The organism is Streptomyces sp. AC555_RSS877, from assembly GCF_019049245.1.
Taxonomy (GTDB): Bacteria; Actinomycetota; Actinomycetes; order Streptomycetales; family Streptomycetaceae; genus Streptomyces.
In genome coordinates this window covers 57,672-113,242 of the sequence record NZ_JAGMUK010000216.1, presented here as the reverse complement: position 1 = coordinate 113,242, position 55,571 = coordinate 57,672, and the positions used below count along the sequence as shown (strand labels likewise).

Here is a 55,571-nt window from a genome sequence, read left to right as displayed (position 1 = left end):
GACCGTTTCTCCACCGCGACCAGGATCAAACTGCTCGGTGAGCAGACCGCGGCCCGTGTCTACCGCTCCCAGACCAAACGGCAGGCCCGCCGCTCCCGGCTCACCGGCCGGGCCGCGCTGCTCGCCATGGTGCTGTGCACGCTGATCGTGGCGCTCGCCTATCCCATAAGGCAGTACGTCTCCCAGCGCGCCGAGATCGCCGACATTCGGCGCCAGCAGGAGCAGGCGCGGCAGCGGGTCGAGCAGCTGCGCGACCTCAAGGCGCGCTGGCAGGACGACGCGTACGCGGAGCAGCAGATCCGGCAGCGGCTGCACTACGTCATGCCGGGCGAGACTGGTTACATCGTCATCGACCCGGACGCGGCCCGGCAGTCGCGCGCCGACCTCGGCGCGGCCGACCGCCCCTGGTACGCGAACGTCTGGGACGGCGTCGACAAGTCCGACGCCTCCGACCAGTGAACCGACCGATGGAAAGACAGGCATGCAAACGCCCCCGCCGACCACCCCGCGCACCGAGCCCACCGACGCGGACGTCGAGGCCTTCAAGCAGCAGCTCGGGCGTCCGCCGCGCGGTCTGCGCGCGATCGCGCACCGCTGTCCGTGCGGCCAGCCGGACGTGGTCGAGACGGCCCCCCGTCTCCCCGACGGCACCCCCTTCCCGACGCTGTACTACCTGACGTGCCCGAAGGCGAACTCCGCCATCGGCACCCTGGAGGCGAACGGCGTGATGAAGGAGATGACCGAGCGGCTGGAGACGGACAAGGAACTCGCCGCCGCCTACCGCGCCGCGCACGAGGACTACGTCCGGCGCCGTGACGAGATCGAGGAGCTGAAGGGCTTCCCCAGCGCCGGCGGCATGCCGGACCGGGTGAAGTGCCTGCACGTCCTGGTCGCCCACTCCCTGGCGGCCGGCCCCGGGGTCAACCCGCTGGGCGACGAGGCGCTGGAGATGCTGCCGGAGTGGTGGCGCAAGGGGACGTGCGTGACGTCCGTCCAGGGCGGCCAGGACGCTCGTGACGGTCAGGACGCTCAGGTTCAGGAGGAGGCCAAGTGACCCGGGTCGCCGCCGTCGACTGCGGTACGAACTCCATCCGGCTCCTCGTCGCCGACGCCACGGCATCCGATGGCGCCTCCGGCGCGGGGGCGACCGGCACCCTGGTCGACCTGGACCGCCGTATGACGATCGTCCGCCTCGGCCAGGGCGTCGACCGGACCGGCCGGCTCGCCCCCGAGGCCCTGGAGCGGACCTTCGCCGCCTGCCACGAGTACGCGGCGATCATCAAGGAGCACGGTGCGGAGCGGCTGCGTTTCGTCGCGACCTCCGCCTCCCGGGACGCGGAGAACCGGGAGGAGTTCGTGCGCGGGGTGCTGGACATTCTCGGTGTCGAGCCGGAGGTCATCACCGGCGACCAGGAAGCGGAGTTCTCCTTCACCGGCGCCACCATGGAACTGACCGGCCGCGACGACCACGCCAAGCCCTACCTCGTCGTGGACATCGGCGGCGGCTCGACCGAGTTCGTCGTCGGCGACGACCACGTGCGCGCGGCGCGCTCGGTCGACGTGGGCTGCGTCCGGATGACCGAGCGGCACCTGGTGCGGGACGGGGTGGTGAGCGACCCGCCCTCGAAGGAGCAGATCGCGGCGATGCGGGCCGACATCGAGGCGGCCCTCGACCTGGCCGAGCAGACGGTCCCGCTGCGGGAGGCGCACACACTGGTGGGCCTGGCCGGCTCGGTGACGACGGTCTCGGCGATCGCCCAGAACCTCCCCGCGTACGACTCCACCGCCATCCACCACTCCCGCGTCACCCACGACCGGGTCCGCGAGATCACCGAGTGGCTGCTCGCCTCCACCCACGCCGAGCGCGCGGCGGTCCCCTCCATGCATCCGGGGCGCGTCGACGTCATCGGGGCGGGCGCCCTCGTCCTGCTCTCGATCATGGAGCGGATCGGCGCGCAGGAGGTCGTCGTGAGCGAGCACGACATCCTCGACGGCATCGCCTGGTCCCTCGCCTGACCCTCACTTGCTCGCAAGGAGCAGCGGCCGTCGTGACCACCTGCACCGGTGCCGTCTTCGACAACGGGATCGTGGCGGGCCTCCTGGAGGTCCTCGCCTCGGCCCGCGAGCGAGGCGGGACGGCACCGTTCGCCGACGAGATCGCCCGCGTCAACCGCACGCTCGACAGCTGCGCCGCCGCGCGGTGGGCCATGCCGAGCGCCACCTCGGCAGCCCTCCTCGATCTCCTCGCCGAGGATCTGCGCGCCGCTCCGGGCCGGGACCTGCCGCCGGGCTTCCTCCAGAGGCTCGACGAGGCCGCAGGGGGCCGGAACCGGTCGGAGTTCCTCACGGACACGGCCCTTCGGCTGCGTACCTCGCAGCGCGAGGGGATCGCCCGGTTCGAGGACCTTCCGATGTCCGCCTGGGAGGCGGAGCTGAGGTACGCCCACCTGCGGGACTTCTCCTGGTGGGTCGAGTCGGACGAGTACGGGACCTTCGAGGAGGGCGCGCTCGCGGGCGTGACCAGCGAGCACCCGGGCGGCTGCGCCCACCTGCTCCCCGCGCTGATCGCGGAGCTGCACGCGGCTCTGCTCCTCGACGCGGACGCGCGGTCCGTCGCGGGGCTGCGCTCCGTGGTCCCCTGGGCCACTCCGCCGATCCTGCGGGAAGTGCTGCGACTGGCCTCCGCGCATCTGCTCGACGCGCACTGAGCATCGCCTCGACGCACGCGAACGAGAGGGCTCCGCGCGTCGGTCGCCCCCGCTCGGTGGCACTCTGCTGAGCAGGTCGGATGCCCGTATGAGCATGCCTGAGGGGCCGTCGTGGGGCACTCCGTGCCACTCCGCCGAGAAAGTTCGTGAAGTTCTTCACAAGGAATTCGGCCCTACTGAGGGACGAAGATGTCGCCGTTGACCCTTCCGGGGCCTCGACGCCCGTGTGAACGTGTTCAAAAGGGGTGGGCGTGGGTGTGTGACGGAGATGCTTGAGGGGTGCGTTTCGGGGGTCTCACGAAGTGGGTTCGGGGCCAGAGAAGCAGCTCACGCGGCATTGACAACGCCATGCCCTACACGCTGGTTCCCACTCCGCGCCATGATGTGGATCACGCGAGCGGCGGAGGATAGCACACACGGCCAGGAAGCTTGTGAAGGGGCGCACGAGCGACCCCCCTGAGACGGGTGGATACTCGATGGCATGAGCACCACGGAGCGTCCCAGGATCCTCGTAGTAGGCGGTGGGTACGTAGGCCTGTACGCAGCTCGGCGCATCATGAAGAAGATGCGCTACGGCGAGGCGACCGTCACGGTCGTCGACCCCCGGTCGTACATGACCTACCAGCCCTTCCTCCCCGAAACCGCCGCCGGCAGCATCTCCCCGCGCCACGTCGTCGTCCCGCTGCGACGCGTGCTGCCCAAGGCGGAGGTCCTCACCGGTCGGGTCACCACCATCGATCAGGACCGCAAGGTCGCCACGATCTCCCCGCTGGTCGGCGAGGCGTACGAGCTGCCCTTCGACTACCTGGTCATCGCGCTCGGCGCGGTCTCCCGCACCTTCCCGATCCCCGGCCTCGCCGAGCAGGGCATCGGTATGAAGGGCATCGAGGAGGCCATCGGCCTGCGCAACCACGTCCTCGAGCAGCTCGACAAGGCCGACTCCACGAACGACGAGGAGATCCGCCGCAAGGCGCTCACCTTCGTCTTCATCGGCGGTGGCTTCGCGGGTGCGGAGACCATCGGCGAGGTCGAGGACATGGCCCGCGACGCGGCCAAGTACTACAACAACGTCTCCCGCGAGGACATGCGGTTCGTCCTCGTCGACGCCGCCGACAAGATCCTGCCGGAGGTCGGCCCCAAGCTCGGCCAGTACGGCAAGGAGCACCTGGAGGGCCGTGGGGTCGAGGTCTACCTCTCCACCTCCATGGACTCCTGCGTCGACGGCCACGTGGTGCTGAAGAACGGCCTGGAGGTCGACTCCAACACCATCGTGTGGACGGCCGGCGTCAAGCCGAACCCCGCCCTCACGCGCTACGGCCTTCCGCTCGGCCCCCGCGGTCACGTCGACTGCGAGCCCACGCTCCAGGTCAAGGGCACGGACTACATCTGGGCCGCGGGCGACAACGCCCAGGTTCCCGACATCGCCGCCCGCAAGGCCGGTAACGAGAACGCCTGGTGCCCCCCGAACGCGCAGCACGCCCTCCGTCAGGCGCGCGTCCTCGGTGACAACGTGATCTCCGGTATGCGTGGCTTCCCGCAGAAGGACTACGCGCACGCCAACAAGGGCGCGGTCGCGGGTCTGGGCCTCCACAAGGGCGTCGCGATGATCGTCATGGGCAAGATGAAGATCAAGCTCAAGGGCCGTCTCGCCTGGTACATGCACCGTGGCTACCACGGTCTGGCCATGCCGACCTGGAACCGCAAGATCCGCGTCTTCGCGGACTGGACGCTCGCCATGTTCCTCAAGCGCGAGGTCGTCGCCCTCGGTGCCCTGGAGACTCCCCGCGAGGAGTTCTACGAGGCCGCCAAGCCGGCGCCGGTCGCCGCCGCGAGCAAGGCGGAGGACAGGCCCAAGGCCGAGGAGAAGCGCAAGGCCGAGCAGGCCAAGGCCTCCTGACCTCGGGTCACCGAACACCGAACGCCCCGAAGGGGCCGCCCGCCATCCGTGGTGCGGGCGGCCCCTTCGGCGTGTTTCGGCTCTGTCCTCTGCGTACCGGTGCTCATGTCCCTTGTCTCGTGCGGGTGTTGGATGTGTGCATGTCCAAGACAGGGCGGATGCTCATCCGCAGGATCGCCGATGAGCTGAAGGTCCGCCCGCAATGGGTGGAATGGAAGGGCGAGGGTGCCGACGCCTTCCGCACCTGGAGCGCGGATCTGGCCAACTCCACCCTGAGACCGGGCGACTTCAGCGAGGGGGGCGGGGAAGTGGCTGGCCCAGGCGTCGAACGCGATCGCCCAGGCCTAGGTGTCCATCCCGCGGGACGCCGGGAGCGCCCAGGCGAACCTCGATGCGGCTCAGGCGGCGCACAACGACGCGGACGCGGCGTCCGTCGCAGCCAAGTCCACGAGCGAGCTCGCCGCACTGACGGCGCACAAGGAAGAGGTACGGCAGCAGGCTGCGGCGCAGATACCGCCAGCCTTGCCGCCCCCGGCTCCTTCGCCGACCCAGTCCCGGCAGCCCAGCCGTCCTCCAGCGGCGCCCCCGCCACCTCCCGCCGCGGCTCCTGCCCGACCGCGGTCTTTACCGCCGCCACCATGCACGCCGCCCCCGACGACCCCGCCGCCCATCACCCCAACCTCGTAACGGCGTTCGCCGTGCCCGGAGCGCTGCCGCCGGGTGGCCTGCCTCACGAACTGAGCGCGTTCATCCGTACGTGATTGGCACGTTCACCAGGCTCATCGGGGGATGCCGGAGTCCTCGTCAGCCCGCCGACGAGCAAGCGAAACGCGGCGGCGCTTACGGTGAACCCCTTTTGGCCGGAGGCTTTGGAATCGCGTATGCCCACTCGCGGCAAGCAGTGAGCCACCTCCACGCACTCGTTGTCCGCTGCGCTGTAGCTGCTCTTGAACCAGTTTCCTGCCATGAGCTGGGCTGTGGCTGGCGTTTCGCTCATCGGGTGAACTCCTGTCGTGCTGTGGCCAGCAGCTCAAGGCTGACCGACGGCGTGGACCTCGATGTCCGTGACATCCACGCCGTACTGGGGGCAGCGTCATGAACGAGGAAGCGGACCGCGTACGACTCCTGCCCTGGACCGGTGCCCACGGCCGGCCCTGTCTCCTCCTCACGGACGAAGAGGGTGGCGTCGCCTCCCGGTTGGCCGACCGGATCGAGAGCGTGCAACTCGGGCTCGCGCAGAGGCTTCTGGGGCGGGCGCGGGACGGGCTCTCGGCATCCGGGCCGAGTGGTGCCAGCGAATTCACCTGCCTGGCAGGTCAGTTGGCGGACGCACTCCAGGATGTGCTGCTCATCGCCGTCTCGCGGGGTACCCGGCTCGGTGGGGAGCGGCGGTCCCGAGGAGGCGGATCGGCCTCCGCGCCGTCCTCGGTAACCGTCCTTCATGACGCCCTGTACAGCGCGAACGCCCCCCGAGGCTTCGGCCTGCTCACCCTCCCCGGCCGTGACCTGACCGCCGCCGGCGCCGCCCGGCGGTACGTGCGCGACACGGCCGGGGCGTGGGGGCTGCCACCCGAAACGACGGACGATCTGGAAACGATCACCGGAGAGCTCGTCGCCAACGCCCTGGAGCACGCCGACAGCCACACCATCACGATCACCTGCGCCCTCACCGCTCATACGGTCACGATCGGCGTCACCGACGAGGGCAGGGGGAACCCGCAGACGGTTTCTCCCGCCCGGGCGGGACTGCCGACTCCGGAGCAGGAGCACGGCCGCGGTCTGCTGATCACCGAAGTGCTGGCCGACCGGTGGGGTACGCGGCGAACCGGCAGTGGGCTGACCGTCTGGGCCGACCTCGCCCTCGCGTCGGCGGACGCTGCCGGATGACCTTCGCCGTCACCTCCGAACCGGCGTTCGTACCGGCGTCCGTACCGGCATCCGAACCGGGCGGCATCGTCGGTTCGCCGTGGTCTGCGCAGGGAAGGACCGTCGCCCCCATACTGGGGGCGGGGAGGAGCCATGACTCATCAGACCCTTTACCGGCGGCTGCGCCACCGCCGTGATCGCATCACCCCGCCTCCGGGTTTCGCCTGGCCAGAGATCAGTGATGGACAGCTCGTGATGATGATGAGCCCGCGACCTCGCCACCGGTTCACGGCGAAGTTGGACCGTCGTCCTCGACCGCCGCAACGGCCCCGAGCCCGACATCTCGGTCGTCCGCGCCGAAGCCGTCACCAGCAGGGAGCAGACCCGCTTTCAGGCCGCCGACGTCCTGCTCGCCGTCGAAGTGGTCTCCCCCGACTCCGAAGCCCGCGACCGCGACACCAAGCCCCACAAGTACGCCGCCGCCGGCATCCCGCACTTCTGGCTGGTCGAGATGACCGGATCGAACCAGCGTCCCGTGGTCCGTGTGTACGAACTCGATCCGGTGTCCAAGGCCTAGCCCTCACCGACACCCGCCGTGACCTGCTCAAGGTCGACGTCCCGTACGGCATCGACATCACCCCGGACGCCCTCGACGCGCTCTGACGGTCCGGCGCAAGACTCATGGCCCGTACACACATTTTGCCCAGCCGTAACGCGAACGGGGGACTGCGGCCCGGCCCCGCAGGTGTTTACGTGGGTGTTGGACATTTCGGGTCCCTCGTCACGGAGGTGTACGCCATGGCAGACGCCGCGCTGCGGCTGAAGAGTCTCGTCGAACAGTTGCTGGGTGTACCGCTGGCCTTGCGCATCCGCGCCTGGGACGGTTCGCAGGCGGGGCCGCCGGGCGCGCCGACACTCGTCGTGCGCAATCGCCGGGCCGTGCGCCGGCTGCTGTGGAAGCCGGGTGAACTGGGCCTCGCCCGCGCCTGGGTCGCCGGGGACCTGGACGTCGAAGGGGACCTCTACACCGCCCTCGGCCTGATCTCGGGCCTCGTCTGGGAGCGCGACGAGGACACCCGCGGGGCCGGCCAGGCCCTGCGCGACCCCGAGGTGCGGGCCGCCGTACGCGGACTCGTCGCCCTCGCGGGCCCTCCGCTGCCGCCCGCCCCGCCCCGCGAGGAGGTCCGCAGACCCCGCCGCCGCCTGCACACCAAGCGCACCGACAAGCGCGCCATCAGCCACCACTACGACGTCGGCAACGACTTCTACGAGATCGTCCTGGGCCCCAGCATGGTGTACTCCTGCGCCTACTGGCCGGCCCCCGAGGCCGACGGCGGCACCCTCGAAACCGCCCAGCGCGACAAGCTCGAACTCATCTCCCGCAAGCTCGACCTGGCACCCGGCCTGCGCCTCCTGGACGTCGGCTGCGGCTGGGGTTCGATGGCCATCCACGCCGCCCGCGAGCACGGCGTGAGCGTCGTCGGCATCACGCTCTCCCAGGAGCAGGCCGCGTACGCCCGTAAGCGCGTCGCCGACGAGGGACTCACCGACCGGGTCGAGATCCGCGTACAGGACTACCGGGACGTGACCGACGGACCGTACGACGCGATCTCCTCCGTCGGGATGGCCGAGCACGTGGGTGCCGAGCGGTACCTGGAGTACGCCGCTGTCCTGCACCGGCTGCTCAGGCCCGGGGGGCGGCTGCTCAACCACCAGATCGCCCGCAGGCCCGAGCGGGAGGGGTCGACGTACAGCGTCGACGCGTTCATCGACTCCTACGTCTTCCCCGACGGCGAACTCGCGCCCGTCGGCACCACCGTCACCCAGCTCGAACGCGCCGGGTTCGAGGTGCGGGACGTCGAGTCGATCCGCGAGCACTACGCCCTCACCCTGCGCCGCTGGGTCACCAACCTGGAGGGGGAGTGGGCGCGTGCGGTGGGGCTCGCCGGTGCCGGGCGGGCCAGGGTCTGGCGGCTGTACATGGCCGCCTCCGCGCTCGCCTTCGAGCGCAACCGCATCGGCGTCAACCAGGTCCTCGCGATCCGGACTCCCCAGTCCGGCCTCTCGGGGCTGCCGTTGCGGTCCCGGACCTGGAACTGAGGACACGACAGGGGCCCCGTCCTCACCGAAGGACGGGGCCCCGAGCGCCGTACCGCTACTCCGCCTTGATCGCCGCCAGCATGTTCAGCCGGGCCGCCCGCCGGGCCGGCCACAGCGCCGCCAGGACGCCCACGGTCGCCGCCAGGAGCAGGAAGACCGCCATCCTCGCCCACGGCAGGACGAGTTCGTACGTCGCCAGGCTCGCGCCGAGGAGTTCCCCGGCCGCCCAGCCGAAGAACACACCGAGGCCGATGCCCAGGATCCCGCCGAACAGGCAGATGACCAGGGACTCCAGACGGACCATCCGCTTGATGCCCTTGCGGTCCAGGCCGATCGCGCGGAGCATGCCGATCTCCTGGGAGCGTTCGAAGACCGACATGGCCAGGGTGTTGATGACCCCGAGGACCGCGATGAGCACGGCCATGGCCAGCAGGCCGTAGAGCATGTTCAGCATCAGCGTGAACATCTGGGCGATCTCGTTGGAGAGATCCTTCTTGTCCTGGACCTTGATGGCCGGGTTGGCGCCGAGGGCCTTCTCCAGCTTGTCCTTCGTCGCGCTCGACGCCCCGTCGGACGTCTTGACCATCACCTGCATGTCGGCCGGGTCCGTCTGGTGCGGGGAGAGCGTGGCGTTGTCCAGGATGATGCCCTGGATCATCTCGTTGCCCTCGTAGACCCCGGCGACCCTCAGTTCCTGCTTCTTGCCGTCCTCGTAGGCGACGGTGAAGCGCGAACCCGCCTTCCAGCCGTGTGAAGTGGCCGTCCTGTCGTCCACGACGACCTGCGTGCCGCCCACCTCGAAGGCGCCGCTGTCGACCTTCAGGTCGGTCAGTTCGCGGATCGTGCCGCCCGTGACGCCGGTGAGGTACTCCGTCTCGCCGTCGATGCGGGACGGCGCGTTGCGCAGCGGGCTGGTGGCGGTGACGTCGTCGACCCGGCCCAGCTTCTTCTCGACGTCCAGGGACAGTTCGTTGCCGTTGGCCATGGAGACCACGTAGTCCGCCCGGATCGCGGACGCCGCCATCTTGTCGATCGACTTCTGCAGGCTGCCGGCCATCACCGTCATGCCGGTGATGAGGGTGAGGCCGATCATCAGCGCGGAGGCCGTGGCGGCCGTACGGCGCGGGTTGCGCACCGAGTTCTGGCGGGCCAGCTTGCCCGAGACGCCGAACACGCGCAGGAGAGGTGCCGCGGCCGCGATCAGCGGGCGGGACAGCAGCGGGGTGAGGATGAAGACGCCGATGATCAGGAGGACGGCGCCCAGACCCATGGGGGCCTGACCGTCCGAGCCCGACATCGTCGTGGCCGCGAGGACGACCGCGACACCCGCTCCCGAGAACAGCGCCCCCAGCGTGTTGCGCAGCACCAGCGACTTGGCGGTCGCCTGTGCGTGCACGCTGCTCATCGCCGCCACCGGCGGGATCTTCGCCGCCCGGCGGCCCGGCAGCCAGGCCGCCAGCATGGTGACGAGGACACCGACCGCGAGGGCCGCGAGGACGGTGCCGGGCGTGACGATCAGCGGCCCGTCCGGGACGGTCGCGCCGAGCGAGCCCATAAGCGACCGCAGTCCCGCGCCGATGCCGACGCCGGCGGCGAGGCCGGTCACCGCGGCGACCACGCCGACCACGAACGCCTCGACGAGGACGGAACGGGTGACCTGCCGGCGCGAGGCACCGACGGCCCGCAGCAGCGCCAGTTCCTTGGTGCGCTGGGCGACCAGCATGGTGAAGGTGTTGGCGATGATGAACGTGCCGACGAACAGCGCGATGCCCGCGAAGACCAGCAGCCCCTGCTTCAGCCCGGACATCGAGGCGGAGATCGCCTCCGCCTGACTGTCGGACAGTTCCTGCCCGGTCGTCGTCTCGACGGTGTCCTTCGGCAGCGCCTTGTCCAGCTCCGCCTTCAGCGCCGCCTGGCTGACGCCCGCCTTCGCCCTGACGTCGATCTGGTCGTACGTGCCCGCCTTGCCGAACAGCCGCTGGGCCGTCGCCGTGTCGAAGAGGGCGAGGCTGCCGCCGGCGGCGACGTTGCCGTCGTCGGTGGTGAAGATGCCGGTGATCTCCGGGTCGAGCACCGGGCCGTCCACCGAGATCCGTACGGTGTCGCCGACCTGGTATCCGGCGCGCTTCGCGGTCTCGGAGTCGATGAGGACCTGGCCCGCGCCGCTCGGCGTGCGCCCGCTGACCAGCGGATACCGGGGGTCCTTGGTGCCCCAGTAGTTGCCGCCCTGGGACTGGAAGCCGCCGCCGATCAGCTTGCCGTCCTTGTCGGCGATGGCGGTGAAGCCGTTGACCACGCCGATGGCGGAGGCGGCCCCCGGCACCTTCGTGCTCTCGTCGAGCAGCGCCTGGGTCAGCTCGGCCCGCTTGCCGACGGTGTCGCCCTTGTCCTCCTGGAGTTCGGCCTCCACGGCCACGTCGACCTGGTCGAAGCCCTTGGCCGAACTCTTCTGGTAGGCCTCGGAAATGGTGTTGGTGAAGACCAGGGTCCCCGACACGAAGGCCACGCCGAGCATCACGGCGAGCACGGTCATGAGCAGTCTGGCCTTGTGCGCGAGTACGTTGCGCAGGGCGGTGCGGAACATCAGCTGGTACGGCCCTTCGCGTCGAACTGCTTCATGAAGTCGAGGACCGACTCCGCAGTGGGGCCGTACATCTCGTCGACGATCCGCCCGTCCGCCAGGAACACCACCCGGTCCGCGTACGCCGCCGCCACCGGGTCGTGGGTCACCATCACCACCGTCTGCCCGAGCTCCCGTACGGAGTTGCGCAGGAAGCCCAGCACCTCGGCGCCGGAGCGCGAGTCGAGGTTTCCGGTCGGCTCGTCACCGAAGACGATGTCGGGCCGGGACGCCAGGGCGCGGGCCACGGCGACGCGCTGCTGCTGGCCGCCGGACAGCTGGGAGGGGCGGTGGCTGAGACGGTCGGCCAGGCCGACCATCCCGATCACCTTCTCCAGCCACTGCTTGTCCGGCTTGCGGCCCGCGATGTCCATCGGGAGGGTGATGTTCTCCAGGGCTGTCAGGGTGGGCAGCAGGTTGAACGCCTGGAAGATGAAGCCGATCTTGTCCCGGCGCAACTTGGTCAGCTGCTTGTCCTTCAGCGAGCCCAGCTCGGTCTCGCCGATGCGCACCGAACCGGAGGAGAAGGTGTCCAGGCCGGCCACGCAATGCATCAGCGTGGACTTGCCGGACCCGGAGGGGCCCATGATCGCGGTGAACTCGGCCTGCCGGAAGTCGACGGAGACCCGGTCCAGGGCGACCACCTGGGTCTCGCCCTGTCCGTAGATCTTCGACAGATCCGTGGCGCGCGCGGCCACGGTGGTGGCCCGGCCGGCGATGGATGCGGTGGTCACGAGTGGGCACTCCTGAAGGACGAGGGGTGGTCGGAGGGACGACATCCATCGTCCGTGCCGCCCGCCGCCGTGTAGTCACCCGCTGTTCCGGTTCTGAAGGCAGACTCGGGTCGGACCAGGGGCCGCCGCGTCATACCTGGGGATGACGGCCACCCCTGACAGATGCAGAGAACAGGTGGAGCCCCCTCGTTCGGGCGGTGAAATTCCGTCATTCCGCATGCGAGGCCCGAGGGCACGCGCAAGGCTATTGGCAAGTGCGGATGGCCTGTACCGGGTGCTGATGCACCCTCAGGCATCAATAAAATAAGACAACATGGGGCCGCCCTCCCGATGACGGGGGGAAGGAGCCCGATAGGCTCGGAACCTCGATGCGGAGCCCATGGCCTGCCCGGATGGTGGAATGCAGACACGGCGAGCTTAAACCTCGCTGCCCCTTCGCGGGCGTGCCGGTTCAAGTCCGGCTCCGGGCACTTCCGAGACCTGTGCACCCTCCATTGAAGAGTTCACCGCTCGACCGTTGACAGCGGGCGCATGCGGTCGGAAACTCATGTCGCGAAGCAAGTGAAGAAAACTTCACTATGCGAACATGAATCGAAAGGGAGGCGGGTCGATGCGCACCACCGTCGGCATCATCGGAGCGGGCCCCGCCGGCCTCCTGCTCGCCCGGCTGCTCCACAACGCAGGCATCGGCTCGGTCGTCCTGGAGAGCCGCGACCGCGCCTACGTCGAGCAGCGGCAGCGGGCCGGAATCCTGGAGCAGGGCACGGTGGACGTGCTGCGCGCGGCCGGCGCCGGCGAACGCATGGACCGCGAGGGCCTGCGCCACGACGGCATAGAGCTGCGGTACGCCACGAAGCGCCACCGCGTCGACTTCCCCGCCCTCACTGGCGGCCGGTCGGTGATGGTCTACGCCCAGACCGAGGTCTGCAAGGACCTCATCGCCCTCCAGCTCAAGGAGGGCGGCCCGCTGCTGTTCGAGGCGGAGGCGCTGGCCGTCGAGGGTGCCGACACCGGCAGCCCGCGCGTCCGGTTCCGGCACGAGGGCGTCGAGGACGTCCTGGAGTGCGACTACGTCGTCGGCTGCGACGGCTTCTGGGGAGTCGCGCGCCAGGCGGTCCCCGCCACGCTGTCCCGGACCTTCGAGCGGTCGTACCCCTTCGGCTGGCTCGGCATCCTCGCCGACGTCCCGCCCTCCCACGACGAGCTGGTCTACGCCCACCACGACCGCGGCTTCGCCCTGCTGTCCATGCGCTCCCCGTCGGTCTCCCGGCTCTACCTCCAGGTGCCGGAGGGCACCGACGCCGAGGCGTGGCGTGACGACGACATCTGGGCGGAACTGGAGCGCCGCTTCGAGACCGCCGACGGCTGGCGTCTGAAGCGCGGCCCGATCACCCAGAAGTCGGTCACCCCGATGCGCTCCTACGTCCACGAGCCGATGCGGCACGGCCGCCTCTTCCTGGCCGGGGACGCGGCCCACATCGTGCCGCCCACGGGAGCCAAGGGCCTCAACCTCGCTGTCGGCGACGTCGTCACCTTCGCGAGGGCCCTGGCGCATGAGCAGGAGACCGGCTCGGCCGAGCTGCTCGACGCCTACTCCGAGACCTGCCTGCGCCGCGTCTGGCAGGCCGAACGGTTCTCCTACGACATGACCACCCTCCTGCACCGGGCCCCCGACGCCACTGCCTTCGAGGACCGCCTCCAGCTGGCCCGGCTGGAGCGGCTCGCGTCCTCCCGGGCCGCCGAGACCGACCTGGCCGAGGGGTACACGGGGTTCCCGTTCGGGTGAGGCAAGAGTGAGGACCGCCGTGGCCGGGAATCATGGGGCCGCGTAGCGTGTTGCGCAGCACAACAAGGGAAAGATCCTCCCCAAGCACTAGGGTCATTCCTTTGCCTACCTATTACTCTTGAGCCCAAGGCCCACACACGGTGGCCATGGAGGAGTGAAATGAGGAGCAGCAACCCGGTCTTCTCGCGACGGGGGTTCAGCCGCGACAACGGCTACGCGGGCTTCAACACCGCGCCGCAGGCCGGGGGCGCAGCTGTAGGCACCCAGGGCAACCCGTACGCGCAGCCGCAGGCCGGCAACCCGTACGCGCAGAACCCTTACGCGCAGCAGGACCTTCAGCACGGCGCGCCGCCGCAGGCCCCGGTCACCACCGGCCGCATGACGATCGACGACGTCGTCCTGCGTACCGGCACCACACTCGGCGTCCTGATCGTCACGGCCGCGCTCGCCTGGGCGCTGCTGCCGATCGACGACGCCAACATCGGCCGTTCGTACGGCATCGGCATCGGTGCCGCGCTGGTCGGCATGGTCCTGGCCTTCGTCCAGTCCTTCAAGCGCAAGGCCTCGCCCGCGCTGATCCTGATGTACGCCGCGTTCGAGGGCGTCTTCCTCGGCGTCCTGTCCAACATCGTCGACAACCGCATCGCGGACGGCGCGGCCATGCAGGCCGTGATCGGCACCATGGCGGTCTTCACCGGTGTGCTGGTGGCGTACAAGGCGGGCTGGATCCGCGTCAACCGCCGGTTCGTCGGCTTCGTGATGGCGGCCGCGCTCGGCTTCGTCCTGCTGATGATGGTGAACCTGCTGTTCGCCGTCTTCGGCGGCGGTGACGGCCTCGGCTTCCGCAGCGGCCCGCTCGGCGTGATCTTCGGCGTCGTCGGCATCCTGCTCGGCGCCTGCTTCCTCGCCCTGGACTTCAAGCAGGTCGAGGACGGCATCGCGTACGGCGCGCCGCGCGAGGAGGCGTGGCTGGCGGCCTTCGGGCTGACGCTGACGCTGGTGTGGATCTACATGGAGTTCCTGAGGATCATCGCGATCCTCAACAGCAGCGACTAGTGGCAGCGACTGGTAGCGACCAGCACGCACCGCGTGCGTGAAAGGGCCCCGGGTTCCGTCCCGGGGCCCTTTTCGTGTGCGCGCCTAAAGGAGTTTGCGCGCCGCCCTCCTCAGGTCGTACTCGTGGACGATCGCCTTCGCGTGGCCGTACGCGAGGTCGTGTTCGTGGCGAAGCCAGCTGACCTTCTCCTCGAAGCGGAAGAGAGAAGGGCCTTCTTCGACAGTGCGCAGCCAGTCGGAGACTTCACGACCGGTGCAGTGGGGGATGCGGGCGAGCATGTTGCGGTGGGTCTCCTCGGAGAGGACGTGGGACATCGGCGCCTCCGGACGCAAAGGGGATGTAAGCCGGTCCTTCAGGTCACCGTGCCTGAGCGTTCGCCCGTTGGCAACAGTCCCGGTGGGGCGCGTACTCTCGCGGCGTGGTGGATACGACGCGTCTGTGCCGTGCGGTGGATCACTTTGCCGATCGTCTCCGGGCCGCCCCGCAGAGCCGGCTGCAGCGGGGCGCTGCCGCTGAGGCTCTGGGGCTGGCCAGGGAGTTCGCCCGGTGGGCGCAGGAAGTGGAGGAGCCCGGGGCCGAGCCCCGGGAGATGCCCGACGCGGGGATGTTCGCCGCCGCCGATCAAATCACCGTCGCTGTGCATGACTTGGCCCTCGTACTTACGGACGAGGGCCAGGTCGATGATGCGGTGCGGCTGGTGGAGGAAGCGCAGAAGAGGGCGGGCGTGTGAGCCCGGGTGAGCCCTAGAGGGACGCTATGACCCGGTCGGCCAGGATGTAGACGTTCTCCTCGCCGCACGCGAAGGTCAGGGTGTAGGCCCCGGAGACGCCCGAGCCGCCCAGCAGGGTCGGCGTCTCACCGGCGTGCAGGGCCGACGCCAGGCGCTCCGCCGTCTCGCGGTGCCCCGGCGTCATGCAGAGAGTGGTGCCGTCGGCGAAGACGTAGACGTCGAGGGTGCCCAGGGGGCCCGGGCGGACGTCGGCGAGCTCGACCTGGGACGAGGCCAGTTCCTCCAGCGTCGCCACCGTGCGCTCGTGGTCGTTGACCACCGGTGACGAGACCGGCACGAAGTCCGGGTGGGAGGGGTGGCGGCGGCGGGCCGCGGCCAGTTCCGCGGACTCTCCCCCGAAGGAGGGGGCCCCGGCGGACTCGTCGGCATCGGCGCCGTGCTCGGCGACCGGCTCCAGGCCCACGAAATCGGCCTGCCGGGGCAGGAACAGCTCGCTGTCGGGCAGACCCAGCAGTGAGGGCGCGTCGGAGGCGTCACGGGCCTCCTGCGCGGCCCAGAAGGCGCGGGCCTCGGCGAGCTCGCGCTCACGCTCCTCGGCGAGGGCCTCGGCCACGGCGGCACGTATCTCGTCGACGTCGGCGGAGTGGCGGGCGGCCGGCACGCGGCCCCGCGCCGCGGCGGCGTTCCCCGCGGCGAGTTCGGCGTGCAGGGCGGCGACCTGCCGGCGCAGCACCATGAGGGTGCGCAGGACGGCGACGCCCACGGCGCCCGTGGCGACCGTGGTGACCAGCAAGGCGATCGGCATGGCGCTCACTGACGTACTCCCGGTTCAAAGTCGACCCCCGACTTCCTACATCAGCTTGAAGGGCGGACTAACCCGCTGTCAGTGCGTAACGTCACGAAACGGACATGATTTTGGGGCTGTTGTTCGGGGGTGAAGTAGCTCTGACCTGCGCACCTCCCTCTCGGAAGGGAGATAGGTCACATCCTGAGGGAGATTGGATCACAAATCGGCCCAGAACCCTGGCGGTTCAAGGGTTCTGGGCCTGACGGTGACGGTGGGTCCCCGTGCGACTACGGCAGGTTGGTCAGCTCAGGCGCTCGATGACCATCGCCATGCCCTGGCCGCCGCCGACGCACATCGTCTCCAGGCCGAACTGCTTGTCGTGGAACTGGAGGGAGTTGATGAGCGTGCCGGTGATGCGGGCGCCGGTCATGCCGAAGGGGTGGCCGACCGCGATGGCGCCGCCGTTGACGTTCAGCTTCTCCGGGTCGATACCGAGGTCGCGGTAGGAGGGGATCACCTGCGCGGCGAACGCCTCGTTGATCTCGACCAGGTCGATGTCGCCGATGCCGAGACCGGCGCGGCGCAGCGCCTGCTGGGACGCATCCACCGGGCCGAGGCCCATGATCTCGGGGGAGAGGCCGGAGACGCCGGTCGACACGATGCGGGCGAGCGGGGTCAGGCCGAGCTCGCGGGCCTTGGTGTCGCTCATGATGACGAGGGCGGCGGCGCCGTCGTTCAGCGGGCAGCAGTTGGCGGCGGTGACCATGCCGTCGGGGCGGAAGACCGGCTTGAGGCCCTGGACGCCCTCCAGGGTGACGCCGGCACGCGGGCCGTCGTCCTTGGAGACGACCGAGCCGTCGGGGAGGGTCACCGGGGTGATCTCGCGCTCCCAGAAGCCGTTCTTGATGGCTTCCTCGGCGAGGTTCTGCGAGCGGACGCCGAACTCGTCCATGTCCTGGCGGGTGACGCCCTTCATGCGGGCCAGGTTCTCGGCGGTCTGCCCCATCGCGATGTACGCGTCCGGGACGAGACCGTCCTCGCGCGGGTCGTGCCAGGTGGTGCCCTCCTGCTGCGCGATGGCCTCGGTGCGGGCCTCGGCCTCGGCGAAGAAGGGGTTGTGCGTGTCGGGAAGGCTGTCGGAGTTGCCCTTCACGAAGCGGGAGACCATCTCGACACCGGCCGAGATGAACACGTCGCCCTCGCCGGCCTTGATGGCGTGCAGGGCCATGCGGCTCGTCTGCAGCGAGGAGGAGCAGTAGCGGGTGACCGTGCAGCCGGGGAGGTGGTCCATCCCCATCTGTACGGCGACGATGCGGCCCAGGTTGTTGCCCTGCTCGCCGCCGGGCAGGCCGCAGCCGAGCATCAGATCGTCGATGTCCCTCGGGTCCAGCTCGGGGACCTTGGCCAGGGCGGCCTGGATGATCGTGGCGGTCAGGTCGTCGGGGCGCAGGTCCTTCAGGGAGCCCTTGAAAGCGCGGCCGATGGGGGAGCGGGCGGTCGAGACGATCACGGCTTCGGGCATGACGGCTCCAGTCAAGAAGGGGCGGCGCGCAGCGCCTCGTTGAGGGGCGGTGGTCGGGCGAGGGGTGGGCGTACGAGGGTTGTGCAGGGCTGTGTGGGAAGTTACCCGTACGTATGGTCAGGGTCACGCTTAGAGCAGTGTGACCCTGACCGCAATTTACTAAGCGCTTGCTTGGGTCTCCGGTTCGACTGCCGCGACCCGCCGCCTACGGCGCCGCTTGAGCAGTGCCCACGGCCCCTTCGGCCCGGTCGGCATCGCGGCCGCGACCTCCGTGCCCGGCTCCGACGCCGCCTCGGCGGCCGCGCGCGCGACCGGCAGGAAACCCTCGCGGCGGGAGGCGTCCGGACGCTCCTCCTCGGCCGGCCACAGGCCCAGCGCGGCGCACACCGTCGGCAGGACGGCCATCGCCGCGGTGGCGTAGCCCTCCGCCGAGGGGTGGTAGTTGTCCGGGCCGAACAGCTCACGCGGATTCGCCGCGAACTCGGGACCCAGCAGGTCGCCGAGCGAGACGGTACGGCCGCCCTGCTCGACCGCGCCGATCGTCTGGGCGGCCGCCAGTTGCCGGGACGCCCGGCGGGCCAGCCAGCGTAGCGGCTGCTGCACGGGAGCGATCGTGCCCAGGTCGGGACAGGTGCCGACCACCACCTCCGCGCCGGCCGTGCGCAGCCGTCGTACCGCCGACGCCAGATGGCGTACCGAACGGGTCGGCGGCATCCGGGTAGTCACGTCGTTCGCGCCGATCATGATCACGCAGATGTCCGGGATCCGGGCCGGGTCCGCCAGGACCAGCGCCACCTGGCGGTCCAGGTCGTCGGAGGTCGCCCCGGGAAGGGCGACGTTACGCAGTACCACCGGTCGTTCGGCCACCGCCGCGAGCCCCGACGCCAGCAGCGCGCCCGGCGTCTGGCCGCTGCGGCGGACTCCCTGGCCGGCGGCCGTGGAGTCGCCCAGCATCACCAGGCGCAGGGGCGGTTCTCCGGGGGCGGTGTAGGAACTGCCGTACCGGCCCTCCGCCTGTGGGACGTGCGGCGCCGTCCCGTTGCCCACCTGGCGCTTGGCCAGCTGCACCTCCGCCAGCACCAGGCCCATGGCCGCCGCGCCGACCAGACCGATCCCACCGCCGCCATACGCGGCGCCGGCCGCGATCCGCCGGGCCACCCTCGCCCTCGACATGCTCGTCATGCGTCGCCGCCACCTCCTTGTGTCCGTACATCCACTCCTTGCCCCGTACGGACGGTCGCCCAATCTCAACGGGGAGTGAACGACCGTCACGGATCCCTGGGAGGCCATAGGCTGGCGGAACCAAACAGGACCACTTTTTTGCAAGCATCCGGAGACAACGGTGCAATTCCACGACTCGATGATCAGCCTCGTCGGCAACACCCCGCTGCTGAGGCTCAACAGCGTGACCAAGGGCATTCGGGCGACCGTCCTGGCCAAGGTGGAGTACTTCAACCCCGGCGGTTCCGTGAAGGACCGCATCGCCCTGCGCATGATCGAGGCGGCCGAGGAGAGCGGAGCGCTCAAGCCCGGCGGCACGATCGTCGAGCCGACCAGCGGCAACACGGGTGTCGGGCTGGCCATCGTGGCCCAGCAGAAGGGGTACAAGTGCATCTTCGTGTGCCCCGACAAGGTGAGCACCGACAAGATCAACGTGCTGCGGGCGTACGGCGCCGAGGTCGTCGTCTGCCCGACCGCCGTGGACCCGGAGCACCCCGACTCCTACTACAACGTCTCCGACCGGCTGGTCCGTGAGACGCCCGGTGCGTGGAAGCCCGACCAGTACTCCAACCCGAACAACCCGCTCTCCCACTACCACTCGACCGGCCCCGAGCTGTGGGAGCAGACGGAGGGGAAGATCACCCACTTCGTGACGGGCGTGGGCACGGGCGGCACCATCTCCGGCACCGGCCGCTACCTGAAGGACGCCAGCGACGGCAGGGTCAAGGTCGTCGGCGCCGACCCCGAGGGCTCCGTCTACTCCGGCGGTTCCGGACGGCCGTACCTCGTCGAGGGTGTCGGTGAGGACTTCTGGCCCACCGCCTACGACCGGACCGTCGCCGACGAGATCGTGGCGGTGTCGGACAAGGACTCCTTCCAGATGACCCGCCGGCTGGCCAAGGAGGAGGGCCTGCTGGTGGGCGGCTCCTGCGGGATGGCCGTCGTCGCCGCGCTGAAGGTCGCCGAGCGGCTCGGGCCCGACGACGTCGTGGTCGTCCTTCTTCCCGACAGCGGGCGCGGCTACCTCAGCAAGATCTTCAACGACGAGTGGATGGCCGACTACGGCTTCCTGGAGGACGAGGGCCCCAGCGCCCGCGTTGCCGACGTCCTCAACGACAAGGAGCACGGCGCCATGCCGTCCCTCGTCCACATGCACCCGGACGAGACCGTCGGCCAGGCCATCGAGGTGCTGCGCGAGTACGGCGTCTCGCAGATGCCGATCGTCAAGCCCGGCGCCGGTCACCCGGACGTGATGGCCGCCGAGGTCGTCGGCTCCGTCGTCGAACGTGAACTGCTCGACGCGCTGTTCACCCAGCGGGCCTCGCTCGACGACCCGCTGGAGAAGCACATGTCCGCCCCGCTGCCCCAGGTCGGCTCCGGCGAACCGGTCGCCGACCTGATGTCCGTACTGGGCGTGGCCGACGCGGCGATCGTCCTCGTCGAGGGCAGGCCGACCGGCGTCATCAGCCGGCAGGACCTGCTGGCCTTCCTCGCCAAGGGCGGTAAGTAGGACCCCGCGTTCACGGCGGGATCCGCCGGGCGGGGCCCGGGCGGAAACGCCCGGTGAACTGCGGGTGTCCAGGGCGGACTTGCGGTTCGCCGGCCGAAGTTCGGACTTCGCAGAAGTGGTACGAGGGCGTCACGTCCACGCAGCACACGCTTAACACGGGTCCGGCACATTAGTGGTTGTCGGCAGGGCGGGAGCGGCTCCCCGCCCCGGCCGACACCGAAAACGGCGTCACGGACCTCCGGAGCGGCTCCCGGACCTCCACAGACGCCCAGGACGCGGAGTCTGGCCCTGACCCGGCCCGCGTCCCTCGCGGGGACCGCCGTCGTCCCGCCCCCCGGCAACGGGGGTGCGGCGGTCCCCGCGCATAGCTTTTTCGCGGGTCTTCTTCAGCGGGTTCCTCAGTGAGTTTTCCTCAGCGGGCCTGACTGGTCGACCAACTTCCCAGCAGTGCCAGCCGCTCCGCCGTCTCCGAACCGGGTTCCGGCGTGTAGACGACGATCGTCTGCTCCGGGTCCGCCGGAACCGTGAGCGTCTCGTACGGAAGGGTGAGCAGGCCCGCCACCGGGTGGCGGACGCGTTTCACCCCGAACCGGCACTCCCTGATCTCGTGGTCCGCCCACAGCCGGCGGAAGTCCTCGCTCTTGAGGGAGAGCTCACCGATCAGGGCGGCCATCCCGGGCTCGTCGGGGTGGTGGCCGGCGTTCAGATGCAGCTGGGCGACGGTCTGCGCGGCCACCGCGGACCAGTCCGGGAACAGGTCGCGGGCGGCGGGATCGAGGAAGACCTGACGGGCGACGTTGCGCTCGCCGGCCGTCATCAGACCGAAGCCGCTCAGGGCGTCGGCGAGGGCGTTCCAGGCGAGGACGTCCAGGCGGCGGCCGACGACGAACGCCGGGACCCGTTCCATGCCGTCCAGGATCAGCTGGACGCCGGGGCGGACGCGGGGCGCCGCGGGGCGGCGGCTTCTGGTCCGGGACGGCCGGGCCACCGTACGCAGGTAGGCGTGCTCCGTCTCGTCCATGTGCAGGACGCGCGCGATCGCGTCCAGGACGGCGTCCGACACGGACGGCCCCCGCCCCTGTTCCAGCCGGATGTAGTAGTCGACGCTCACTCCGGCCAGTTGCGCCACCTCCTCGCGACGCAGTCCCGGGACCCGGCGGCGCCCGTACGAGGGCAGCCCCACCTCCTCGGGCTGGATGCGGGCCCGACGTGAGCGCAGGAAGTCTCCGAGTTCGCCGTCCATGGGGGCGAGCCTAGGCGAGGGCGGGACCGGGAGCCTGGTACTGGCAGACCCAGGACAAGCTCATCCCTGGGTGGCCCGGGCGGGGCGGACGAGTGTGGGTGTCGTCGCCGGACGGACCGGAGGCGAGTGAACACCCGAGGAGTCCTTCATGTCGTACGAGAACCTGGCCGGACGTACCGCCGTCGTCACCGGTGCCGCCAGCGGGATCGGCGAGGCGGTCGCCGTGCTGCTGGCCGGGCAGGGGGCGCGGGTCGCGCTGCTCGCCCGGCGCTCGGAGCGGCTGGAGGCGGTCGCGGAGAAGATCCGGGCCGACGGGGGACAGGCGCTGGCCGTGGTCGCGGACGTCACCGACGACGCGTCGGTGGAGGCGGCCGCGGCCCGGATCCACGAGGCGTACGGGCCTGTCGACCTGGTCGTCAACTCCGCCGGCGTCATGCTGCCCAACCCGATCGAGGCGGGCCGCATCGACGAGTGGCAGCGGATGCTCGACACGAACGTCACCGGCGTCCTCAGGGTCGTCCGCGCCTTCACCGGCGACCTGGTGGCGACGGCCGCGGAGGGCCGTACCGCGGACCTGGTGAACATCTCGTCCGTCGGCGCGCACCTCTCGTTCCCCCACTACGCGGTGTACTGCGCCACCAAGGCCGCGCTGACCCACCTCTCCCAGTCGCTGCGCACCGAGTTCGGGCCGCGTGACGTCCGGGTCACCAACGTCGAGCCGGGGCTGACGGACACCGAGCTGAAGACCCACATCGACAACGCGGAGCTGTCCGGGCAGCTGGACGGGATGTTCGACACGCTGGGCGGGCTGGCGTCCGAGGAGGTCGCGGATGTGGTGGCCTACGCGGCGAGCCGGCCGCGGCGGGTCAACCTGCGGCAGATCATGGTGCTGCCCACCCGGCAGGCCTGAACCCTGGCCGCTCGGTCACTCCTCCCAGTCGCTGTCCTGGGACGATCCGCGCCTGCGGGGGCGGAACAGGCCCGGGTTGGCGCGGGCGGCCTGGACGGCGTTCACCCCGACGATGCCGATCCAGGCGACGATCAGACCCGGCAGGTGGGCGACGCCGCCGCCGATCGCGGACAGCGGGATCGCCAGCACCAGCGAGACGAGGCCGAAGCCGAAGCGCTCGCCCCAGGAGTCGGTCGGCTTCGGCGACCGCGAACCCCGGGCCACCACCATCTGCTGCTCGGCCATCTGCCGGCGCACCCGCCGCTCCACGGCGCCGTCGATCCGCTGGTCGACCTTCTCCAGGAACGAGTCGACCAGCGCGGACTCGTACTCCACGCCCAGTTCCCTGCGCGCCTGCAGGGTGGCGTCGAGTTCCTTCTTGAGTTCCGTGTCCTGCGCGTCCATTCCGGTCATGCGATCCACGGTAAGGAGCCGGAACGGCTGCCGCACTGGGGTTATCCCCCCGGTTCGGTGGGGGGTGCTCAGGCCTTCCGCGTCAGGCCGTGTTGCTCGGCGTACGCGTTCGCCACGTCCTCGGGGTCCTTCTTGTCCTTGTCGACCTGGCGGTTGAGCTCGGTGAGGTCTTTTGTGGTCAGGATGTTGCCGAGCTCGGCGAGGGCCTTGCGGACCGTGGAGTCGGCCTTGCGGTCGGCGATGAGGGGGACGATGTGCTGGCCGGGGATGAGGTTCCTCGGGTCGGTCAGCACGACCCAGTCGTTGGCCACGATGTCGGTGTCCGTGGTGAAGAGGTTCGCCACGTCCACGTCGCCCTTCTTCAGGGCTCCCTTGACCAGCGGGCCGGAGGAGTCGAGGGACTTGAACTCCTTGAACTCCACCCCGTACACGTCCTTCAGGCCGATCACGCCGACCTCGCGCTTCTTGACCTCGGGCGCGGCGCCGATGACCAGCTTGCCGTTCTGCTTCCTGAGGTCGGCGAGGGAGGTCAGGCCGTACTTCTTGGCGGTCTCCTGGGTGACGGCGAAGGCGTCCGAGTCCTCGGCCATGCCGTACGGCAGCACCTGGAGGCCGGCGGGCAGGGCGATGGCGAGGGCGTTCTGCATCTCGCCCTCCTCGGTCGCGGTCGCCTTCGGGGCGAGGTAGTGCAGGAGGGCGCCCTGGTACTCGGGGAGGAGGTCGATGTCGCCGCCCTTGAGGGCGGGGATGAGGATCTCGCGGGTGCCGAGGTTGGGGCGGACGGTGGTCTTCACGCCGGCCGCCTGCAGTACGGCGGCGTACAGGTATCCGAGCACCTGGTTCTCGGTGAAGTTGGCGGTGCCGATGGTGATTCCGCCCTTGCTGGAGCCGCTGCCACCGGAGGTGGAGCCCTGGCTGTCGAGGGACGTGATGCCGCTCGCGCAGGAGGAGAGGGCGGGGACGGAGGCGGCCGCGAACAGGCCGCCGAGGAGCGTACGACGATTCATTCGGGGTTCCCTAGGCGGTGCGGTGGGTGCGGTGGCGGAAGAGGAAGCGCTGGAGGCCGGCGAGGCAGAGGTCCAGGGCGACGGCCACCGCGGCTACCAGCACCGCGCCGCCGAGCACCTGCACGAGGTCGCGCTGGGCGAGGCCGTCGAAGACGTAGCGGCCCAGGCCGCCGAAGGAGACGTACGCGGCGATCGTGGCCGTGGCCACCACCTGGATGAGGGCCAGGCGCAGGCCCGTCATGATCAGGGGCAGGGCGAGCGGGAACTCCACCTGGAGCAGGACCTGGTGGCCGCGCATGCCCTGGCCCCGCGCCGCGTCCTTCACGTCCGGGTCGACGGCGGTCATCCCGGCGTAGGTGTTGGTGACGATCGCCGGGACCGCCAGGGCGACCAGGGCGACGTACACGGGCAGCATCGACAGACCGCCGGCCAGGAAGACCAGGACGACCAGGCCCACGGTCGGCAGGGCGCGGCCGAAGGACGCGAGGTTGATGGCGAGGAACGCGCCGCGGCCGGTGTGGCCGATCAGCAGGCCCAGCGGGAGGCCGATGACGGTCGCGATGAGGGTGGCCAGGAGCGAGTACTGGAGGTGTTCGGCGAGGCGGTGGCCGATGCCGTCCGAGCCGGACCACTGGGCGCCGCTGGTCAGCCAGCCGCCGAGGTCGGAGAAGAGTTCGTACATCTCAGGCTCGCCGCCTCTTCCACGGGGTGAGGACGTACTGGAGGGCGACCAGCAGGGCGTCCGCTACGACGGCGAGGAGGAGGGTGAGGACCACTCCCACGATCACCGGGGTCGGGTAGTTGCGCTGGAAGCCGTCGGTGAACAGCTGGCCGAGGCCGCCGTCGCCGATGTAGGTCGCGACGGAGACCAGGGAGATCGACATGACCGTCGCGATCCGGACGCCCGCCATGATCACGGGGAGCGCGAGCGGGAGCTCGACGGTGAGGAGCGTGCGCAGGGGGCGCGTGCCCATCGCCTTCGCGGCCTCCTTCGTCCTCGCGGGCACCGAGTCGAGGCCCTCGACGGTGTTCCGGAGCAGGACGACCAGGGTGTAGACCGTCAGGCCGATCACGGTCGTGGTGCGGGTGAGGCCGCTGACCGGCAGCAGCAGCACGAAGACCGCGATCGACGGGATGGTGAACAGGACGTTCGACGCGCCGAGCAGGAACCCGCGCAGGAAGCGGACCCGGTGGGCGACCACCGCGAGCGGGAGCGAGATCAGCAGGCCGAAGAAGACCGCGCTCAGGGCCGCCCGGAGGTGGGAGACCGTGAGGGTGGTGAGGTCGTCGGTGTGGCCGGATATCCACGACCAGTCGATGGTCACGCGGCCGCACCCGTCTCCGCGCGGGCCTCGGTGTGGGCCTGGCCGGCGTGGGTGTGGATGTCGTCGCGGGACGAGACGCCGGTGAGGACGCCGTGCGCGTCGACCCGGGCGATCAGGCCGCCGGGGGAGGCGACGGACTCGTTGAGCGCCGCGAGCAGGGAGTCGTCGTCCTTGAGCGGCCGTACGGGGATCTCGGCGTCCTTCGACGCCCAGTGCAGTGGCCTGCTCGTCTCGTCGACGACGAGGGTCCAGGGGCCGCCCTCCGGTGCCGGGCCCTGCGGGACGTTCGTGAGGGTCTTGAGCGACAGCAGCTTGAGGCCGCGCTCGGCGCCGAGGAAGTCGGCGACGAAGTCGTCGGCCGGGCGGGCCAGGAGCTCGGAGGGGGTGGCGCACTGCACCAGGTGGCCGCCGGTGCGGAAGATCGCGATCTGGTCGCCGAGCCGTACCGCCTCGTCGATGTCGTGCGTGACGAAGACGATGGTCTTGTTCAGCTCCTTCTGGAGCCTGAGCAGTTCGTCCTGGAGCTGGGTGCGCACCACCGGGTCGACCGCGCCGAACGGCTCGTCCATGAGCAGCACCGGCGGGTCGGCGGCGAGCGCCCGGGCGACACCGACGCGCTGCTGCTGGCCGCCGGAGAGCTGGTGCGGGTAGCGACGGCCGGCCTCGGCGGTGAGGCCGACGGTCTCGAGGAGTCCGGCCGCCCGGGCCCGTGCCCTGCGGCGGCCGTGGCCGAGCAGCAGCGGCACGGTCGCGATGTTGTCGAGCACCGTGCGGTGCGGGAAGAGGCCCGACTGCTGGATGACGTACCCGATGGAGCGGCGCAGTTCGGCCGCGTCCTGCCGGGTGACGTCCTTGCCGCCGACGCGGATGGTGCCGGAGGTCGGTTCGACCATCCGGTTGATCATCCGCAGGGTGGTCGTCTTGCCGCAACCGGAGGATCCGACGAGGACGGTCACGCCGCCTTCCGGCATGTCGAGGGTGAGGTCGTGGACTGCTGTCGTGCCGTTGGGGAAGCGCTTGTGGACCGCGTCGAACTGGATCATGAGTTGTCCCTTGCCCGGCTGTATAACGTCATGCAGAGTTCTCCGTAGATGAATAGGTTGTCAACGGCCCGGTGTTAATCCGAGGTAACGGATGACCGAGAAGCAAGATCAGGTGTCCGTATCGAGGAGGTTTTGGGCTTGATGTCGTCTCGGATCGTGGACACACCGTGGATTGCGGGCCCGGGGCTCGTCGTCCTCGACGGGGTCGGTCTCGGCGTCACGGACGTCGTGCGGCTCGCCGACGGTGCCGCCCGGCCGGTCCCGGGGAGCGAAGCGGTGCGGCGCGTCGAGGATTCCTGGGACGCCGCCCGCCGGATCGCCGCCACCGGACGCGTCTACGGCCGCTCCACCGGCGTCGGCGCCAACCGGAACGAGGACGTGCCCACCGACGCGGCCGCTGAGCACGGTCTACGACTGCTGCGCAGCCACGCCGGCGCCATCGGCGAGGAACTCCCGGCCCGGCAGGTGCGCGCCATGCTCGCCGTCCGCGCCAACCAGCTGCTGGCCGGCGGCGCGGGCCTGAGGCCCACCGTCGTCACGGCCCTGTGCGAGGCGCTGGAGAGCGGGGCGTACCCGGTCGTGAACGAGTTCGGCTCGGTCGGCACCGGCGACATCGCCGCCCTCGCCCAGGCCGGCCTCGCCCTGGCCGGCGAACATCCCTGGCGGGGCACGGGCGCGCCCGACGCCCAGCCGCTCGACAACAACGACGCCCTGGCCTTCATCAGCAGCAACGCCCTCACCCTCGGCCAGTCCGCCCTCGCCCTGCACGAACTGCGCGGGCTGCTGGAGGCCACCCAGATCGTCGGCGCCCTCTCCCTGCTGGCCGTGGACGGCTCGCACGAGGCGTACGCCGCCCCCGTGCACGCCGCCCGCCCGCACCGCGGCTCCAGCGAGGTGGCCCGCCGGATGCGCGAGCTGATCGGCGCCGCCGACCGGCCCACCCCGCCGCTCGGCCGCATCCAGGACCCGTACGGCTTCCGCTGCCTGCCCCAGATCCACGGCCCGGCCCACGACGCGGCCGACGCCCTGGAGCAGGTCCTCGCGATCGAGATCAACGCGGCCGCCGAGAACCCCCTGATCTGCCCCGAGGATCTGGCCGCCTATCACCACGGCGGCTTCTACCAGGCCCAACTGGCCCTCTCCCTGGACCACTTCAGGCTGGCAATGACACAGGTGGCGCGGCTTTCCACGTCCCGCCTGTCGTCTCTGAACGAGCCCGCCTTCACGCGGCTGCGGCCCTTCCTCGCCGGCCAGGAGGCCGCCTCCTCCGGCGTGATGATCCTCGAGTACGCCGCCGGAGCCGCCCTCGGCGACCTGCGGGCCTTCTCCGCGCCCGCCTCCCTGGGCCACGCTGTACTCTCCCGGGGCGTCGAGGAACAGGCCAGCTTCGCCTCGCTCGCCGCACGTCAGACACTGCGCGCGTGCGGCGCGTACCGTCTCGTCGTCGGCTGCGAACTCGTCGCCGCCGTACGGGCGCTGCGCCAGCGCGACCTCAGGCCCGACCCGGACCTTCCGGTGGGCCGCGCGCAGGAGCTCGCCGAGTCGGTGCTCGACGAGGACCCGGCCGACCGGCCGCTCACACACGACGTGACGACCGCGGCCGCACTGCTCGACCGGTTCACGGACATCTGGAGGGGGAGCGAGGCATGAGCGCGGACACGGAGACGGGTGCGGTGGGCGCGGAGTCGGGTGCGGTGGCCCGGGAGTCGGGTGCGGGTGTGCCGGACGCGGGTGTGTCCGTGCCGGACAGCCCCGCCGCGCGGCTGCAGGCGCTGTTCGAGGGGCACCGGCTGACGCCGACCCAGCGGCGCATCGCGCACAGCATGGTGCGGCGGGCCGCCGACGTGCCGTTCCTGTCCAGCGTGGAGCTGGCCGAGCTGGCCGGGGTCAGTCAGCCCTCCGTCACCCGCTTCGCGGTCGCCCTCGGCTTCGACGGCTACCCCGCTCTGCGCAAACACCTGCGCGAGGTCGCGCCCACCGAACAGACGGCCGCCTCGGCGTCGTACAACGAGTACCAGCAGGCCGTCGAGGCCGAGATCGAGAACCTGCGGCACCTCGCGGAGGTGCTGGCCGACCCACGGCCCGTGCAGAAGGCGGGGCGGCTGCTCGCGGCCTCGCGCCCGCTTCCCGTGCTCGGGCTGCGGGCGGCGGCCTCCCAGGCGTACGGCTTCGCGTACTTCGCCGCCAAGGTCCATCCGGACGTACGGCTGCTCAACGAGGGCGGCACGATGATCCACGACCGGATCGACGCCGCCGTACGCGCGGGCGCCTCGACCCTGTTGTGCTTCGCGCTGCCCCGGCACCCGCGCGAGGTCGTGGACGCCTTGGCGTACGCCAAGGAGGCGGGCCTGACGGTCGTCAGCGTCGCCGACTCGGCCTTCGCGCCGGTCGCCAAGGTGTCCGACCTGCTGCTGCCGGCCGCCGTCGGCACCGGGCTGGCCTTCGACACGGCCTGCGCGCCGATGCTGCTGGGCCGCGTCCTGCTGGAGGCGATGTGCGACGACCTGCCGGACGCGCAGGCGCGACTGGAGGAGTTCGACGCGCGGGCGGCGGCGCGCGGGTTGTTCGTGGAGTGACGGTGACCGCGTGACCGCGTGACCCGTCTCCGCCCGACGACTCGCCGTCCGTCCGGGCCCAGCCTCTCAGGGGGGCGATTCGCGGATCGAGCGCCTGTTTCGCCGTGCGACTCGGGCGAGATCTTGTGGGTGGTGTGGGCTTCGTGGCGTGCTACACGCTGGAAGGCCGCTCACGCCGTCCCGGCACCCTTGGCCGCCGGTGCCGGAACGGGTCGCTCAGTGGCCTTCACGCCCAGAGCGGTCAGCCGCTCCCGCTGCTGGGCGGAGAACTGCGCCCGTCGTCCGGCCGTCATCGCCACCGCCCGCGGCGATACCGACGTCGGTCCCGTCAGACGGGCTCGCCGGGGCCGTTCCGGGCCACCGAGAGGATGACCTCCCGCATCTGCTCGGCATACAGCCGCATGTTCTTGTAGGCGATGTCGGTGTCCGGGTAGCGGGTGGCGAAGTACAGCCCCTCGTGGAGCCTGTTGAACCAGGCGCACACCCTGTCCCCGTAGGACACTCTGACCAGGCCGTACGCCTTCAGCTCGGTCCAGCGTGCCGATCCGGGGATGTGCCGGGTGTCGATGTACGAGACGATCGAGTACAGGTCGGGCGACGTCGGGCGGAAGTCCGAGCCGAGCAGGCGCAGCACCCGGCCGATGGGCATGCGGGCCATCGACCTGTTGGCGTGCACCGCGGTGTGCACCATGTCCAGGAGGCACTGGAAATCGCCTGCCTGTGCCGTGTGGATCTCGATCGGCGCGCCGCCGACGTACCAGCCCACGGAGTCCCGCCATTCGGACTTCGCGCGTGTGTGGAACGGCACGACTGTCCGGAAGGCGGGTTCGCCGCCGATCTTGTGGACGACGAGGCTCGTGGCAGCCAGGAGGCCGACCGGAACTCCGCCGAAGGGCCGGCAGGCCTCGTCGAACGCGGCGATGTCGTCGGCGTCGACGAGCATGTCGTGCATGAGTTTCTGCGTGGGCAGAGGGCCGCCGGGATCCAGGCCGAGATCGACGGGGAAGTTCGGCAGGTCACCGCCACACAGGTCGATGAACTGCCGCCAGCGGGCGACGATTTCGTGCGTGCCGTCGATCCGGTCCGCGTCTGCCCGTTCGATCTCGCAGAAGTCCACGTAACTGCCGACCGGTGCCCATTGAACGGGACGGCCCTCGACAGCCGCCGCGCAGAGCTCGTGGATCTCGGCGGGGATCTGTTGGACGGAGTACCCGTCGACGTTGCTGTGGTCGAAGGCCATGTACACACTCGTGCCGTCGTCCCGGACGATCGCCGCGTAGATGAAGTTCGGCCAGCTGAGCGCGTTCGCCGCGACGTCGAAGCGGTCCTGGAGGCGCTGCACGAGTCTCTCCACGTCGGAGAACTCGCCGACCACCTCGCGATGAAGTACGACGGCCTCGGCATCGAGCGTGAACCGACGCAGTTCGTCGTCGGCCCAGCGGAAGCCGCTGCGCAGCGTCTCGTGCCGGAGGGTCCAGGTCCGCAGGGCGTCCTGCAGTACGTCGAGATCGATCATGCCCGGGATGTCGAACGTCGTGCCGAGCCAGGTCGGAACGAACAGGCCGTCCTCGCGCACCGACTTGGCCGTCCGGATGTGCGACTCCTGGACATACGCCGGCGGTCGGGAATCTTCTGGCAGACCGGTCGCTGTCTCGATGGCCTCCTGATCGAGCGTCCACTCGATGAGGAGGCCCGGCCGGGCCTCGCAATGCTGGATGTCGGTCATTCGCACGGCAGGCATCTCCGTTCACAGGGGTGCAGGGGAGCGGTGACTCGGACCGGACCGTCTCTTCGCCGGCGTCAATGCGGTGCGGCCCTGCCGCGACACCAGCGAGCCCAGGCGTTCACCTGCGCGGCCCGGTGAGAAAGAGAAGAGCGGGCGGACCCCACCGCCGATGCGCCCCGCGCAGGCCCATGGAAGGCGATGACGGCACCCGCCAGGACGAGGCGCCCACGTACGAAGGGGTGACTGCCGGGGTCTTGGCCGGTCCCGGAGGCTCGTCGGCGGTGTGAGGGAAGCGGCGCCCGGCTGAATACAGCTCTGGAACCGCTTCCGCTTCCGACGATCTCCTGGTGGTGGGAGCAGTTGGACATCGCGTCACCGACTGTTCCCGTGCGGCGAGGGGTCCTTGGCCGCACCACCGGCCCGTCAGCTTCCGCCACAGCGAGGGCCGCCGCCTGTTCTCCCCCGGTTGTGGGATGAAGCGCACCGCGAGCACCAGCAGGTGACGGAACACCAGAGAGCCGGTGGGGTATGGCTGTCGTGCGAGCGCCACTCGGTGTCCGGGCCAGCGGCCCGGTGTTGCCGCTCGGTGCGGGCGGCGCTGTCGTTCCGTCCGGACCAGCCTTTGTCGGCTCGGCTGTCAGAGGGTGCAGACCGTCGTCGTCTCTCCGTCGGCCTGCAGTGTGGCGCACACGCGCGGCACGCGGGGGATGGTGAGGGTGAGGCGCTCTTCCACATTGGCGCGCACGGTCTGCTGCAGGTCCAGCAGCACGGTCTCCCCGACGGTGATCCTCGCTCCCACTGTCTTGTCCACGTTGCAAACGACCGTGAGGGTGACCGTGCTGGTCAGGTCACCGTCTGTCTTCTGGATGTCGGCTTGGCAGGGCAACTGTTGCTGGGGAGCGGCCTGCGCGGGCACGGCCGCGAAGAGGGGCGTGGCAGCCAGCACGAGGGTGGCGGCTGAACGGAGTATGAGGTGAGACATCTGGTCCTCCCAGGGGCCTGGCAGGCCGGGTCGGGGCGCGGCCTGCCCTCTAGTTGCCACGGCGGAATATCCTCTTTGTGGCATTCGGGAAGATATGATCACGCCCCTGGGGAGCCTGCAACACGGATGCGCCATAAGGCTCCTGACCGAAGGACCGCCACTTCGAAGCGCTCCACTGCGCTTGGTGGCACCCGGCTCACGCTGTTCCTCGGCCCGGCCACCGACGGCATCCACGACCTCCCGGGCAGCGACAGCACGACAGGCCACTACTCCCACGGGGCCACCGGCCCCATGCCCGCCCAGCGGAAACGCCATCCTCAACTCCGGAAGGACAACACTTCTCAGACTCGTCTCACGATTCCTCGCTAATCTGTGCGCCCAGAAATCGTGCTGAGACGACGAGGAGGCGGATCGTGTCACGCGGAGTTCGCGAGGGGCGCGGAGGGCAGGGACTGGCTCGGGTGGCCGTCGTGGTACGGGCGGGAGCAGCGCCGATGTGGTGGCTCGGCGTGTTCGCGGCGGGCATCGGCCTAGCGGTGCCGGGCATCACGGGCCGGCGGATCGGGGTGATGGCCGGGGCCGTCCTGTTCGTCGTCGCCGCGGCTGTCGTGTCGTACCGCGGCCGCAAGCGGTACGCCGCGCTGGCGAGCTCCGCCGTCCGCGCCGGGAAGCACGACGTGCTCCAGGACCGTGCGGTGAGCGCGCGCAACTGGCGCCGGGGCCACCTCTGGTGGCTGCTGCTCGCCTTCCTCGCCGCGCTCGGCAGCGCGTTCGCCGTGCCCGCCGCGGGCGGCATGCTGCTCGCCGGATGCGGTACGGGGCTGTGGCTGAAGGCCGCCTGGCTGGGGCGGCGCGAGCAGGCCGGGGACGCGCTGCTGTGGGTGCGTGTCGACTGGCTCGCGGCGAACGGCGGCCGTCCGGCCGGCAAGACGGTCAAGGCCTATCGCAGTACGGGCATCGCGGCCGGCGACGCGGCCCCGGGTGGAGCGCGCCGCCGCACCGCGGCCCTGGTCTAGTCAGGCCCGGTCAGACCTCCAGGTCCTCTTCGATCCTCTTCAGCTGGTGGCGGGCCATCGCCAGGTTGGCCCGCTTGGCGTCCAGCACCAGATAGAGGAAGAGACCGTTGCCGCCGCGGCCGCTGATCAGCCGGATCAGGTGGTACTGGTCGGAGAGGGTGATCAGGATGTCCTCGATCTGGGCCTTGAGCCCGAGGTGTTCCATGGTGCGCATCTTCGAGCGGACGACGTCGGTGTTGCCGGCGGCGGCGACGTTGAGGTCGAAGCCCTTGCTGCCCCCCAGCGTCCCCAGCGCCATGCCGCTGGTGTAGTCGACGAGCGCGACGCCGGTGGCGCCCTCGATGGAGGCGAGTGCTTCTTTGAGTGTGGTTTCGGTGTTGGCCATGACTGTTCCTCGGTTCCTTTCAACTGTCGCTTGTGGTACGTGCGTTGGTGGTCGTGGTCGTGGTCGTGGTCGTGGCGGTCGTGGTGGCCCGTGGTGTGCGCGGGGCTCTGCTCCGGGCGGCGGTCGCGGCCTTGGCGGGTGCCTTGGCGGGAGACTTGGCGGGAGTGGCCGGGTCGGCCCGAGGCGCCGGGGGTGCCGTCGCGGTGTCGACGAGCTCGCCGATACGGGCGCCCGACCGCCGGCCCTCCAGGTGCAGGCGGCCGACGTTGACGCGGTCCTGGGCGAGCAGCGTCAGCACGGCGCCGTGGCCCGCCGCGTAGGTGGCCACATAGCCGTAGACCCCGCGCACGAGCAGCTCGCGGAAGTCCCCCTGACCGGTCACGTCGGCCAGCTGTGCGGCGAGGCCCCGGGCGGTCGTGACGAGCGTGGCCACGTCCGCCGGGTCGACGCCGGGCGTGTCCTGGGCCAGGACGAGACCGTCGGCGCCGGTCGCGAGGGCGCCGGTGAGCTGGGGCACGCGGGCTCTGAGCCGGCGCAACTCCTCCAGGATGTCGGGCTCGGCTGCCATCAGGTCGCTCCTCTCGGCGCGGGTCCGCTGCTGCTGCCGTTGCCGTTCAAAGGGCCTCCAGCGCATCCCTGAGCCTCTTCAGCAGCGTGATGTGGGGGTCGGTGACGTCGACGGGGATTCCCGCGAGCGGGTCCGGTGCCGCGGGTGCTTCCGGTGTGCCGGGCGCCTCGGATGTCCCGGGCACCTGGTACGTGCCCGGTGTCTCGTGCGTGCCGGGTGACTCGGCGGGGACAGGCGGGCGGGGTCGGGGTCTGACCACGCCGGCCGCCGCCAGGCGCCGAAGGTCCACGAGCGTGTGGAACGCCGGGCGGCCCAGCTCCCGCGCGATGTCCGTCGCCGTGCGCACGTCGTCCAGCTCGGCCAGGACCGCCCGCTGGCGGGAGGTGGGCGCCGGGGGCGCGGCGCGGTGCGTCCGGGCCAGCGGGGCCTCGTCGGTCGTCGGGTCGGGCCAGATGCGGTGCAGCATGTCCCGGCGGCGCAGGGTCTCGCGCTCCAGGGCGGCCACGGGCACCGGGCACCCGCAGGCGGGCGCGGGCCCCGCGTCCTCGCCGTCCTCGCCGTCCTCGGTGCCGTAGCGGAAGCGGCCCGGCGTGCTGCTGGGTGCGAGGGCGAAGTACGCGGCGTCGTACAGCGCGGTCAGCCGGCACAGCTCCAGCGCGCCCGGGGTGAGGTGTCCGTCGTCGACCAGGAGGTGGCCGGCGCGGTGCCGGTCACCGGTCTCGGCCAGCGCCTGCCGCCAGGCGCCGGCTTCCAGGGTGCCGCGGGCGGTGAGCAGGACGTCGAGGCCGGGGGCGGACGGGCTGTCGGCGTGCACCACCCGGCCCTCGGCGAGGTGGAGCGTGCCGCGCTCGCGGACCAGGACGCCGGTGGCCCGTTCGGCCGCCAGCCGGGTCAGCATGGGCGAGACGCCGCCCCACCCCCGGTCCTGGACCGCCGCTCTCTCCCGCACCGGCAGCCGGGGTGGCGGGGTGGTCTGTACGGCGGTCATCCCAGCACCAGCCGTCCGGCCATCTCGCCGAGCCGGATGCGGGCCAGCGCGAGGTTGCCCTCCGAGCGGGCCAGCCACAGGTGCAGACACACGCTGCTGTCGAAGGGCGTCCGCACGAACCGCAGCACGTGATAGCTGTCCCGGTTGCTGATGATCAGGTCCTCGACGGGCGGATCGATGCCGTCGTCGTGTCGTGACCCGCCGGTCCTGCCGTCCTCTGCGTCCGCACCGGTGTCGGGTGCGAAGGCGTGCTGCTCGGCGGCGAGCCGGGCGAGCTCCGCGGCCTCCACCGCGGCCGTCTCCTGGTCGCCGCCCGGGGATTCCCCGACGACGCCCAGGGCCAGCCCGCTCGTCCAGTCGACCAGTGCGGCGCCCCGGGCACCGGGCAGCCGCATGGCTTCGAGCAGGCACTCGTCGATTCCGGGCACCGTTGTTCCCCTCCCGCCTGGGGTTCGGCTGAGTGACGCCGAAGCTACGCAACGTGTGCGTGCGGGGTGAGGGTTCTGGCATTTTCCGGTGGAACATGCGGCGAGTGACTAAGGTGGGTCAACTGACCTTTTTTCCCTGGCCAGTTGATCACCAGATCCCCCGGAGCGCGTCAATGGCGTCCCGGTGTGCGGAGTGTGGTGAGTGCGCCCGCGTGCGCCCCTCCCGACTCGGCCACGATCTCCTCGACGGTCTGCGCCTCCCGCACGATCGCGAAGGCGGTGCCCCCGGCCCCGTCCGGCGCGAAGCCGTAAACCCCCGGCCGGGCCAGGGAGTTGTACGCGTAGTGGTGCGCGAAGTAGTACGCCCCCGTGTCCAGGGCCGCCGCGTAGTCGCCCTGTTCGAGGAGCGGCAGCGCATACCCCTGGGCGAGCAGGTCGCCCGCGAAGCACGCCGGCCCGGCGACGTCCTGCGCGACCTCGGGCCCCTCCTTCGGCCGCCCCTTGCCGTCGTACGCGGCGATCCTCAGCGGCCACGCCCCCGGCGCGTACACCGTCCGCGTCGCCACCTGCACGCCCGCGTGCGTCACCGCGACCGGCCGCCCGCCGGCGCTCTTGGCGTACTCGACGCGCGCCACCACCGTCCCGTGCTTGGCCAGCAGTGACCGCCCGAACTCGGTCACCAGCCCGTACCGCCCGTCGAACAGCCCCGGCACCGCCTTCTTCAACACCCGCGCGTAGTCCGCGTACGTCGGTGTCGTCACGTCCGACGTGAAGTTCACCGGCAGCCCGCCGCCGATGTCGATCGTGTCGATCTGCGGGTGCCCGATCCGCCGGTTGATCTCCTCCGCGAGCGCGTACGTCGCCGCCACGCCCTCGGCCATCAGCGACAGCGGGACGCCCTGCGACCCGGAGTGCGTGTGCAGCCGGGACAGCCAGGGGCGCTCGGCGTACGCCCGCACCACCCACTCGCGCGCCCCCTCGTCCCGCAGCGCCACCCCGAACTTCGAGGTCGCCGTGGCAGTGGAGAGCGCTTCGATGGCCCCGGCCCCGACCTGCGGGTTCACCCGGATGCCGAGGGGGGAGCGACTGGCCGCCGACCTCATCAGAGCGTCGATGCGGTCCAGCTCCTGCGGGTTGTCGGCGTTGACGGCGATCCCCAGCGCCAGCGCCTCCCTCAGCTCGGCCGGCGTCTTGGCGGGCGAGTCGAGAACCGTCCGGTCCGGCGGCAGCCCCGCCGCCCGCGCCAGGGCCAGCTCGCCCGGGCTCGCCACCTCGACGCCGATGCCCTCCTCGCGCAGCAGCCGCAGCACCGGCACCAGCGGGGTCGCCTTCACCGCGAAGGCGTGCAGTACGGGCGTACCCGGCGCCGTGACCTCGTCGAACGCCGCCCGCAGGGCCGCGGCCGACTCGCGGATCCCGGTGACGTCGAGCAGGCCGACGATGGGCGCGTCCGGCCGGAGCAGCCCCTGCTCCACGGCCGCGCGAACCGCCTCGTCCCGGCGGACGACCCGTTCCCCGTCGGTGTCGCCGCTCGGATCACCGGTACTGCTGTTGTCCTGGTCCACGACGTCCCCGTCCTGTCGCCGCCTGCGCCCGCGTGCCGGGCCGGCTGCCGATGTGTGTGTCCCTGTGTCCCTGCGTCTCCCTGTCCCTCTGTCCAGCGAAACATCCGTGCCCTCACCCATGCCGACGCAAGAACGTATTGACTAGTTCTATTCAGAGAGTCAGGATGTGAATATCGACAGTAAGAATCCGTCGGGAGCAATCCACCAGGAGCCAGGAGGCAGACCATGTCAGGACCCCGCCCCGTACGAGCACCGCGCGGTACGGAACTGAGCGCCCTGGGATGGCAGCAGGAAGCCGCCCTGCGGATGCTGCAGAACAACCTCGACCCGGAGGTAGCCGAGCACCCCGACAAGCTCGTCGTCTACGGCGGCACCGGCAAGGCGGCCCGCGACTGGCGCTCCTTCGACGCCATGGTCCGCACGCTGCGGACCCTCAAGCAGGACGAGACGATGCTCGTCCAGTCCGGCCGCCCGGTCGGCGTCATGCAGACCCACGAGTGGGCCCCGCGCGTCCTCATCGCCAACTCGAACCTGGTGGGGGACTGGGCGAACTGGGAGGAGTTCCGGCGCCTGGAACAGCTGGGCCTGACCATGTACGGGCAGATGACCGCCGGCTCCTGGATCTACATCGGCACCCAGGGCATCCTCCAGGGCACCTACGAGACCTTCGCCGCCGTCGCCGCGAAGAAGTTCGGCGGCACCCTCGCCGGGACGATCACCCTCACCGCCGGCCTCGGCGGCATGGGCGGCGCCCAGCCGCTCGCCGTGACCATGAACGACGGCGTCGCGATCTGCATCGACTGCGACCCGCGTGCCATCGAGCGCCGCATCGAGCACCGCTACCTCGATGTGAAGGCCGACTCCCTGGAGCACGCCCTCCAGCTCGCCGTCGAAGCCCGCGACGCCCGCCGCCCCCTCTCCATCGGCCTGCTGGGCAACGCGGCCGAGCTGCTGCCGCGCATGCTTGCCGAGGGCGCCCCCGTCGACATCGTCACCGACCAGACCTCGGCGCACGACCCCCTGGCCTATCTGCCGGCGGGCGTCGACTTCGACGACATGGCGTCGGCCGCGGCCAAGGACCCGGCCGGTTTCACCACCCGCGCCCGCGAGTCGATGGCCCGCCACGTCGAGGCCATGGTCGGCTTCATGGACGCCGGCGCCGAGGTCTTCGACTACGGCAACTCGATCCGCGGCGAGGCCCGGCTCGCCGGGTACGACCGCGCCTTCGCCTTCCCCGGCTTCGTCCCCGCCTACATTCGCCCCCTGTTCTGCGAGGGCAAGGGCCCCTTCCGCTGGGCGGCCCTGTCCGGCGACCCCGCCGACATCGCCAAGACCGACAAGGCGATCCTCGACCTGTTCCCCGAGAACGAGTCCCTCGCCCGCTGGATCAAACTGGCGGGGGAGCGGGTCCACTTCCAGGGCCTGCCCGCCCGCATCTGCTGGCTCGGCTACGGCGAGCGCGACAAGGCCGGTGAGCGGTTCAACGACATGGTCGCGAGCGGCGAGCTGGCGGCACCGCTGGCGATCGGCCGCGACCACCTCGACGCCGGGTCGGTGGCGTCGCCGTACCGCGAGACCGAGGCGATGCTCGACGGCTCGGACGCTATCGCCGACTGGCCGCTGCTGAACGCCATGGTGAACGTGGCGTCGGGAGCGTCCTGGGTGTCCATCCACCACGGCGGTGGCGTCGGCATGGGGCGGTCGATCCACGCCGGGCAGGTGACCGTTGCCGACGGCACGAAGCTGGGCGGGGAGAAGATCCGCCGGGTTCTCACCAACGACCCAGGTATGGGTGTCATCCGGCACGTCGACGCGGGGTACGACATCGCGGAGTCGGTCGCGGACGAGCGCGGGGTCCGGGTCCCGCTGCGTGAAGGTGACGACGCGTGACCTTCCACAGCATGTGGACGGAGCTGCTGACGATCGGCCGCAGCTCCGCCTCCGGCGGCTACCGCCGCTTCGCCTGGACCAGCGCCGATGCCGAGTGCCGGGCCTGGTTCAAGGCGCAGGCCGAGGCACGCGGGCTGACGTACGAGCTGGACCGGAACGGGAACCAGTGGGCCTGGCTCGGGGATCCCGCTGCCGGGGACGCCGTCGTCACCGGGTCGCATCTCGACTCCGTGCCGGACGGCGGAGCCTTCGACGGGCCCCTCGGGGTCGTGTCCTCCTTCGCCGCGCTGGATGAACTGCGCGCACGGCGGGCCGAGTTCACCAAGCCCCTCGCGATCGTCAACTTCGGTGACGAGGAGGGGGCACGGTTCGGGCTCGCCTGTGTCGGGTCGCGGCTGGCCGCCGGGGAGCTCGGCGCCGAGCAGGCGCACCGGCTGACCGACGGGGACGGCGTGACCCTGCCGCGCGCCATGGAGGCCGCCGGGTACGACCCCGATGCCATCGGGCCGGACCCGGAGCGCCTCGGCCGTATCGGCGCCTTCGTCGAGCTGCACGTGGAACAGGGGCGGGCGCTCGACCTGAGCGGCGACCGGGTCGGCATCGCCAGTGCCATCTGGCCGCACGGACGGTGGCGGTTCGACTTCCGGGGCGAGGCCAACCACGCCGGGACGACCCGGCTGGTCGACCGGCGCGACCCCATGCTGTCGTACGCCGAGACCGTGCTCGCCGCCCGCCGGGAGGCCCAGCTCGCCGGTGCCGTCGCCACCTTCGGCAAGATCGCCGTCGAGCCGAACGGCGTCAACGCCGTCCCCTCCCTGGTGCGCGGCTGGCTCGACTCCCGGGCCGCCGACCAGGAGACCCTGGACACGGTCGTGGCCGGGGTCGAGAGGGCCGCCCGCGAGTACGCCGCCGCTCACGGCGTCGACCTCGACGTCGTCCGTGAGTCCTTCACGCCGGTCGTCGAGTTCGACCACGCCCTGCGCGACGAACTCGCCCGCATCCTGGGCAGGGACAGCGGCAAGGACACCGGCCTCAAGGTCCCCGTCCTGGGCACCGGTGCCGGACACGACGCCGGCATCCTCTCCGGGAGCATCCCGACCGCCATGCTGTTCGTGCGCAACCCCACCGGCGTCTCGCACTCCCCGGCCGAGTACGCGGCGGAGGACGACTGCGTGGCGGGGGTTGTCGCTCTCGCCGACGTACTGGAAGGGCTGGCCTGCACGTGACCCCGACGGAGCGGACTCGTACGTACTGGCTGGAGCACGCCTGGCTCGACACCCACGTCGAGCCGGGGGTCGCCGTCGAGGTCACGGACGGCCGCATCACCGCCGTCCGCATGGACACCCCCAGTCCGCCCCGCGGCGCCGAAACCCTCCGCGGCCTGACCCTCCCGGGCCTGGCGAACGCCCACTCGCACGCCTTCCACCGCGCCCTGCGCGGCACCGTCCAGGTCGGCTCCGGCACCTTCTGGACCTGGCGCGAGGTCATGTACTCCGTGGCCGACCGGCTCACCCCGGAGACCTACCACGCGCTGGCCCGCGCGGTGTACGCGGAGATGGCCCTGGCCGGTGTGACGGCCGTCGGCGAGTTCCACTACCTGCACCACGCCCCGGGCGGCACCCCGTACGCCGACCCGAACGCCATGGGCGAGGCCCTTGTCGACGCCGCCTCCGAAGCCGGTGTCCGCATCACCCTCCTCGACGCCGCCTACCTTTCCTCCGGCTTCGGACAGCCGCCCAACACCCACCAGCTCCGCTTCTCGGACGGGAGCGCGGACGCCTGGGCGGAACGCTGTTCAGTTCTCAAGGACCGGGATCACGCGCGGATCGGGGCCGCCATCCACTCCGTACGGGCCGTGCCCGCCCGGCAGTTGGCTACGGTGGCGCGGTGGGCCGAGGAGCGGCGGGCCCCGCTCCACGTGCACCTGTCCGAGCAGACCGCCGAGAACGACGCCTGCCGGGAGGCGCACGGCTGCACGCCGACGCGGCTCCTCGCCGAGCACGGGGTGCTGGGCCCGCGCACCACCGGCGTCCACAACACGCACCTCACCGACGAGGACATCGCCCTGCTCGGCGACTCGGGAACCGGCACCTGCATGTGCCCCACCACCGAGCGCGACCTGGCCGACGGCATCGGCCCCGCAGCCGCCCTCCAGAAAGCCGGCTCCCCGCTCTCCCTCGGCTCCGACAGCCACGCCGTCATCGACCTGCTCGAAGAGGCACGCGCGATGGAGCTCGACGAGCGCCTGCGCACCCGCACCCGCGGTCACTGGACGGCGGCCGCCCTGCTGCGGGCCGCCTCCGCCGACGGCCACGCCGCCCTCGGCTGGGACGAGGCGGGCACCATCGAACCCGGCGCGCTCGCCGACCTCACGACGATCGCGCTCGACTCGGTCAGAACGGCGGGGCCGCTGCCCAGGCTCGGCGCCGAGACGGCCGTATTCGCGGCGACCGCAGCGGACGTACGGCACACGATCGTGGGCGGGCGGCACGTCGTCCGCGACGGGGTGCACGCCCTCGTACCGGATGTGCCGCGGGCGCTGGCGGCCGCGGTCCAAGCCCTGCGTTCCTGAACCCCACCGACGCCCAAGCCCACGCCCACGAGGACACGATGAGCAGCACTGTCATCACCAACATCGCCACGCTGGTCACCAACGACCCCTCCCTCGGTGACGGCTCTCGCCTCGGTCTGATCCAGGACGCGGCCATCGTCATCGACGGCGACCGCATCGCGTGGACCGGTGAATCAAGCAAAGCACCCGCCACTGACAACCACCTCGACGCCGCCGGCCGCGCGGTCCTCCCGGGCTTCGTCGACTCCCACTCCCACCTGCTCTTCGCGGGCGACCGGACGGCGGAGTTCAACGCCCGCATGTCGGGGCGCTCGTACACCGCGGGCGGTATCCGTACGACGGTCGCGGCGACCCGTGCCGCTACGGACGCCGAACTGGAGGCCAACCTCACCCGCTACCTCGCCGAAGCCCTCCGCCAGGGCACGACCACCTTCGAAACGAAGTCCGGCTACGGCCTGACCGTCGCCGACGAGTCCCGCGCCCTGCGCATCGCCGCCGCCCACACCGACGAGGTCACCTACCTCGGCGCCCACATCGTCTCCCCCGACCATGCCGACGACCCCGCCGCGTACGTCGCCCTCGTCACCGGCGAGATGCTCGACGCCTGCGCCCCGTACGCCCGTTGGATCGACGTCTTCTGCGAGAAGGGCGCCTTCGACGGCGACCAGGCCCGCGCCATCCTCACGGCGGGCAAGGCGAAGGGGCTCCACCCGCGCATCCACGCCAACCAGCTGTCGTACGGCCCCGGCGTGCAGCTCGCGGTCGAACTGGACGCCGCCAGCGCGGACCACTGCACGCACCTGACCGACGCGGACGTCGCCGCGCTGGCGAGCGGACGTACGGTCGCCACGTTGCTCCCCGGCGCCGAGTTCTCCACCCGCGCCGAGTGGCCGAACGCCCGCCGCCTCCTCGACGCGGGGGTCACGGTCGCCCTCTCCACCGACTGCAACCCGGGCTCGTCCTTCACCTCGTCCGTGCCCTTCTGCATCGCGCTCGCGGTACGGGACATGGGAATGACGCCGGACGAGGCGGTGTGGTCGGCGACGGCGGGCGGCGCGCAGGCGTTGCGCAGGGAGGACGTCGGCCGCCTCACGCCGGGGGCGTACGCCGACGTGACCCTGCTCGACGCGCCGAGCCATGTGCACTTGGCCTACCGGCCGGGGGTTCCGCTGGTCAGCGGGGTGTGGCGGCGGGGAGAGCGCGTGGCGTGATGCCACTCAGACGCGGAACAGACCCGACTTCACGCCGCGTATGAGGTGGGCCAACGGGACCGTGGCGGTGGTGAGTTCGGTGTCGGGGGTGTCGCTTTCGCGGAGGTGGAGGGCGGTGGGGGTGGCGGCGAGTTCGACGCAGGTGTTGCCCTCGCCGCCACCCGAGAACGTGGACTTTTGCCAGTGCAGGACATGGGTCATGGCGCCTCACAGCTCCTTCGTCAAGCGGTGGATGAGGTCCCGTGACGCCGCCGGGTCCAGCGACGCCGTCTCCACCTTACGGAAGAGCGTTCGAAGCCGTTTCAACTCTGCTTCCGCATCTATGAACATGGTTCCGGTGGAGGCGTCGAGAAGGCCGGTGTCCAGCTGGGGCAGTGGACCGCCCATGTACATCATCGAAGCGTCGGCACCGCCAAAGCCGTCCTGGTCGGTCGGGATGACGCGTACGGTGGCGTGCCCTTGGTCGATCTGGTCCAGGATCCGTCGGAGTTGCACGAGGGATGCCTGGCGGTCGGCCACACGGATGCGTAGCGCGAACTCGTGCAGGATCGTCTCGTAAGGGGTGGGGTTGTCCCCCTCGATGACCGCACGCCGCCGAATGCGGTGTTCGACGCGGGGCGCCAGTTCGCTCTCGGGCAGCTCCGGACGCATGTACTGGAACACAGCTCGGGCGTAGTCGGGAGTCTGGAGCAGCCCCGGAACGTACGTGATGACAACCTCGCGGAGGAACGTCGCGTGGTGCTCCGCCTCTGCCACGTCCAGGTTCACCTGAGGCAGGACCCCTCGGTATTCGTCCCACCAACCGCGCGTGCGCTCGGCTGCCATCGCCACGAGCGCCTCGATCAATTCCTCGTCCGTGCAGGCACAGTGCGCAGCCCATCTACGGAGGCGCTGCTCGCTGATCGCCGAACGGCCGGCCTCGATCTGGCTCATGTGCGCCGAACTCGACCCGAGGAGTTCGGCCAGCTCTTTGGCCGGTTTACCGGCGGCCTCTCGTAGTTTGCGCAGCTCCGAGCCCAGGCGTACGTGCCGTGCAGTGGGCTGGTTCCGCATGGTCATCCGAGTTAACTGCCTCTCTGGGACTCCTCGTTCGGGGGTCAGATTACGCGAGCCGGTTGGGAGGGTATGAATTTCTACCCTACCGTCGGTGATGCGACGAACACGCTGCGGAAGCGCACCACTCCGTCCTGCCGTGACGGCTGCGGCAATGCCACCGCCTGCGTCCACTCACCAACCCCGCCCCTGGAGCTGCCGCATGCCTGCTCACCGCCTGCTCCGACCTGTTCATCCTCACCCGCTCGATGAACCTGGCCTCCACCGTCACCGATGCGCAACAGCTGTTCGGCGAGACCTCCTGAGCCACGCGACTGCGCGGCCAAGGGCTGTCACCCCGCCCCCGCCCGCCACCGCTGCCCCGCACTCCCGGTCAACGGCTCCAACGACAGCCCCCCGCCCACCGGCGTGAGCGCCGTCGCGATGGCGATGTCCGGGCGGATCACGCCGTCCTCGTCCACCGTGAACCTGAGGTTGTCGCCGTTGCGGCCCTCCAGGGACGCGCAGTCCCAGATGCCGACGCCCTTGTCCACGCCGCCGCGGCTGTCGAGGCAGAAGTCGGGGTCGGCGGACGACTGAAGGACGCCGCGGTCGGCGTCGACACGCCAGCGCTGGGTGGGGGAGGCGTCGCACGCGGCCGTGACGACGTCCGTGCGGTTCTCGAAGGGGCCGGAGACGTCCAGGCAGCGACCCGAGGCGAGGTTCACCACTTGGGCGTACGTCCCTCCCGGTGGGCGGAACGGCGGCTGCGACTGTGTCCGGGACGGTGTCGGGCTTGCCGACGCCGTCCTCGTCGGGGAGGGCGACGGCGACTTGCTCGTCGCCGAGGGTGATGGTGACGGTGTCGCCGAGACCGTCGCCGTCACCGTCACCGGAGGAGGGCTCGACGGCGTCGTCACCGCCGCGCCCGTCGACTCCTGCGGCGCCGAACCACCGCCCTGCGTCAGTAGGAACACCAGCAGCGGTGCCACCGCCACGCCGAGCGCCGCCGAGGTCAGCACGAAGCGCCGGGACGGCTGCCAGGCGCCTGCGCCGGCGCCGGACGGCGGCTTACGGGGTTCCACACCTCGTGCGCGTGCCTCGCGTGCCGCGTACGCCGTCCCCGCCCACGGCAGCAGCCCTTCCGCCAGCGCCGTGCGCGGCGCGTCCCGCAGGGCGGACAGTTCCTCGTGCGCCGTCGTGCAGTGGGCGCAGTGCGCCATGTGGGCGTGCAGGTCAGGACTCTCACGCGGGCTGTCCGGTCGTACGGACTCCTCGATGAGCCGGCGGAAGTCGCCGCACCGCGGATCGTCGGAGGCGGAGAGGCGGGAGCGCAGACAGGCGCGGGCCAGCAACTGCAGGGCCTGGTCCGTGCCGTACGTCACGTCCTCGCGCGTCAGGTCCAGGTAACCGGCCGTGATGACCGGGCTCTCCCGCTCCACCACCCCGTACCAGATCAGCCCCTGGGCCCGCGACGGCAGCGACTGGAACGGGCCGAGGAGGGGTGGGACCGGGCCGTCAGCGCCTGCCGTGTTCAGGACCAGGAGCAGGCCGGCGTCGAGGCCGGCCGAGCGTTCGTCCGAGGCCCAGGACGCGGCCACCCTGCCGGTCAGCAGCAGGAGCCGGTGTCGCCACGGGACGCCGGGGTCCATGCCGCGTGCCGTCTCGCGGGCCGCGAGCGTGAAGGCCTGCGCGGCCAGCTGGCGGGCGGCGGATTCGCCGGTGGCGCACAGGCGGGCGTAGGCGAGGACCGGGGCGCGGTGGCGAGCGCGGAGTTCCTGGAGGGCCAGGTACGCGGTGCCCGGGTCGGCGCGCAGCAGTTCGGTCAGGCGTGCGTCGGACACGCCTGTGTACAGGCCACCCCCGACCGCGTCGCCGTCGTCGACCCCGTCGGCCCCAGCCATCCACCCGCCTCCTCGCCCCCGCGAAGCCAGCCACCCCGGACATCCTGACGTACCGGCCAGTCTGTGAAGGGTGCCCATAGTGATGGACGGGGTCCCGCGAGGAAAGAGGTTCCTCGGGGTAACAGCAAGCTTTCGGCCGCGCCCCGCTGTCGTCGCACAAGCGCCGCGAGTGCCGCTACCGCCACAAATCACCGCCACCGCCACAACCGCCGCAACCCGGCCCATACGGGCCGGGTCGCTCAGTCGCCGTCGGCGGCGCGTGGCGGCGCCCGCCGTCACTCCTCGACCGTCAGACCCTTCCGCAGCCGCACCAGCGTCCGCGACAGCAGTCGGGACACGTGCATCTGCGAGATGCCGAGTTCGTCGCCGATCTCGGACTGGGTCAGGCCCGCGACGAAGCGCAGCGAGAGGATCTTGCGGTCGCGGGAGGGGAGCTCGGCGATGAGCGGCTTCAGCGACTCCACGTACTCGATGCCTTCGAGCCCGTGGTCCTCGTAACCGATGCGGTTCGCGAGGGCACCCTCGGAGTCGTCCTCCTCGGGCTGGGCGTCGAGCGACGAGGCGGTGTACGCGTTCGACGCCGCCATGCCCTCGACGACCTCGTCCTTGGACAGGCCGAGGCGCTCGGCGAGTTCGCCCACCGTGGGGGCGCGGTCGAGCTTCTGGGCCAGCTCGTCGCCGGCCTTGGCCAGGTCGAGCCGGAGTTCCTGAAGCCGGCGCGGTACGCGCACGGACCACGACGTGTCGCGGAAGAAACGCTTGATCTCACCGACGATGGTTGGCATCGCGAAGGTGGGGAACTCCACACCACGGCTGAGTTCGAAGCGGTCGATCGCCTTGATCAGGCCGATGGTGCCGACCTGGATGATGTCCTCCATCGGCTCACTGCGGGAGCGAAAACGGGAGGCGGCGAACTTGACCAGGGCGAGGTTGAGTTCGACGAGCGTGTTGCGGACGTACGAGTACTCGTGGGTGCCCTCCTCCAGCGACTCGAGGCGCGCGAAGAGGGTTTTGGAGAGGGCCCGTGCGTCCATGGGCCCCACCTCGTCGTAGGGCGGGATGTCCGGGAGTCCTGCGAGTGGGTCGTCCTGCCCGATGGGATCCAGATGTTCCGGGAGGGATGCCGACGTCGCCTGCTGGGTATGCGATGCGTCGAGCCGGGGTGACATGATGTCCTCCATCGTTCTCGGCATATGGCTGCCGAAGCCAGTTCGTGCACTGCGGTGTGCGGCGCCTCCAAAGCCGGCCGTGTCGAGTACGTGTCTCTACTAGCCCTACCCGGTTCCCCGAGGACACCGCAAGTGCGTTATGTGCGGTTGTGTCCGTTTGTGGTGATTGTTCGGGTGTCGGAGAATGTGGAGAAGGCGTAGTGTTCGGGGGCGTCAGTCAGCAGCCACGGATGTCGGGAGAGAAGACGGCATGGACCGCGGGACAGTCGGCAGCGCACAGTCGGGCCGGCTTCTGGTCGAGGTTCGCGAAACGGGCTCCAGTGCCGTCGTGACCCCGGCGGGTGAGTTGGATCACCACACCGCCGATTTGTTGCGCGAGCCACTTGAGGACTGCCTCGACAAGGGATTCAGTCGACTCGTGGTCGACTGCTCACGCCTGGAGTTCTGTGACTCCACGGGGCTGAACGTGCTGCTGGGCGCACGACTGAAGGCGGAGGCGGCCGGGGGTGGCGTGCATCTGGCCGGGATGCTGCCCGTGGTCGCGCGGGTTTTCGAGATCACGGGGGCCGAAGCTGTGTTCACCATCCATGACACTGTCGAAGCCGCCCTGGCCGACGAGCCGGGCGAGACCGGCTGAGCCGGCGGGTCCAGCCTGACCATGGAGACCGTGCCCCCCTCGCCCCCCTGTGACCGGCGTTTTTCAGGCGCCACGGCTTTCGTGCCGAATACAGGGGTGTTCTGCCGGTCCGGTCGGGCAGGAGACTCCCGTACCGAGTGTTCGGTGACCGGCTGCGCAGAAACGGACTGGGCAGGATTTTGAATCGTGAACTGGTGAATCGGTGAGGTGAAGCGCTGATGAGCACCACCCGGCCTTACCCGCCGGGCGACCGCCGCCCGGAGCCCAGCGGCGCTTCCGGGGCGTCCGAGGGGGGCGCGCCCACGACCGGCGCGCCCGACGGGGGCGCTGCCGTGTCGTCGGAGGGGCGCGGGCGTCAGGTCCGCAGACTGGACTTCGACGGCCAGAGTGGTGTCGTGCCGCTCGCCCGGGACTTCACCCGCCAGGCGCTGTACGCGTGGGGCTGGCTGCCCGCCGCGACCGCCGACCAGCGGGCCGCCGCCGAGGACGTGCTGCTCGTCGTCTCCGAGCTGGTCACCAACGCCTGCCTGCACGCCGAGGGCCCGGACGAGATGTGGATCACCTGCGACAACAAGGTGATCCGGATAGAGGTCTCCGACAAGGGCACGGGCCAGCCGGCCCCGCGCACCCCGCACCGCGCCGGACGCCCCGGCGGGCACGGCATGTTCATCGTGCAGCGGCTGTGCCTGGACTGGGGGGTCGTCCGCACCCCCGGCGCCTCGGGCAAGAAGGTCTGGGCGGAGCTGGGCGCACCGGCGTAATTGGCGCGCCGGGCGGAGCTGGGCGCACCGGCGTAATTGGCGCGCCGGGCCGAGTTGGGCGCACCCGCGTAACACGCGCGTCCGGCCGGTCTGAGCGCAACCGCGTACTCGCGCGCGGGCCGAGGTGCGCGCAACCGCGTAACCCGCGCGGCAGATCCGGTGCGCACTTTGTCTTCCCTCTCCACGACCCCGGGCGTACCTTGACGGCCGATCTGATGTGCCGTCAGGAATGAGGGGACAGTGGGCACCGTGTCGAACCGGACGTACCAGAAACGAACCGCCGCCCTCGCTTCCGCCGCGGCCCTGGCCGGCTCGGCGGTGCTGATGGCCGCCCCCGCGGCCCACGCCGAGGTCGTCGACGTCAGCTACCAGTGCAAGACGCCGATCGGCGACAAGAGCGCCGTCTCGCCCATCGACATCGAGGCCGTCAAGAGCGGCAGCGGCTACAAGGTGACGATGTCGTGGCAGAAGGGCGTCTCCTCCAGCCCCGTCGAACTGGGCAAGGGCGCGATGAATCCCAGCGCCACCATCAAGCTCGGCGGCGCCGACAGCGGGACCCTCACGGTGACCGGCCCCGCCAACCAGGCCGCGCTCCCCGCCAACACCCCCATCAAGATCAACGACCTGTCGGGCACGTACACGCCGAAGAAGACCGGCAAGGTCACCTTGACCGCGGGCGTGCTGACCATCAAGGCGCTGGGTACGACGACGACCTGCACACCGACGAACAGCCCCGGGCCGTCGCTGAGCCTGGACGTCACGGCGGCCGGCGGGGGCGCTCCCCAGAGCGGCTCCGACTCGGGCGGCGACTCCGGTGCCGGCTCCGGCGGCGGCCTCCCGCAGACCGGCCCCGAGGACTCCGCGATCGCCCTCGGCACCCTCGGCGGCACGGTACTGCTCGCGGGCGCGGCGGGCACGCTGTGGCTGACCCGGAGGAACCAGGCGGCACGCCGCTGACGGATCGACGCCGTACGACTGGGGGCCCGCGACCGCCCGGCCCCCCGCCCTGGACGCCGGGGGTGCGCCGGCGGCTCTGGGGGGCCTCCTCCTCGTCGCACGACGACCTGGGCACCGTGGCGGCGAGGTGGCCGAACCTCCGCGTACGGGCGTCGATCCGCGTACGGACGTCGAGATGACGGGAGCCATGACGTGAGCGGCACGATGCGGATTCCGGCGCTGGTGGTGGCGCTCGCGCTGGTCCTGCTGCCCTTCGCGGGGACCGCGACGCCGGCCGACCGGCCGAGCGTGGAGCTGTCCGAGTCGCAGGCGGGGACCGGGGGTTCGGTCACCGTCAGCGGGGACGGCTGGCGGGCGCGGGCGCTGCTGATGATCCTGATCTGTGGGCAGTCCGTGCCCTCGCGGGGTGTGGTCGGCGGCACCGACTCCTGCGCCAACGCGGACGGCAGGGCCGTGACCACCGACGCCGAGGGGCGTTTCCGCCGGGAGCTGCCGGTCGCCGAACCACCGGTGCCGTGTCCGTGCGTGGTCCACGTGGCGACGGTGGAGGGGGCGAAGGCGGCGGCCGACGCGGTCTTCCAGGTTGCCGGGCACGCGGTCGAACCGCTGCCCGCCGAGCCCTCGGGCGGACGTCTGTCGGTCCTCACCGACACCCGGCTCGACGGAGCGAGCGGGCTGCTGACCTGGTTCGGGGCGCCGCCCGCGCGCACCCTCGTCCTCACCGTCGGCAATGCCGGCACCTCCGCCGTCAAGAACCCCGTCTTCCACGTCGGCACCTCCCACGGCGTGTTCGCCCCGCACTGGGAGGAACAGCAGTGGCGCGGCACGATCCGGCCGGGGAAGAAGGCGCGGATCGAACTGCCCGTCGAGCTCCCGGGCGGCGCGCACGGCGACTACACGGTGTCGCTGAAGTACGGCGGGAAGGTCCTCGCCGAACAGCCCTGGGGCGTGGGGCGGCCCTCGGGCGTGACCCTGTTCTGGGTCCTGGTCTTCCTGGTCGTGCCGGCCGCGGTGTTCCGCGCCGGCATGGCGGTGGTGGACCGGGTACGGCCGCGGCGCCCGAGCGGCACGCGCGGCGGTCGCCGTGGGCTGCCGATGGCCGAACTCTCCTTGCGCCTGCCGGGGCTGCCGGGGCCGAAGTCCTCCCGGGCCCAGCCGCCCCCCTCCGCTTCGACCCTGCCGTGGTTCACCCCGGACGCCGATCCGGGGACGGCCGGTCGGCTCTCCACACCGCACCACGACAGCCCGACGCGTCCAGCGACTCCCACCAGGAAGGGACCCGACTGAGCAGGTGAAGGGGAGCCGCCGACGGTGGCCTGGGCGGCGCCGACAAGAGCACGGTGCGCGTGGAGGGCCCGCCAAGCGGCGTGTCCGGCGGCTTCGCGGCGTCGGGCACGGCGGGCGGCGGATCGTCGACGAACGGCGGCCCTGGCAGAGACCGGCGCCGCGGACGACGGGGCCCTCAAGGCCCTGGGACCGGTCGCCTCGCCGGTGCGGCCGTCCTGCTGGGCGGCGCGGTGTCCACGTTCCTGCCGGGCAGGCCGACGCGGCAGCGGAGGGCCACCGCACCCCGTGGTGCGGTGGCCCTCCGTCGGTCACATCCGGTCCGCGGACCTCAGCGGACGCTGCCCATGAGGTCCTTGACCTTGTTGCGGTACATCCAGACCGCCACACCGGCGATCACGGCGAGGGCGGCCTCCAGGGCCACGACGCCGGTCTTGTTGAGGTCGACGCCGGCGATGGACAGGAGGCCGGTCGTGGCGTCGCCCGCGGTGACGGCGAGGAACCAGACGCCCATCATCTGGGAGGCGTACTTGGCGGGAGCCATCTTCGTGGTGACGGACAGGCCCACCGGGGAGAGCAGGAGCTCGCCGACGGTCTGGACGAAGTAGATCGCCACCAGCCACATCGCGGCCGCCTTGTGACCGCCCTCGGCGATCGACAGCGGGGCCAGGAAGAGGAAGAAGGACGCGCCGACCAGGACCAGGCCCGAGGAGAACTTCACGATCGTGCTGGGCTCCTTGCCGCGCCGGTTCAGCGCGAGCCAGAACCAGGCGAAGACCGGGGCCAGCGCCATGATCAGGACCGGGTTGACCGACTGGTACCAGGAGACCGGGAAGTCCCAGCCGAGGACGGAGTTCTCGGCGGAGGAGTCGGCGAAGATCGACAGGGTCGAGCCGCCCTGGTCGTAGATCATCCAGAAAACGGCCGCGGCCACGAAGAACCAGATGTACGCGGACATCGACCGCTGCTCGGTGCTGTCCAGGTCCTTGTCGCGCTTGATGCGGGTGAGGACCATCACCGGGATGATCACGCCGAGCAGGGTCAGCGGGACCAGGAGCCAGTTCAGCGTGTAGTGGCCGGTGAAGCCGACGATCCCGTAGAAGACGACGGCGATGCCGGCCCAGATCGCGGCCTTGCGGAGGGTGGCGGCCTTCTCCGCTGCCGACAGCGGCGTCGGGACGACGCTGGAGCGCTCGGCGAGGTGGCGGCTGCCGATCAGGAACTGGGCGAGCCCCAGCGCCATGCCGAGTGCGGCGAGCGCGAAGCCGAAGTGCCAGTTGACGTTCTCACCGATGGTGCCGATGACCAGCGGTGCCGCGAAGGCACCGAGGTTGATGCCCATGTAGAAGACGGTGAAGCCGCCGTCGCGGCGCGGGTCGTCCGGGCCGGAGTACAGGTGGCCGACCATCGTGGAGATGTTGGCCTTCAGCAGACCCGAGCCGATGGCCACCAGACCGAGGCCGGCGTAGAAGGTCCCGGAGGACGGCAGGGCCAGCGTGAGGTGGCCGAGCATGATGACCGCGCCGGCGACGGCGACGGTTCTGCGCGGACCCCAGACGCGGTCGCCGAACCAGCCGCCCGGCATGGCGAGCAGGTACACCAGCGACACGTACACGGAGTAGATCGCGGTCGCCGTCGCGGCGTTGAGGTGCAGGCCGCCCGGAGCGACGAGGTACAGCGGGAGGAGTGCCCTCATGCCGTAGTAGGAGAAGCGCTCCCACATCTCGGTCATGAAGAGAGTGGCCAGTCCGCGGGGGTGGCCGAAGAAGGTCGTGTCGGAACCGGGGGTGCCCGGAGTCACCGAGTCCTTCGTCAGGCTGGACGCCATGGTCGTTCCTTGCTGGTCGGGACGCGCCTGGGGTGGGGGCACACACAAAAGAGACCTTCAGCGTCAAATCCTCGCCAAAGGTCCCCGCAGTGCTACAGGCGTCCATTCACCATACGGCAGGACAGAGCCGGAAATGGAAGGACTTGAGACAGGGATCACAGGTGACCGGGGAACCGTACACACCTTTTCCAAGGTCCTTGTGCAGTTGCTCCCCCACACACAGAGGTTCGTGCCGATACGCCCAAAGGTAAGAATCACTCACCGCCGATCACACCCCAGCTGTGGTCACGGGCGGTCTACCATCACCTCATGACCCGTGTACTGCTGGCCGAGGACGACGCGTCCATCTCGGAGCCGCTGGCCCGCGCACTGCGCAGGGAAGGCTATGAGGTCGAGGTGCGCGAGGACGGCCCCACCGCGCTCGACGCCGGCATCCAGGGCGGCATCGACCTGGTCGTGCTGGACCTCGGTCTGCCCGGTATGGACGGCCTGGAAGTGGCCCGGCGGCTGCGCGCCGAGGGCCTCGCCGTCCCGATCCTCATCCTGACCGCGCGCGCCGACGAGGTGGACACCGTCGTCGGTCTCGACGCGGGCGCCGACGACTACGTCACCAAGCCCTTCCGGCTCGCCGAACTGCTCGCCCGCGTCCGGGCGCTGCTGCGGCGCGGTGCCTCGGAGCCCGCGCAGCCGCCCGCCACGCACGGCGTGCGCATCGACGTGGAGTCGCACCGGGCGTGGATGGGGGACGACGAGCTCCAGCTCACGGCGAAGGAGTTCGACCTGCTGCGGGTCCTGGTGCGGGACGCGGGGCGGGTCGTCACGCGCGACCAGCTGATGCGGGAGGTCTGGGACACGACCTGGTGGTCGTCGACCAAGACGCTCGACATGCACATCTCCTGGCTGCGCAAGAAGCTCGGGGACGACGCGGCGAACCCCCGGTACATCGCGACGGTGCGTGGCGTGGGCTTCCGCTTCGAGAAGAGTTGAGCTCCCGCCCGCCCGGCGGGCGTCCGACAGGTAAGAGAACATGCGCCGTCGCCTGATCCAGTCCACCCTCGCCGTCGTGCTCGTGGTCATCGCGGTTTTCGGGGTGTCGCTCGTCATCGTCGAGACCCGCACCATCAGCAACAGCGCCCAGGAGCGGGTGGAGCTGGAGGCGGCACGGCTGGCCAGCATCGTGGACAGCCGCCTGCTCGGAGCCGGCAACGTCAACGCGGCGGTCCTCAAGGACCAGGTCACCGCGGACCGGTACGCCGTGATCCGGATCCCGGGGGAGCCGGTCATCGAGGTCGGCACCAAGCCCACCGGTGACGTGATCCGGGGCGAGGCCACGGGCGAGGAGGGCGAGACCGTCGTCGTCCAGGAGCCGCGCTCGTCGGTGACCCGTGAGGTCGGCCGGACGCTGCTGATCATCGGGCTGGTGGCGCTGCTCGCGGTGATCGCCGCGGTGCTGCTCGCGATCCGGCAGGCCAACAAGCTCTCCTCCCCGCTCACCGACCTCGCGGAGACCGCCGAACGCCTCGGCTCGGGCGACCCGCGGCCCCGGCACAAGCGGTACGGCGTCCCCGAGCTGGACCGGGTCGCCGACGTCCTGGACTCCTCCGCCGAGCGCATCGCCCGCATGCTGACCGCGGAACGCCGGCTCGCCGCCGACGCCTCCCACCAGCTGCGTACGCCGCTGACCGCGCTGTCCATGCGCCTGGAGGAGATCACCCTCACCGACGACCCGGACACGGTGAAGGAGGAGGCCAACGTCGCGCTCACGCAGGTGGAACGCCTCACGGACGTGGTCGAGCGGCTGCTGACGAACTCCCGCGACCCGCGCACCGGCTCCGCCGTCACCTTCGACCTCGACGAGGTCATCCAGCAGCAGCTCGCCGAGTGGCGGCCCGCCTACCGCGGTGTGGGCCGGGCGATCGTCAGCTCCGGCAAGCGGCACCTGACGGCGGTCGGCACGCCGGGGGCGGTCGCGCAGGTGCTGGCCGCGCTGATCGAGAACTCCCTCATGCACGGCGGCGGCACGGTCGCGCTGCGTACCCGCGTCACCGGCAACCAGGCCGTCATCGAGGTCACCGACGAGGGGCCGGGCGTCCCCGCCGACCTGGGCGCCCGCATCTTCGAGCGCGCGATCAGCGGCCGCAACTCCACGGGCATCGGCCTCGCGGTCGCCCGGGACCTCGCGGAGGCCGACGGGGGCCGTCTGGAGATGCTCCAGACGCTGCCGCCGGTGTTCGCACTGTTCCTGTCGCGTACGCCGCTGAAGAAGACGACGGCGCAGGAGGACGAGCCGACGGTCCGCTAGGACGCGTCCCCCTGCCCGGCTGTACTGCCCGGCTGTCCGCAGCTGTAACGGGTCTACGGCACGTGCTGCCCGGAGCGCGGCTTCTTCGCCTCGGTGGCCACGATCGACTCCGCGTCGGCCACCGCTTCCTCGGCCGGAAGTGCGCGGAACACCCAGCTGCGGTACGCCCAGAAACGGAAGAGCGTGGCTATGCCGATGCCGACGAACTTGAAGATGTTGCTCTGCAGCGGGCTGTCCCAGCCGAAGCCGTAGGTCGCCGCGTAGAGCACGCCGTTCTCGATGACCAGGCCGGCCATGCTGAACAGCAGGAACCGGGTGAGTTCCCTGGTCCGGCCGGACTTGTCGCGGTCACGGTAGGTGAAGTACCGGAACCCGACGTAGTTGAAGGCGATCGCCACGACCGTGGCTATGACACTGGCCCGCACGACCTGGAGGTCGGTCGTGTGCCGCATCAGGTTGAACACGAGGAGGTTGACCAGCACACCGGCCCCGCCGACCGCACCGAACTTGGCGGCCTCCCGCACAAGCCGGTCGACGCGCTGCCGCGCCGGGGAGCGAGGTGTGGCCGTTCGAGACCCTGAGGAACCACGTTCCATGGCTGTTCAGGCCCCCGTCCGTTGGATTCGTCAACCCAGCCATGCTATCCACCCCCCTTCGTGATCGCCTGTGGATGAGCCCACAGCCGGGCAAAGGACCGGCTCGCGGGAGGTGAAATCGGCCACCCTCGCGTGGCCGATACCCTAGGGACGTGACGTTCCCGGTAGTCGGCATGGTCGGCGGGGGTCAGCTCGCTCGTATGACGCACGAAGCAGGCATCCCGCTCGGCATCAGGTTCAAGCTCCTCAGTGACACCCCTCAGGATTCCGCGGCGCAGGTGGTGAGCGATGTCGTCATCGGCGACTACCGCGACCTCGACACGCTGCGTGACTTCGCGCGGGGCTGTGACGTGATCACCTTCGATCACGAACACGTCCCCACCGAGCACCTCAGAGCCCTGGAGGCGGACGGCATCCCCGTCCGCCCGGGCCCCGACGCGCTCGTGCACGCCCAGGACAAGGGCGTGATGCGGGCGAAGCTCGACGCGATCGGGGTGCCGTGCCCACGGCACCGGATCGTGAGCGACCCGCAGGACGTGGTGGCCTTCGCTCAGGAGGGCGACGGCTTCCCGGTCGTCCTCAAGACCGTCCGCGGCGGCTACGACGGCAAGGGCGTGTGGGTCGTCGACAACGCGGCGGAGGCCGAGGACCCGTTCCGCGCGGGCGTTCCCGTCC

The 55,571-nt window shown here is 70.8% G+C and carries 54 protein-coding genes, 1 tRNA gene and 1 pseudogene (2 of these 56 cut by a window edge); 29 read left to right on the top strand and 27 right to left on the bottom strand.

From position 1 onward, the window contains the following. The 6 genes from KUM49_RS43030 to KUM49_RS50095 all read left to right on the top strand — a co-directional run. On the top strand, positions 1–459 hold the 3' portion of the coding sequence (locus tag KUM49_RS43030) for a septum formation initiator family protein (protein WP_217242385.1). 18 nt of this gene lie to the left of the window's left edge; only the last 459 of its 477 coding nucleotides appear in the window; its start codon lies off the left edge, out of view; the stop codon is at positions 457–459. 22 nt (positions 460–481) lie between these two features. Beyond that, on the top strand, positions 482–1,054 hold the full coding sequence (locus KUM49_RS43025; protein ID WP_217242384.1) for a DUF501 domain-containing protein: 573 nt from the start codon (positions 482–484) through the stop codon (positions 1,052–1,054). Next, on the top strand, positions 1,051–2,016 hold the full coding sequence (locus KUM49_RS43020) for a Ppx/GppA phosphatase family protein (RefSeq protein ID WP_217242383.1): 966 nt from the start codon (positions 1,051–1,053) through the stop codon (positions 2,014–2,016). The genes KUM49_RS43025 and KUM49_RS43020 overlap by 4 nt, the downstream gene beginning before the upstream one ends. A gap of 32 nt (positions 2,017–2,048) precedes the next feature. Continuing rightward, a complete protein-coding gene (locus tag KUM49_RS43015; RefSeq protein WP_217242382.1) occupies positions 2,049–2,708 on the top strand; it encodes a hypothetical protein in 660 nt (219 codons plus the stop codon). A 481-nt stretch (positions 2,709–3,189) separates the two neighbouring features. Beyond that, complete coding sequence (locus KUM49_RS43010) at positions 3,190–4,605, top strand: NAD(P)/FAD-dependent oxidoreductase (RefSeq protein WP_217242381.1); 1,416 nt, start codon at positions 3,190–3,192, stop codon at positions 4,603–4,605. 638 nt (positions 4,606–5,243) lie between these two features. Next, positions 5,244–5,366, top strand: coding sequence for a hypothetical protein (locus KUM49_RS50095; RefSeq protein WP_302185583.1), 123 nt, complete (start codon positions 5,244–5,246; stop codon positions 5,364–5,366). On the opposite strand, the gene KUM49_RS43005 is transcribed toward KUM49_RS50095, so the two are convergent. After that, on the bottom strand, positions 5,336–5,572 hold the full coding sequence (locus KUM49_RS43005; RefSeq protein ID WP_217242530.1) for a DUF397 domain-containing protein: 237 nt from the start codon (positions 5,570–5,572) through the stop codon (positions 5,336–5,338). The genes KUM49_RS50095 and KUM49_RS43005 overlap by 31 nt on opposite strands. Positions 5,573–5,700: 128 nt before the next feature. On the opposite strand from KUM49_RS43005, the gene KUM49_RS50530 reads away from it, so the two are divergent. The 3 genes and pseudogenes from KUM49_RS50530 (at position 5,701) to KUM49_RS42990 (ending at position 8,571) form a co-directional block, all read left to right on the top strand. Next, positions 5,701–6,492, top strand: coding sequence for an ATP-binding protein (locus KUM49_RS50530; RefSeq protein ID WP_217242380.1), 792 nt, complete (start codon positions 5,701–5,703; stop codon positions 6,490–6,492). A gap of 271 nt (positions 6,493–6,763) precedes the next feature. Beyond that, positions 6,764–7,134 (top strand): annotated as a pseudogene (locus KUM49_RS42995) (Uma2 family endonuclease); the annotation flags it as partial. A gap of 135 nt (positions 7,135–7,269) precedes the next feature. Further along, the gene (locus tag KUM49_RS42990) at positions 7,270–8,571 is read left to right on the top strand and encodes a class I SAM-dependent methyltransferase (RefSeq protein WP_217242379.1); all 1,302 of its coding nucleotides are present in this window, start codon (positions 7,270–7,272) and stop codon (positions 8,569–8,571) included. A gap of 55 nt (positions 8,572–8,626) precedes the next feature. Here the strand turns inward: KUM49_RS42990 and KUM49_RS42985 are convergent, their stop codons facing one another. Further along, positions 8,627–11,155 carry an ABC transporter permease gene (locus KUM49_RS42985; RefSeq protein ID WP_217242378.1) on the bottom strand — a complete coding sequence of 843 codons (2,529 nt, stop codon included), beginning with the start codon at positions 11,153–11,155 and terminating at the stop codon, positions 8,627–8,629. Next, the gene (locus KUM49_RS42980) at positions 11,155–11,925 is read right to left on the bottom strand and encodes an ABC transporter ATP-binding protein (protein WP_217242377.1); all 771 of its coding nucleotides are present in this window, start codon (positions 11,923–11,925) and stop codon (positions 11,155–11,157) included. Before KUM49_RS42980 ends, KUM49_RS42985 begins: the two co-directional genes overlap by 1 nt. Before the next feature lie 386 nt (positions 11,926–12,311). On the opposite strand from KUM49_RS42980, the gene KUM49_RS42975 reads away from it, so the two are divergent. The 3 genes from KUM49_RS42975 to KUM49_RS42965 all read left to right on the top strand — a co-directional run bounded on the left by KUM49_RS42975 (position 12,312) and on the right by KUM49_RS42965 (position 14,767). Continuing rightward, positions 12,312–12,395: transfer RNA gene (locus KUM49_RS42975), tRNA-Leu, on the top strand. 140 nt (positions 12,396–12,535) lie between these two features. Next, positions 12,536–13,711, top strand: a complete 1,176-nt coding sequence (locus KUM49_RS42970; RefSeq protein ID WP_217242376.1) for a 4-hydroxybenzoate 3-monooxygenase — start codon at positions 12,536–12,538, stop codon at positions 13,709–13,711. Between the two features lie 159 nt (positions 13,712–13,870). Further along, positions 13,871–14,767, top strand: coding sequence for a Bax inhibitor-1/YccA family protein (locus tag KUM49_RS42965; protein WP_217242375.1), 897 nt, complete (start codon positions 13,871–13,873; stop codon positions 14,765–14,767). An 84-nt stretch (positions 14,768–14,851) separates the two neighbouring features. Here the strand turns inward: KUM49_RS42965 and KUM49_RS42960 are convergent, their stop codons facing one another. Continuing rightward, positions 14,852–15,082, bottom strand: a complete 231-nt coding sequence (locus KUM49_RS42960; protein WP_217242374.1) for a DUF4287 domain-containing protein — start codon at positions 15,080–15,082, stop codon at positions 14,852–14,854. A 134-nt stretch (positions 15,083–15,216) separates the two neighbouring features. Here KUM49_RS42960 and KUM49_RS42955 point away from each other — a divergent pair, with 134 nt between their 5' ends. Continuing rightward, positions 15,217–15,498: a hypothetical protein gene (locus tag KUM49_RS42955; protein WP_217242529.1), complete on the top strand. Its 282-nt coding sequence runs from the start codon at positions 15,217–15,219 to the stop codon at positions 15,496–15,498. Positions 15,499–15,511: 13 nt separating this feature from the next. On the opposite strand, the gene KUM49_RS42950 is transcribed toward KUM49_RS42955, so the two are convergent. The 3 genes from KUM49_RS42950 to KUM49_RS42940 all read right to left on the bottom strand — a co-directional run bounded on the left by KUM49_RS42950 (position 15,512) and on the right by KUM49_RS42940 (position 18,989). Further along, positions 15,512–16,312 (bottom strand): hypothetical protein, encoded by an 801-nt coding sequence (locus tag KUM49_RS42950; RefSeq protein ID WP_217242373.1) that lies wholly within the window; start codon positions 16,310–16,312, stop codon positions 15,512–15,514. 274 nt (positions 16,313–16,586) lie between these two features. After that, a complete protein-coding gene (locus KUM49_RS42945) occupies positions 16,587–17,807 on the bottom strand; it encodes an acetyl-CoA C-acetyltransferase (protein WP_217242372.1) in 1,221 nt (406 codons plus the stop codon). 159 nt (positions 17,808–17,966) lie between these two features. Further along, positions 17,967–18,989 (bottom strand): SGNH/GDSL hydrolase family protein, encoded by a 1,023-nt coding sequence (locus KUM49_RS42940; RefSeq protein WP_217242371.1) that lies wholly within the window; start codon positions 18,987–18,989, stop codon positions 17,967–17,969. A gap of 160 nt (positions 18,990–19,149) precedes the next feature. Here KUM49_RS42940 and KUM49_RS42935 point away from each other — a divergent pair, with 160 nt between their 5' ends. Next, the gene (locus KUM49_RS42935) at positions 19,150–20,538 is read left to right on the top strand and encodes a cystathionine beta-synthase (RefSeq protein ID WP_217242370.1); all 1,389 of its coding nucleotides are present in this window, start codon (positions 19,150–19,152) and stop codon (positions 20,536–20,538) included. 412 nt (positions 20,539–20,950) lie between these two features. Here the strand turns inward: KUM49_RS42935 and KUM49_RS42930 are convergent, their stop codons facing one another. After that, positions 20,951–21,781, bottom strand: a complete 831-nt coding sequence (locus KUM49_RS42930) for a helix-turn-helix transcriptional regulator (protein ID WP_217242369.1) — start codon at positions 21,779–21,781, stop codon at positions 20,951–20,953. A 148-nt stretch (positions 21,782–21,929) separates the two neighbouring features. Between KUM49_RS42930 and KUM49_RS42925 the strand changes: the two genes are divergently transcribed. Continuing rightward, a complete protein-coding gene (locus tag KUM49_RS42925) occupies positions 21,930–22,691 on the top strand; it encodes an SDR family oxidoreductase (RefSeq protein ID WP_217242368.1) in 762 nt (253 codons plus the stop codon). A gap of 15 nt (positions 22,692–22,706) precedes the next feature. Here the strand turns inward: KUM49_RS42925 and KUM49_RS42920 are convergent, their stop codons facing one another. From KUM49_RS42920 to KUM49_RS42900, 5 genes are all read right to left on the bottom strand, one after another. After that, positions 22,707–23,135, bottom strand: coding sequence for a hypothetical protein (locus tag KUM49_RS42920; protein ID WP_217242528.1), 429 nt, complete (start codon positions 23,133–23,135; stop codon positions 22,707–22,709). Positions 23,136–23,212: 77 nt separating this feature from the next. After that, a complete protein-coding gene (locus tag KUM49_RS42915; protein WP_217242367.1) occupies positions 23,213–24,151 on the bottom strand; it encodes an ABC transporter substrate-binding protein in 939 nt (312 codons plus the stop codon). A 10-nt stretch (positions 24,152–24,161) separates the two neighbouring features. After that, a complete protein-coding gene (locus KUM49_RS42910) occupies positions 24,162–24,833 on the bottom strand; it encodes an ABC transporter permease (protein ID WP_217242366.1) in 672 nt (223 codons plus the stop codon). Between the two features lies 1 nt (position 24,834). Beyond that, positions 24,835–25,476, bottom strand: a complete 642-nt coding sequence (locus KUM49_RS42905; protein ID WP_217242365.1) for an ABC transporter permease — start codon at positions 25,474–25,476, stop codon at positions 24,835–24,837. Further along, a complete protein-coding gene (locus KUM49_RS42900) occupies positions 25,473–26,519 on the bottom strand; it encodes an ABC transporter ATP-binding protein (protein ID WP_217242364.1) in 1,047 nt (348 codons plus the stop codon). Before KUM49_RS42900 ends, KUM49_RS42905 begins: the two co-directional genes overlap by 4 nt. Before the next feature lie 141 nt (positions 26,520–26,660). Here KUM49_RS42900 and KUM49_RS42895 point away from each other — a divergent pair, with 141 nt between their 5' ends. Then, entirely contained in the window at positions 26,661–28,169 is a 1,509-nt protein-coding gene (locus tag KUM49_RS42895; protein ID WP_217242363.1) for an aromatic amino acid ammonia-lyase, read from the top strand. After that, entirely contained in the window at positions 28,166–29,095 is a 930-nt protein-coding gene (locus tag KUM49_RS42890; protein WP_254402651.1) for a MurR/RpiR family transcriptional regulator, read from the top strand. Before KUM49_RS42895 ends, KUM49_RS42890 begins: the two co-directional genes overlap by 4 nt. 170 nt (positions 29,096–29,265) lie before the next feature. On the opposite strand, the gene KUM49_RS50090 is transcribed toward KUM49_RS42890, so the two are convergent. From KUM49_RS50090 to KUM49_RS42880, 3 genes are all read right to left on the bottom strand, one after another. Next, on the bottom strand, positions 29,266–29,388 hold the full coding sequence (locus KUM49_RS50090) for a hypothetical protein (protein ID WP_302185580.1): 123 nt from the start codon (positions 29,386–29,388) through the stop codon (positions 29,266–29,268). Between the two features lie 35 nt (positions 29,389–29,423). Beyond that, entirely contained in the window at positions 29,424–30,827 is a 1,404-nt protein-coding gene (locus tag KUM49_RS42885; RefSeq protein ID WP_217242526.1) for a condensation domain-containing protein, read from the bottom strand. Between the two features lie 631 nt (positions 30,828–31,458). Beyond that, on the bottom strand, positions 31,459–31,803 hold the full coding sequence (locus tag KUM49_RS42880) for a hypothetical protein (protein ID WP_217242362.1): 345 nt from the start codon (positions 31,801–31,803) through the stop codon (positions 31,459–31,461). A gap of 494 nt (positions 31,804–32,297) precedes the next feature. On the opposite strand from KUM49_RS42880, the gene KUM49_RS42875 reads away from it, so the two are divergent. Then, positions 32,298–32,819 (top strand): hypothetical protein, encoded by a 522-nt coding sequence (locus tag KUM49_RS42875; protein ID WP_254402677.1) that lies wholly within the window; start codon positions 32,298–32,300, stop codon positions 32,817–32,819. Between the two features lie 10 nt (positions 32,820–32,829). On the opposite strand, the gene KUM49_RS42870 is transcribed toward KUM49_RS42875, so the two are convergent. The 5 genes from KUM49_RS42870 to KUM49_RS42850 all read right to left on the bottom strand — a co-directional run bounded on the left by KUM49_RS42870 (position 32,830) and on the right by KUM49_RS42850 (position 36,753). Then, positions 32,830–33,204, bottom strand: coding sequence for a hypothetical protein (locus tag KUM49_RS42870; RefSeq protein WP_217242361.1), 375 nt, complete (start codon positions 33,202–33,204; stop codon positions 32,830–32,832). Between the two features lie 19 nt (positions 33,205–33,223). Beyond that, complete coding sequence (locus KUM49_RS42865; RefSeq protein ID WP_217242360.1) at positions 33,224–33,772, bottom strand: roadblock/LC7 domain-containing protein; 549 nt, start codon at positions 33,770–33,772, stop codon at positions 33,224–33,226. 46 nt (positions 33,773–33,818) lie between these two features. Then, a complete protein-coding gene (locus tag KUM49_RS42860) occupies positions 33,819–34,760 on the bottom strand; it encodes a hypothetical protein (RefSeq protein WP_217242359.1) in 942 nt (313 codons plus the stop codon). Beyond that, positions 34,757–35,188 carry a hypothetical protein gene (locus KUM49_RS42855; protein WP_217242358.1) on the bottom strand — a complete coding sequence of 144 codons (432 nt, stop codon included), beginning with the start codon at positions 35,186–35,188 and terminating at the stop codon, positions 34,757–34,759. Before KUM49_RS42855 ends, KUM49_RS42860 begins: the two co-directional genes overlap by 4 nt. Before the next feature lie 170 nt (positions 35,189–35,358). Then, complete coding sequence (locus KUM49_RS42850; protein WP_217242357.1) at positions 35,359–36,753, bottom strand: diaminopimelate decarboxylase; 1,395 nt, start codon at positions 36,751–36,753, stop codon at positions 35,359–35,361. A 225-nt stretch (positions 36,754–36,978) separates the two neighbouring features. Here KUM49_RS42850 and hutU point away from each other — a divergent pair, with 225 nt between their 5' ends. From hutU to hutI, 4 genes are read left to right on the top strand one after another with little or no spacing between them, the layout of a single operon-like run. Next, positions 36,979–38,643: a urocanate hydratase gene (hutU, locus tag KUM49_RS42845; protein ID WP_217242356.1), complete on the top strand. Its 1,665-nt coding sequence runs from the start codon at positions 36,979–36,981 to the stop codon at positions 38,641–38,643. Then, the gene (locus KUM49_RS42840; protein ID WP_217242355.1) at positions 38,640–39,869 is read left to right on the top strand and encodes an allantoate amidohydrolase; all 1,230 of its coding nucleotides are present in this window, start codon (positions 38,640–38,642) and stop codon (positions 39,867–39,869) included. The genes hutU and KUM49_RS42840 overlap by 4 nt, the downstream gene beginning before the upstream one ends. After that, positions 39,866–41,215: a formimidoylglutamate deiminase gene (locus KUM49_RS42835; RefSeq protein ID WP_217242354.1), complete on the top strand. Its 1,350-nt coding sequence runs from the start codon at positions 39,866–39,868 to the stop codon at positions 41,213–41,215. Before KUM49_RS42840 ends, KUM49_RS42835 begins: the two co-directional genes overlap by 4 nt. A gap of 38 nt (positions 41,216–41,253) precedes the next feature. Continuing rightward, positions 41,254–42,426, top strand: a complete 1,173-nt coding sequence (hutI, locus tag KUM49_RS42830) for an imidazolonepropionase (RefSeq protein WP_217242353.1) — start codon at positions 41,254–41,256, stop codon at positions 42,424–42,426. A gap of 6 nt (positions 42,427–42,432) precedes the next feature. Here the strand turns inward: hutI and KUM49_RS42825 are convergent, their stop codons facing one another. The 4 genes from KUM49_RS42825 to KUM49_RS42810 all read right to left on the bottom strand — a co-directional run bounded on the left by KUM49_RS42825 (position 42,433) and on the right by KUM49_RS42810 (position 46,543). Then, positions 42,433–42,627, bottom strand: coding sequence for a DUF397 domain-containing protein (locus KUM49_RS42825; RefSeq protein ID WP_217242352.1), 195 nt, complete (start codon positions 42,625–42,627; stop codon positions 42,433–42,435). Between the two features lie 6 nt (positions 42,628–42,633). Beyond that, the gene (locus KUM49_RS42820; RefSeq protein ID WP_217242351.1) at positions 42,634–43,485 is read right to left on the bottom strand and encodes a helix-turn-helix transcriptional regulator; all 852 of its coding nucleotides are present in this window, start codon (positions 43,483–43,485) and stop codon (positions 42,634–42,636) included. A gap of 326 nt (positions 43,486–43,811) precedes the next feature. Further along, positions 43,812–45,362 carry an RICIN domain-containing protein gene (locus KUM49_RS42815; protein WP_217242350.1) on the bottom strand — a complete coding sequence of 517 codons (1,551 nt, stop codon included), beginning with the start codon at positions 45,360–45,362 and terminating at the stop codon, positions 43,812–43,814. Positions 45,363–45,637: 275 nt separating this feature from the next. Next, positions 45,638–46,543 (bottom strand): RNA polymerase sigma factor SigF, encoded by a 906-nt coding sequence (locus KUM49_RS42810; protein WP_217242349.1) that lies wholly within the window; start codon positions 46,541–46,543, stop codon positions 45,638–45,640. Between the two features lie 238 nt (positions 46,544–46,781). Between KUM49_RS42810 and KUM49_RS42805 the strand changes: the two genes are divergently transcribed. The 4 genes from KUM49_RS42805 to KUM49_RS42790 all read left to right on the top strand — a co-directional run bounded on the left by KUM49_RS42805 (position 46,782) and on the right by KUM49_RS42790 (position 50,173). Beyond that, complete coding sequence (locus KUM49_RS42805; protein ID WP_217242348.1) at positions 46,782–47,168, top strand: STAS domain-containing protein; 387 nt, start codon at positions 46,782–46,784, stop codon at positions 47,166–47,168. A 218-nt stretch (positions 47,169–47,386) separates the two neighbouring features. After that, entirely contained in the window at positions 47,387–47,929 is a 543-nt protein-coding gene (locus KUM49_RS42800; RefSeq protein ID WP_217242347.1) for an ATP-binding protein, read from the top strand. 249 nt (positions 47,930–48,178) lie between these two features. Beyond that, positions 48,179–48,886, top strand: a complete 708-nt coding sequence (locus KUM49_RS42795; protein WP_217242346.1) for an LPXTG cell wall anchor domain-containing protein — start codon at positions 48,179–48,181, stop codon at positions 48,884–48,886. 204 nt (positions 48,887–49,090) lie between these two features. Continuing rightward, positions 49,091–50,173: a hypothetical protein gene (locus KUM49_RS42790; protein ID WP_217242524.1), complete on the top strand. Its 1,083-nt coding sequence runs from the start codon at positions 49,091–49,093 to the stop codon at positions 50,171–50,173. Between the two features lie 328 nt (positions 50,174–50,501). Here the strand turns inward: KUM49_RS42790 and KUM49_RS42785 are convergent, their stop codons facing one another. Beyond that, complete coding sequence (locus KUM49_RS42785) at positions 50,502–51,998, bottom strand: oligopeptide:H+ symporter (protein ID WP_217242345.1); 1,497 nt, start codon at positions 51,996–51,998, stop codon at positions 50,502–50,504. A gap of 309 nt (positions 51,999–52,307) precedes the next feature. Here KUM49_RS42785 and KUM49_RS42780 point away from each other — a divergent pair, with 309 nt between their 5' ends. Both KUM49_RS42780 and KUM49_RS42775 read left to right on the top strand, forming a co-directional pair. Beyond that, positions 52,308–52,985 (top strand): response regulator transcription factor, encoded by a 678-nt coding sequence (locus KUM49_RS42780; protein WP_217242344.1) that lies wholly within the window; start codon positions 52,308–52,310, stop codon positions 52,983–52,985. A gap of 40 nt (positions 52,986–53,025) precedes the next feature. After that, the gene (locus tag KUM49_RS42775) at positions 53,026–54,300 is read left to right on the top strand and encodes an ATP-binding protein (protein ID WP_217242343.1); all 1,275 of its coding nucleotides are present in this window, start codon (positions 53,026–53,028) and stop codon (positions 54,298–54,300) included. Between the two features lie 53 nt (positions 54,301–54,353). Here the strand turns inward: KUM49_RS42775 and KUM49_RS42770 are convergent, their stop codons facing one another. Continuing rightward, on the bottom strand, positions 54,354–54,896 hold the full coding sequence (locus tag KUM49_RS42770; protein WP_217242342.1) for a GtrA family protein: 543 nt from the start codon (positions 54,894–54,896) through the stop codon (positions 54,354–54,356). Positions 54,897–55,048: 152 nt separating this feature from the next. Here KUM49_RS42770 and KUM49_RS42765 point away from each other — a divergent pair, with 152 nt between their 5' ends. Beyond that, positions 55,049–55,571 carry the start of a 5-(carboxyamino)imidazole ribonucleotide synthase gene (locus tag KUM49_RS42765; protein WP_217242341.1) on the top strand. Its footprint extends 629 nt past the window's final position, so the window shows 523 of its 1,152 coding nt (coding positions 1–523); its start codon is at positions 55,049–55,051; its stop codon lies beyond the right edge, outside the window.

What these genes read in the sequence shown, in the direction of transcription:
- KUM49_RS43025 (WP_217242384.1), top strand. Translation starts at nt 482, where the DNA reads ATGCAAACGCCCCCGCCGACCACCCCGCGCACCGAGCCCACCGACGCG.
- KUM49_RS43010 (WP_217242381.1), top strand. Translation starts at nt 3,190, where the DNA reads ATGAGCACCACGGAGCGTCCCAGGATCCTCGTAGTAGGCGGTGGGTAC.
- KUM49_RS50095 (WP_302185583.1), top strand. Translation starts at nt 5,244, where the DNA reads ATGCACGCCGCCCCCGACGACCCCGCCGCCCATCACCCCAACCTCGTA.
- KUM49_RS43005 (WP_217242530.1), bottom strand. Translation starts at nt 5,572, where the DNA reads ATGGCAGGAAACTGGTTCAAGAGCAGCTACAGCGCAGCGGACAACGAG.
- KUM49_RS50530 (WP_217242380.1), top strand. Translation starts at nt 5,701, where the DNA reads ATGAACGAGGAAGCGGACCGCGTACGACTCCTGCCCTGGACCGGTGCC.
- KUM49_RS42990 (WP_217242379.1), top strand. Translation starts at nt 7,270, where the DNA reads ATGGCAGACGCCGCGCTGCGGCTGAAGAGTCTCGTCGAACAGTTGCTG.
- KUM49_RS42985 (WP_217242378.1), bottom strand. Translation starts at nt 11,155, where the DNA reads ATGTTCCGCACCGCCCTGCGCAACGTACTCGCGCACAAGGCCAGACTG.
- KUM49_RS42970 (WP_217242376.1), top strand. Translation starts at nt 12,536, where the DNA reads ATGCGCACCACCGTCGGCATCATCGGAGCGGGCCCCGCCGGCCTCCTG.
- KUM49_RS42965 (WP_217242375.1), top strand. Translation starts at nt 13,871, where the DNA reads ATGAGGAGCAGCAACCCGGTCTTCTCGCGACGGGGGTTCAGCCGCGAC.
- KUM49_RS42960 (WP_217242374.1), bottom strand. Translation starts at nt 15,082, where the DNA reads ATGTCCCACGTCCTCTCCGAGGAGACCCACCGCAACATGCTCGCCCGC.
- KUM49_RS42945 (WP_217242372.1), bottom strand. Translation starts at nt 17,807, where the DNA reads ATGCCCGAAGCCGTGATCGTCTCGACCGCCCGCTCCCCCATCGGCCGC.
- KUM49_RS42940 (WP_217242371.1), bottom strand. Translation starts at nt 18,989, where the DNA reads ATGACGAGCATGTCGAGGGCGAGGGTGGCCCGGCGGATCGCGGCCGGC.
- KUM49_RS42930 (WP_217242369.1), bottom strand. Translation starts at nt 21,781, where the DNA reads ATGGACGGCGAACTCGGAGACTTCCTGCGCTCACGTCGGGCCCGCATC.
- KUM49_RS42925 (WP_217242368.1), top strand. Translation starts at nt 21,930, where the DNA reads ATGTCGTACGAGAACCTGGCCGGACGTACCGCCGTCGTCACCGGTGCC.
- KUM49_RS42920 (WP_217242528.1), bottom strand. Translation starts at nt 23,135, where the DNA reads ATGGACGCGCAGGACACGGAACTCAAGAAGGAACTCGACGCCACCCTG.
- KUM49_RS42915 (WP_217242367.1), bottom strand. Translation starts at nt 24,151, where the DNA reads ATGAATCGTCGTACGCTCCTCGGCGGCCTGTTCGCGGCCGCCTCCGTC.
- KUM49_RS42910 (WP_217242366.1), bottom strand. Translation starts at nt 24,833, where the DNA reads ATGTACGAACTCTTCTCCGACCTCGGCGGCTGGCTGACCAGCGGCGCC.
- KUM49_RS42900 (WP_217242364.1), bottom strand. Translation starts at nt 26,519, where the DNA reads ATGATCCAGTTCGACGCGGTCCACAAGCGCTTCCCCAACGGCACGACA.
- KUM49_RS42895 (WP_217242363.1), top strand. Translation starts at nt 26,661, where the DNA reads ATGTCGTCTCGGATCGTGGACACACCGTGGATTGCGGGCCCGGGGCTC.
- KUM49_RS42890 (WP_254402651.1), top strand. Translation starts at nt 28,166, where the DNA reads ATGAGCGCGGACACGGAGACGGGTGCGGTGGGCGCGGAGTCGGGTGCG.
- KUM49_RS50090 (WP_302185580.1), bottom strand. Translation starts at nt 29,388, where the DNA reads ATGACGGCCGGACGACGGGCGCAGTTCTCCGCCCAGCAGCGGGAGCGG.
- KUM49_RS42880 (WP_217242362.1), bottom strand. Translation starts at nt 31,803, where the DNA reads ATGTCTCACCTCATACTCCGTTCAGCCGCCACCCTCGTGCTGGCTGCC.
- KUM49_RS42875 (WP_254402677.1), top strand. Translation starts at nt 32,298, where the DNA reads ATGTGGTGGCTCGGCGTGTTCGCGGCGGGCATCGGCCTAGCGGTGCCG.
- KUM49_RS42870 (WP_217242361.1), bottom strand. Translation starts at nt 33,204, where the DNA reads ATGGCCAACACCGAAACCACACTCAAAGAAGCACTCGCCTCCATCGAG.
- KUM49_RS42865 (WP_217242360.1), bottom strand. Translation starts at nt 33,772, where the DNA reads ATGGCAGCCGAGCCCGACATCCTGGAGGAGTTGCGCCGGCTCAGAGCC.
- KUM49_RS42860 (WP_217242359.1), bottom strand. Translation starts at nt 34,760, where the DNA reads ATGACCGCCGTACAGACCACCCCGCCACCCCGGCTGCCGGTGCGGGAG.
- hutU (WP_217242356.1), top strand. Translation starts at nt 36,979, where the DNA reads ATGTCAGGACCCCGCCCCGTACGAGCACCGCGCGGTACGGAACTGAGC.
- hutI (WP_217242353.1), top strand. Translation starts at nt 41,254, where the DNA reads ATGAGCAGCACTGTCATCACCAACATCGCCACGCTGGTCACCAACGAC.
- KUM49_RS42825 (WP_217242352.1), bottom strand. Translation starts at nt 42,627, where the DNA reads ATGACCCATGTCCTGCACTGGCAAAAGTCCACGTTCTCGGGTGGCGGC.
- KUM49_RS42820 (WP_217242351.1), bottom strand. Translation starts at nt 43,485, where the DNA reads ATGACCATGCGGAACCAGCCCACTGCACGGCACGTACGCCTGGGCTCG.
- KUM49_RS42815 (WP_217242350.1), bottom strand. Translation starts at nt 45,362, where the DNA reads ATGGCTGGGGCCGACGGGGTCGACGACGGCGACGCGGTCGGGGGTGGC.
- KUM49_RS42810 (WP_217242349.1), bottom strand. Translation starts at nt 46,543, where the DNA reads ATGGAGGACATCATGTCACCCCGGCTCGACGCATCGCATACCCAGCAG.
- KUM49_RS42805 (WP_217242348.1), top strand. Translation starts at nt 46,782, where the DNA reads ATGGACCGCGGGACAGTCGGCAGCGCACAGTCGGGCCGGCTTCTGGTC.
- KUM49_RS42800 (WP_217242347.1), top strand. Translation starts at nt 47,387, where the DNA reads ATGAGCACCACCCGGCCTTACCCGCCGGGCGACCGCCGCCCGGAGCCC.
- KUM49_RS42790 (WP_217242524.1), top strand. Translation starts at nt 49,091, where the DNA reads ATGCGGATTCCGGCGCTGGTGGTGGCGCTCGCGCTGGTCCTGCTGCCC.
- KUM49_RS42785 (WP_217242345.1), bottom strand. Translation starts at nt 51,998, where the DNA reads ATGGCGTCCAGCCTGACGAAGGACTCGGTGACTCCGGGCACCCCCGGT.
- KUM49_RS42780 (WP_217242344.1), top strand. Translation starts at nt 52,308, where the DNA reads ATGACCCGTGTACTGCTGGCCGAGGACGACGCGTCCATCTCGGAGCCG.
- KUM49_RS42775 (WP_217242343.1), top strand. Translation starts at nt 53,026, where the DNA reads ATGCGCCGTCGCCTGATCCAGTCCACCCTCGCCGTCGTGCTCGTGGTC.
- KUM49_RS42770 (WP_217242342.1), bottom strand. Translation starts at nt 54,896, where the DNA reads ATGGAACGTGGTTCCTCAGGGTCTCGAACGGCCACACCTCGCTCCCCG.